This is a genomic window from Pseudomonas sp. PME37.24/025, assembly GCF_055556615.1.
The window spans coordinates 57,672-114,774 of sequence record NZ_JBVHNK010000015.1 but is presented as its reverse complement, the minus strand read 5'-3'; the positions used below and the strand labels follow the sequence as shown (position 1 = coordinate 114,774).

55 protein-coding genes and 1 pseudogene (2 of these 56 only partly in view) are annotated in these 57,103 nt (G+C 57.7%); 21 read left to right on the top strand and 35 right to left on the bottom strand.

Annotation, left to right across the window (positions count from 1 at the left end):
* The 9 genes from sucD to sdhC form a co-directional block, all read right to left on the bottom strand.
* Positions 1–606: the 5' portion of a succinate--CoA ligase subunit alpha gene (gene sucD / locus ACZ3HH_RS25090; protein WP_007898976.1), read on the bottom strand. 276 nt of this gene lie to the left of the window's left edge; the window shows 606 of its 882 coding nt (coding positions 1–606); the start codon lies at positions 604–606; its stop codon lies off the left edge, out of view.
* Positions 606–1,772 (bottom strand): ADP-forming succinate--CoA ligase subunit beta, encoded by a 1,167-nt coding sequence (gene sucC, locus ACZ3HH_RS25085; protein WP_007898980.1) that lies wholly within the window; start codon positions 1,770–1,772, stop codon positions 606–608. Before sucC ends, sucD begins: the two co-directional genes overlap by 1 nt.
* A gap of 179 nt (positions 1,773–1,951) precedes the next feature.
* The gene (lpdA, locus tag ACZ3HH_RS25080) at positions 1,952–3,388 is read right to left on the bottom strand and encodes a dihydrolipoyl dehydrogenase (RefSeq protein WP_007898983.1); all 1,437 of its coding nucleotides are present in this window, start codon (positions 3,386–3,388) and stop codon (positions 1,952–1,954) included.
* 110 nt (positions 3,389–3,498) lie between these two features.
* On the bottom strand, positions 3,499–4,713 hold the full coding sequence (gene odhB / locus ACZ3HH_RS25075; RefSeq protein WP_465808668.1) for a 2-oxoglutarate dehydrogenase complex dihydrolipoyllysine-residue succinyltransferase: 1,215 nt from the start codon (positions 4,711–4,713) through the stop codon (positions 3,499–3,501).
* A gap of 42 nt (positions 4,714–4,755) precedes the next feature.
* Positions 4,756–7,587 (bottom strand): 2-oxoglutarate dehydrogenase E1 component, encoded by a 2,832-nt coding sequence (locus ACZ3HH_RS25070; protein ID WP_465808666.1) that lies wholly within the window; start codon positions 7,585–7,587, stop codon positions 4,756–4,758.
* A gap of 262 nt (positions 7,588–7,849) precedes the next feature.
* The gene (locus ACZ3HH_RS25065) at positions 7,850–8,554 is read right to left on the bottom strand and encodes a succinate dehydrogenase iron-sulfur subunit (protein ID WP_007898989.1); all 705 of its coding nucleotides are present in this window, start codon (positions 8,552–8,554) and stop codon (positions 7,850–7,852) included.
* 11 nt (positions 8,555–8,565) lie between these two features.
* Complete coding sequence (gene sdhA, locus ACZ3HH_RS25060; RefSeq protein ID WP_038979682.1) at positions 8,566–10,338, bottom strand: succinate dehydrogenase flavoprotein subunit; 1,773 nt, start codon at positions 10,336–10,338, stop codon at positions 8,566–8,568.
* A gap of 3 nt (positions 10,339–10,341) precedes the next feature.
* On the bottom strand, positions 10,342–10,710 hold the full coding sequence (sdhD, locus tag ACZ3HH_RS25055) for a succinate dehydrogenase, hydrophobic membrane anchor protein (protein ID WP_008071469.1): 369 nt from the start codon (positions 10,708–10,710) through the stop codon (positions 10,342–10,344).
* Positions 10,704–11,090 carry a succinate dehydrogenase, cytochrome b556 subunit gene (gene sdhC, locus ACZ3HH_RS25050; protein ID WP_465808663.1) on the bottom strand — a complete coding sequence of 129 codons (387 nt, stop codon included), beginning with the start codon at positions 11,088–11,090 and terminating at the stop codon, positions 10,704–10,706. The genes sdhD and sdhC overlap by 7 nt, the downstream gene beginning before the upstream one ends.
* Before the next feature lie 349 nt (positions 11,091–11,439).
* Between sdhC and gltA the strand changes: the two genes are divergently transcribed.
* A complete protein-coding gene (gltA, locus tag ACZ3HH_RS25045; protein ID WP_465808661.1) occupies positions 11,440–12,729 on the top strand; it encodes a citrate synthase in 1,290 nt (429 codons plus the stop codon).
* Between the two features lie 1,129 nt (positions 12,730–13,858).
* Here gltA and ACZ3HH_RS25040 read toward each other — a convergent pair.
* The 3 genes from ACZ3HH_RS25040 to ACZ3HH_RS25030 all read right to left on the bottom strand — a co-directional run bounded on the left by ACZ3HH_RS25040 (position 13,859) and on the right by ACZ3HH_RS25030 (position 16,987).
* Positions 13,859–15,517 carry a cation acetate symporter gene (locus ACZ3HH_RS25040; RefSeq protein WP_465808659.1) on the bottom strand — a complete coding sequence of 553 codons (1,659 nt, stop codon included), beginning with the start codon at positions 15,515–15,517 and terminating at the stop codon, positions 13,859–13,861.
* Positions 15,514–15,825: a DUF485 domain-containing protein gene (locus ACZ3HH_RS25035; RefSeq protein WP_465808657.1), complete on the bottom strand. Its 312-nt coding sequence runs from the start codon at positions 15,823–15,825 to the stop codon at positions 15,514–15,516. Before ACZ3HH_RS25035 ends, ACZ3HH_RS25040 begins: the two co-directional genes overlap by 4 nt.
* A 310-nt stretch (positions 15,826–16,135) precedes the next feature.
* Entirely contained in the window at positions 16,136–16,987 is an 852-nt protein-coding gene (locus tag ACZ3HH_RS25030; RefSeq protein ID WP_465808655.1) for a glycine betaine ABC transporter substrate-binding protein, read from the bottom strand.
* Between the two features lie 286 nt (positions 16,988–17,273).
* Here ACZ3HH_RS25030 and ACZ3HH_RS25025 point away from each other — a divergent pair, with 286 nt between their 5' ends.
* Positions 17,274–18,869, top strand: a complete 1,596-nt coding sequence (locus tag ACZ3HH_RS25025) for a glycoside hydrolase family 17 protein (RefSeq protein ID WP_465808653.1) — start codon at positions 17,274–17,276, stop codon at positions 18,867–18,869.
* Between the two features lie 113 nt (positions 18,870–18,982).
* Here ACZ3HH_RS25025 and ACZ3HH_RS25020 read toward each other — a convergent pair whose 3' ends face one another.
* Positions 18,983–19,351 (bottom strand): hypothetical protein, encoded by a 369-nt coding sequence (locus ACZ3HH_RS25020; RefSeq protein WP_465808651.1) that lies wholly within the window; start codon positions 19,349–19,351, stop codon positions 18,983–18,985.
* Positions 19,352–19,574: 223 nt separating this feature from the next.
* On the opposite strand from ACZ3HH_RS25020, the gene ACZ3HH_RS25015 reads away from it, so the two are divergent.
* Complete coding sequence (locus tag ACZ3HH_RS25015; RefSeq protein WP_465808649.1) at positions 19,575–20,873, top strand: serine/threonine protein kinase; 1,299 nt, start codon at positions 19,575–19,577, stop codon at positions 20,871–20,873.
* Positions 20,866–21,654 carry an MlaA family lipoprotein gene (locus tag ACZ3HH_RS25010; protein ID WP_465808647.1) on the top strand — a complete coding sequence of 263 codons (789 nt, stop codon included), beginning with the start codon at positions 20,866–20,868 and terminating at the stop codon, positions 21,652–21,654. Before ACZ3HH_RS25015 ends, ACZ3HH_RS25010 begins: the two co-directional genes overlap by 8 nt.
* A gap of 175 nt (positions 21,655–21,829) precedes the next feature.
* Here ACZ3HH_RS25010 and ACZ3HH_RS25005 read toward each other — a convergent pair whose 3' ends face one another.
* Positions 21,830–22,744: a DUF808 domain-containing protein gene (locus tag ACZ3HH_RS25005; protein WP_465808646.1), complete on the bottom strand. Its 915-nt coding sequence runs from the start codon at positions 22,742–22,744 to the stop codon at positions 21,830–21,832.
* Between the two features lie 134 nt (positions 22,745–22,878).
* On the opposite strand from ACZ3HH_RS25005, the gene ACZ3HH_RS25000 reads away from it, so the two are divergent.
* Positions 22,879–23,487, top strand: coding sequence for a TetR/AcrR family transcriptional regulator (locus tag ACZ3HH_RS25000; RefSeq protein ID WP_465808644.1), 609 nt, complete (start codon positions 22,879–22,881; stop codon positions 23,485–23,487).
* Between the two features lie 112 nt (positions 23,488–23,599).
* On the opposite strand, the gene ACZ3HH_RS24995 is transcribed toward ACZ3HH_RS25000, so the two are convergent.
* Both ACZ3HH_RS24995 and ACZ3HH_RS24990 read right to left on the bottom strand, forming a co-directional pair.
* On the bottom strand, positions 23,600–24,058 hold the full coding sequence (locus tag ACZ3HH_RS24995) for an REP-associated tyrosine transposase (protein WP_465808642.1): 459 nt from the start codon (positions 24,056–24,058) through the stop codon (positions 23,600–23,602).
* A 198-nt stretch (positions 24,059–24,256) separates the two neighbouring features.
* Positions 24,257–24,697, bottom strand: a complete 441-nt coding sequence (locus tag ACZ3HH_RS24990) for a GlcG/HbpS family heme-binding protein (protein ID WP_465808640.1) — start codon at positions 24,695–24,697, stop codon at positions 24,257–24,259.
* 266 nt (positions 24,698–24,963) lie between these two features.
* Between ACZ3HH_RS24990 and gcl the strand changes: the two genes are divergently transcribed.
* From gcl to ACZ3HH_RS24950, 8 genes are all read left to right on the top strand, one after another.
* Complete coding sequence (gene gcl, locus ACZ3HH_RS24985; protein ID WP_465808639.1) at positions 24,964–26,739, top strand: glyoxylate carboligase; 1,776 nt, start codon at positions 24,964–24,966, stop codon at positions 26,737–26,739.
* A gap of 174 nt (positions 26,740–26,913) precedes the next feature.
* Positions 26,914–27,696 carry a hydroxypyruvate isomerase gene (gene hyi / locus ACZ3HH_RS24980; protein WP_008073039.1) on the top strand — a complete coding sequence of 261 codons (783 nt, stop codon included), beginning with the start codon at positions 26,914–26,916 and terminating at the stop codon, positions 27,694–27,696.
* A gap of 209 nt (positions 27,697–27,905) precedes the next feature.
* Positions 27,906–28,796: a 2-hydroxy-3-oxopropionate reductase gene (locus ACZ3HH_RS24975; RefSeq protein ID WP_465808636.1), complete on the top strand. Its 891-nt coding sequence runs from the start codon at positions 27,906–27,908 to the stop codon at positions 28,794–28,796.
* A gap of 174 nt (positions 28,797–28,970) precedes the next feature.
* Positions 28,971–30,251 carry a glycerate kinase type-2 family protein gene (locus ACZ3HH_RS24970; protein WP_465808634.1) on the top strand — a complete coding sequence of 427 codons (1,281 nt, stop codon included), beginning with the start codon at positions 28,971–28,973 and terminating at the stop codon, positions 30,249–30,251.
* Positions 30,241–31,656 (top strand): pyruvate kinase, encoded by a 1,416-nt coding sequence (gene pyk / locus ACZ3HH_RS24965; protein WP_038979654.1) that lies wholly within the window; start codon positions 30,241–30,243, stop codon positions 31,654–31,656. Before ACZ3HH_RS24970 ends, pyk begins: the two co-directional genes overlap by 11 nt.
* 202 nt (positions 31,657–31,858) lie before the next feature.
* A complete protein-coding gene (locus tag ACZ3HH_RS24960; protein WP_465808632.1) occupies positions 31,859–32,773 on the top strand; it encodes an urea transporter in 915 nt (304 codons plus the stop codon).
* 21 nt (positions 32,774–32,794) lie between these two features.
* Positions 32,795–33,619 (top strand): ion transporter, encoded by an 825-nt coding sequence (locus ACZ3HH_RS24955; RefSeq protein ID WP_465808630.1) that lies wholly within the window; start codon positions 32,795–32,797, stop codon positions 33,617–33,619.
* Between the two features lie 106 nt (positions 33,620–33,725).
* Positions 33,726–34,724 (top strand): sulfate ABC transporter substrate-binding protein, encoded by a 999-nt coding sequence (locus ACZ3HH_RS24950; protein ID WP_052966773.1) that lies wholly within the window; start codon positions 33,726–33,728, stop codon positions 34,722–34,724.
* A gap of 86 nt (positions 34,725–34,810) precedes the next feature.
* Here ACZ3HH_RS24950 and ACZ3HH_RS24945 read toward each other — a convergent pair whose 3' ends face one another.
* Positions 34,811–35,440 (bottom strand): hypothetical protein, encoded by a 630-nt coding sequence (locus ACZ3HH_RS24945; RefSeq protein ID WP_465808627.1) that lies wholly within the window; start codon positions 35,438–35,440, stop codon positions 34,811–34,813.
* A 236-nt stretch (positions 35,441–35,676) separates the two neighbouring features.
* Between ACZ3HH_RS24945 and ACZ3HH_RS24940 the strand changes: the two genes are divergently transcribed.
* Positions 35,677–36,882 (top strand): MFS transporter, encoded by a 1,206-nt coding sequence (locus tag ACZ3HH_RS24940; RefSeq protein ID WP_465808625.1) that lies wholly within the window; start codon positions 35,677–35,679, stop codon positions 36,880–36,882.
* Positions 36,883–36,995: 113 nt separating this feature from the next.
* Here ACZ3HH_RS24940 and ACZ3HH_RS24935 read toward each other — a convergent pair whose 3' ends face one another.
* Together ACZ3HH_RS24935 and ACZ3HH_RS24930 are read right to left on the bottom strand one after the other, a co-directional pair.
* Positions 36,996–37,400 carry a type II toxin-antitoxin system HicB family antitoxin gene (locus ACZ3HH_RS24935; protein ID WP_465808623.1) on the bottom strand — a complete coding sequence of 135 codons (405 nt, stop codon included), beginning with the start codon at positions 37,398–37,400 and terminating at the stop codon, positions 36,996–36,998.
* A complete protein-coding gene (locus ACZ3HH_RS24930; protein WP_465808621.1) occupies positions 37,400–37,612 on the bottom strand; it encodes a type II toxin-antitoxin system HicA family toxin in 213 nt (70 codons plus the stop codon). The genes ACZ3HH_RS24935 and ACZ3HH_RS24930 overlap by 1 nt, the downstream gene beginning before the upstream one ends.
* 314 nt (positions 37,613–37,926) lie before the next feature.
* On the opposite strand from ACZ3HH_RS24930, the gene ACZ3HH_RS24925 reads away from it, so the two are divergent.
* The gene (locus ACZ3HH_RS24925; protein ID WP_008073029.1) at positions 37,927–38,394 is read left to right on the top strand and encodes a helix-turn-helix domain-containing protein; all 468 of its coding nucleotides are present in this window, start codon (positions 37,927–37,929) and stop codon (positions 38,392–38,394) included.
* Positions 38,391–38,966 carry a VapC50 family PIN domain-containing toxin gene (locus ACZ3HH_RS24920; protein ID WP_465808619.1) on the top strand — a complete coding sequence of 192 codons (576 nt, stop codon included), beginning with the start codon at positions 38,391–38,393 and terminating at the stop codon, positions 38,964–38,966. Before ACZ3HH_RS24925 ends, ACZ3HH_RS24920 begins: the two co-directional genes overlap by 4 nt.
* 56 nt (positions 38,967–39,022) lie before the next feature.
* On the opposite strand, the gene ACZ3HH_RS24915 is transcribed toward ACZ3HH_RS24920, so the two are convergent.
* The 10 genes from ACZ3HH_RS24915 to ccmA all read right to left on the bottom strand — a co-directional run bounded on the left by ACZ3HH_RS24915 (position 39,023) and on the right by ccmA (position 46,417).
* Positions 39,023–39,424, bottom strand: coding sequence for a hypothetical protein (locus ACZ3HH_RS24915; protein ID WP_465808617.1), 402 nt, complete (start codon positions 39,422–39,424; stop codon positions 39,023–39,025).
* A gap of 14 nt (positions 39,425–39,438) precedes the next feature.
* Positions 39,439–40,638: a c-type cytochrome biogenesis protein CcmI gene (gene ccmI / locus ACZ3HH_RS24910; protein ID WP_465808615.1), complete on the bottom strand. Its 1,200-nt coding sequence runs from the start codon at positions 40,636–40,638 to the stop codon at positions 39,439–39,441.
* Positions 40,631–41,104: a cytochrome c-type biogenesis protein gene (locus ACZ3HH_RS24905; protein WP_465808613.1), complete on the bottom strand. Its 474-nt coding sequence runs from the start codon at positions 41,102–41,104 to the stop codon at positions 40,631–40,633. Before ACZ3HH_RS24905 ends, ccmI begins: the two co-directional genes overlap by 8 nt.
* Positions 41,101–41,637 carry a DsbE family thiol:disulfide interchange protein gene (locus tag ACZ3HH_RS24900; RefSeq protein ID WP_460147243.1) on the bottom strand — a complete coding sequence of 179 codons (537 nt, stop codon included), beginning with the start codon at positions 41,635–41,637 and terminating at the stop codon, positions 41,101–41,103. Before ACZ3HH_RS24900 ends, ACZ3HH_RS24905 begins: the two co-directional genes overlap by 4 nt.
* Positions 41,634–43,637, bottom strand: a complete 2,004-nt coding sequence (locus ACZ3HH_RS24895; RefSeq protein WP_465808611.1) for a heme lyase CcmF/NrfE family subunit — start codon at positions 43,635–43,637, stop codon at positions 41,634–41,636. The genes ACZ3HH_RS24900 and ACZ3HH_RS24895 overlap by 4 nt, the downstream gene beginning before the upstream one ends.
* Positions 43,638–43,640: 3 nt before the next feature.
* Positions 43,641–44,096 carry a cytochrome c maturation protein CcmE gene (gene ccmE, locus ACZ3HH_RS24890; RefSeq protein ID WP_465808609.1) on the bottom strand — a complete coding sequence of 152 codons (456 nt, stop codon included), beginning with the start codon at positions 44,094–44,096 and terminating at the stop codon, positions 43,641–43,643.
* A complete protein-coding gene (gene ccmD, locus ACZ3HH_RS24885; RefSeq protein WP_123360189.1) occupies positions 44,093–44,269 on the bottom strand; it encodes a heme exporter protein CcmD in 177 nt (58 codons plus the stop codon). Before ccmD ends, ccmE begins: the two co-directional genes overlap by 4 nt.
* Positions 44,266–45,021, bottom strand: coding sequence for a heme ABC transporter permease (locus ACZ3HH_RS24880; protein WP_123720715.1), 756 nt, complete (start codon positions 45,019–45,021; stop codon positions 44,266–44,268). Before ACZ3HH_RS24880 ends, ccmD begins: the two co-directional genes overlap by 4 nt.
* Before the next feature lie 95 nt (positions 45,022–45,116).
* On the bottom strand, positions 45,117–45,785 hold the full coding sequence (ccmB, locus tag ACZ3HH_RS24875; RefSeq protein WP_030131759.1) for a heme exporter protein CcmB: 669 nt from the start codon (positions 45,783–45,785) through the stop codon (positions 45,117–45,119).
* Complete coding sequence (ccmA, locus tag ACZ3HH_RS24870; RefSeq protein ID WP_465808605.1) at positions 45,782–46,417, bottom strand: cytochrome c biogenesis heme-transporting ATPase CcmA; 636 nt, start codon at positions 46,415–46,417, stop codon at positions 45,782–45,784. The genes ccmB and ccmA overlap by 4 nt, the downstream gene beginning before the upstream one ends.
* A gap of 197 nt (positions 46,418–46,614) precedes the next feature.
* Between ccmA and fliK the strand changes: the two genes are divergently transcribed.
* The 4 genes from fliK (at position 46,615) to ACZ3HH_RS24850 (ending at position 51,100) form a co-directional block, all read left to right on the top strand.
* Positions 46,615–48,189 (top strand): flagellar hook-length control protein FliK, encoded by a 1,575-nt coding sequence (gene fliK, locus ACZ3HH_RS24865; protein WP_465808603.1) that lies wholly within the window; start codon positions 46,615–46,617, stop codon positions 48,187–48,189.
* Positions 48,186–48,515: an EscU/YscU/HrcU family type III secretion system export apparatus switch protein gene (locus ACZ3HH_RS24860; RefSeq protein ID WP_465808601.1), complete on the top strand. Its 330-nt coding sequence runs from the start codon at positions 48,186–48,188 to the stop codon at positions 48,513–48,515. Before fliK ends, ACZ3HH_RS24860 begins: the two co-directional genes overlap by 4 nt.
* 157 nt (positions 48,516–48,672) lie before the next feature.
* Positions 48,673–50,391: a hypothetical protein gene (locus tag ACZ3HH_RS24855; protein WP_465808599.1), complete on the top strand. Its 1,719-nt coding sequence runs from the start codon at positions 48,673–48,675 to the stop codon at positions 50,389–50,391.
* A 64-nt stretch (positions 50,392–50,455) separates the two neighbouring features.
* Positions 50,456–51,100: a hypothetical protein gene (locus ACZ3HH_RS24850; RefSeq protein WP_465808597.1), complete on the top strand. Its 645-nt coding sequence runs from the start codon at positions 50,456–50,458 to the stop codon at positions 51,098–51,100.
* 373 nt (positions 51,101–51,473) lie between these two features.
* On the opposite strand, the gene ACZ3HH_RS24845 is transcribed toward ACZ3HH_RS24850, so the two are convergent.
* The 3 genes from ACZ3HH_RS24845 to ACZ3HH_RS24835 form a co-directional block, all read right to left on the bottom strand.
* Entirely contained in the window at positions 51,474–52,295 is an 822-nt protein-coding gene (locus ACZ3HH_RS24845) for a hypothetical protein (protein WP_465808596.1), read from the bottom strand.
* Between the two features lie 26 nt (positions 52,296–52,321).
* Positions 52,322–52,759 (bottom strand): hypothetical protein, encoded by a 438-nt coding sequence (locus ACZ3HH_RS24840; protein WP_465808594.1) that lies wholly within the window; start codon positions 52,757–52,759, stop codon positions 52,322–52,324.
* 70 nt (positions 52,760–52,829) lie between these two features.
* Complete coding sequence (locus ACZ3HH_RS24835; protein ID WP_465808592.1) at positions 52,830–54,470, bottom strand: hypothetical protein; 1,641 nt, start codon at positions 54,468–54,470, stop codon at positions 52,830–52,832.
* A 275-nt stretch (positions 54,471–54,745) separates the two neighbouring features.
* Here ACZ3HH_RS24835 and ACZ3HH_RS24830 point away from each other — a divergent pair.
* A pseudogene (locus ACZ3HH_RS24830) lies at positions 54,746–55,793 on the top strand (transposase); the annotation flags it as partial.
* A gap of 117 nt (positions 55,794–55,910) precedes the next feature.
* Here the strand turns inward: ACZ3HH_RS24830 and ACZ3HH_RS24825 are convergent.
* From ACZ3HH_RS24825 to ACZ3HH_RS24815, 3 genes are all read right to left on the bottom strand, one after another.
* Positions 55,911–56,303 (bottom strand): DUF2802 domain-containing protein, encoded by a 393-nt coding sequence (locus tag ACZ3HH_RS24825; protein WP_008014934.1) that lies wholly within the window; start codon positions 56,301–56,303, stop codon positions 55,911–55,913.
* Complete coding sequence (locus ACZ3HH_RS24820; protein ID WP_008072653.1) at positions 56,304–56,789, bottom strand: chemotaxis protein CheW; 486 nt, start codon at positions 56,787–56,789, stop codon at positions 56,304–56,306.
* A gap of 88 nt (positions 56,790–56,877) precedes the next feature.
* Positions 56,878–57,103: the end of a CheW domain-containing protein gene (locus tag ACZ3HH_RS24815; RefSeq protein WP_465808589.1), read on the bottom strand. 641 nt of this gene lie beyond the right edge of the window; only the last 226 of its 867 coding nucleotides appear in the window; its start codon lies off the right edge, out of view — the gene reads right to left on this strand; the stop codon is at positions 56,878–56,880.

Genomic DNA, 57,103 nt, shown 5'->3' with positions numbered 1-57,103 from the left:
TTCGGTCTTCGGGTCTTCCTGGAACAGCTTCAGGATGTCGATGAAGTTCGAACCCGGGATCGGGTCACCACCGATGCCGACGCAAGTCGACTGACCGAAACCGGCGTCAGTAGTCTGCTTCACAGCTTCGTAGGTCAGGGTGCCGGAACGGGAAACGATACCGACCTTGCCTGGCAAGTGAATGTGACCTGGCATGATGCCGATCTTGCATTCGCCTGGAGTGATCACGCCTGGGCAGTTAGGACCGATCAGGACTACGCCCAGCTCGTCGCACTTGACCTTGGCATCCAGCATGTCCAGGGTAGGAATGCCTTCAGTGATGCAAACGATCAGCTTGATGCCGCCGAATGCTGCTTCCAGGATGGAGTCTTTGCAGAAAGGAGCTGGAACGTAGATCACGCTGGCGGTGGCGCCAGTGGCAGCTACAGCGTCTTTCACGGTGTTGAACACTGGCAGACCCAGGTGCTCGGTGCCGCCTTTGCCTGGAGTTACACCACCAACCATCTTGGTGCCGTACTCGATGGCTTGCTGGGTGTGGAAACTACCTTGCGAACCGGTAATACCCTGGCAGATAACTTTGGTGTCTTTATTGATCAGGACGCTCATTATTTGCCCTCCGCAGCTTTAACAACTTGTTGAGCAGCGTCGGTCAGGCTGGTAGCAGCGATGATGTTCAAACCGCTTTCTGCCAGTACTTTAGCGCCCAGCTCAGCATTGTTGCCTTCAAGGCGAACAACAACCGGGATTTTCACGCCGACTTCTTTCACAGCGCCGATGATGCCTTCGGCAATCATGTCGCAACGAACGATGCCGCCGAAGATGTTGACCAATACTGCAGCGACGTTAGTGTCGGACAGGATGATCTTGAACGCTTCGGTAACGCGTTCTTTGGTAGCACCGCCGCCCACGTCGAGGAAGTTGGCTGGTTTGCCGCCATGCAGGTTGACGATGTCCATGGTACCCATGGCCAGGCCAGCACCGTTGACCATGCAACCGATGTTGCCTTCCAGTGCTACGTAGTTCAGTTCGAACTTGGCAGCGTGCGCTTCGCGCGGATCGTCTTGCGACGGATCGTGGAAAGTCTTCAGCTTAGGCTGACGGTACATGGCGTTGGCGTCGATGTTGATCTTGGCATCGAGGCAATGCAGATCGCCGTCAGCCTTGATCACCAGCGGGTTCACTTCCAGCAGAGCCAGGTCGTGATCCTTGAACAGCTTGGCCAGACCTACGAAGATCTTGGCGAACTGAGCAACTTGCTTGCCTTCCAGACCCAGCTGGAATGCCAGCTCGCGACCCTGGAATGGCTGAGCGCCAACCAGTGGATCGATAGTGGCCTTGAGGATTTTCTCAGGGGTGTCGTGAGCGATTTTCTCGATGTCCACGCCACCTTCGGTGGAAGCCATGAACACGATGCGACGGCTCGAACGGTCAACGACAGCGCCCAGGTACAGCTCTTTAGCGATATCAGTGCACGATTCAACCAGGATCTTGGTGACTGGCTGACCATTGGCATCAGTCTGGTAAGTCACCAGACGCTTGCCCAACCACTGTTGAGCGAATGCTTTGGCGTCTTCTTTGCTGCGAACCAGCTTTACGCCGCCCGCTTTACCGCGACCACCAGCGTGGACCTGGGCTTTGACAACCCACTCGGTGCCGCCGATTTTGTCGCAAGCTTCTGCTGCTGCTTCCGGGGTGTCTACTGCGTAGCCGGTGGAAACTGGCAGGCCGTACTCAGCGAACAGCTGCTTACCCTGATACTCGTGAAGATTCATGCTTATTACCGTCTTCGTTAGGTACTGCGCATTCGGTGCTGCACTTATTGAAGTGCCGCACCACCTGTGACTGCTGCTTGCGTAGCTGAGCTACGCAAGACTGCGTCCAGCGGACATTCCGCGGTGAGTCTTGCATGCAAGGCTCACGACGGGCCGTACCGCCGTGGTTTCTTATTGTCTTAACGCTTCTTGCGGTTGGCGATGTGGATGGCGCCGCCATTCACAGCCAAAGCTGCTTCGTGCAAGGCTTCAGACAGGGTCGGATGGGAGAAAACCATCATGCCCAGGTCTTCAGCGCTGGTGCCGAATTCCATACCGATCGCGCCTTGCTGAACCAGTTCTGCTGCGCTCGGGCCAATCACGTGGACGCCCAATACGCGGTCAGTCTTGGCATCGGCAATGACTTTCACGAAACCGCCGGTGTCGTTGGCTGCCATGGCACGGCCACTGGCTGCGAACGGGAAGGTGCCAACGTTAACTTCAACGCCTTCAGCCTTCAAGGTCTGCTCGGTTTTGCCGACCCACGCGATTTCCGGGTGAGTATAAATAACTGACGGGATCAAGTCATAGTTCATCTGGGCTTTGTGGCCCTTGATGCGCTCAACGACCATGATGCCCTCTTCCGAGGCTTTGTGTGCCAGCATCATGCCGCGAACCACGTCACCAATGGCGTAAACGCCCGGTACGGTGGTAGCGCAGTGATCGTCAACGTGCACGAAACCGCGCTCGTCGAGGGTCACGCCGCAATCAGCAGCCAGCAGATCAGTGGTCACCGGACGGCGACCAACGGCTACGATCAGCTTGTCAAAAGTGATGTTCTGTTCGCCGTTGGCATCGGTGTAGTTCACAACGACTTCGTCGCCGTTCACTTTGGAACCGGTAACGCGAGCACCCAGCTTGATGTCCAGACCTTGTTTGGTCAGGGTTTTCAGCGCTTCCTTGGAAACGGCAGCGTCAGCGGCCATCAGGAAGGTGTCCAGCGCTTCAAGAACGGTCACTTCTGCGCCCAGACGGGACCAGACCGAACCCAGTTCCAGACCAATGACGCCAGCGCCAATCACGCCCAGACGTTTTGGAACCGATTGGAATTCCAGCGCGCCAGTCGAATCGACGATCACATTCTGGTCGACCGGAGCCGGTGGAATGTCGATCGGACGCGAACCTGGAGCCAGAATCACGTTCTCGGCTTCAATGATTTCTACCGAACCGTCAGGCTTGGTGACTTCGACTTTCTTGCCGGCCAGCAGTTTGCCGTGGCCCTGGATCGAGGTCACACCGTTAGCCTTGAACAGGGTCGCAACACCCGAGGTCAGGCCTTTGACGATGTTGGCTTTACGGCCGACCATTGCTGGCACGTCCATGGTCACGCCAGCGTGGTTGATACCGTGGATCGCGAAGCCGTCTTGGGCTTCGTGGAACTTCCAGGAGCTGTCCAGCAGCGCCTTGGATGGAATGCAGCCGACGTTCAGGCAAGTACCGCCGAGGGCCAGTTTGCCTTCCTTGTCGGTGTATTTCTCGATGCAGGCAGTGGAGAGGCCCAGTTGCGCTGCTTTAATGGCAGCCACGTAGCCGCCAGGGCCCGCGCCAATCACTACCACGTCGAATTTCTGAGTCATGTGTCATTCCTTCTCGAATCAAACCGGACAGTCCCTTTTGGGGACCGTCGTGGGACGAAGCTGGTCATTACAGAAGAGCCGTCCATCGCTGAGCGGCCCGTGCAACGAAATCAGATATCCAGCAGCAAACGAGCCGGGTCTTCCAGCAGGTTCTTGATGGTAACCAGGAAGGTCACAGCTTCTTTGCCGTCGATCAAACGGTGATCGTAGGACAGAGCGAGGTACATCATCGGACGGATAACGACTTGACCGTTGATCGCCATAGGACGCTGCAGAATGTTGTGCATGCCCAGGATGGCCGCTTGTGGCGGGTTGACGATCGGGGTCGACATCATCGAACCGAAAGTACCACCGTTGGTGATGGTGAACGTACCACCGGTCATTTCGTCCATCGACAGCTTGCCGTCACGAGCCTTCTTGCCGAAGGTGGCGATGCCGCCTTCGATTTCAGCCAGGCTCATCAGTTCGGCGTTACGCAGAACCGGTACAACCAGGCCGCGGTCGCTGGAAACAGCAACACCGACGTCAGCGTAGCCGTGGTAAACGATGTCAGCACCGTCGATCGACGCGTTGACAGCCGGGAAGCGTTTCAGCGCTTCGGTGGCAGCCTTGACGAAGAACGACATGAAGCCCAGGCGCACGCCGTTGTGGGACTTCTCGAACAGGTCTTTGTACTTCGAACGCAGGGCCATGACTTCGGTCATGTCGACTTCGTTGAAAGTGGTCAGCATTGCCATGTTCGATTGAGCTTCAACCAGACGCTTGGCAACGGTGGCCCGCACGCGGGTCATCGGTACGCGCTTCTCGATGCGATCGCCGGCAGCGAACACTGGAGCAGCAGCGGCAGGCGCAGCAGCCTTGGCAGGCGCGGCAGCCGGAGCGGCTTTCTTGGCAGCTACAGCGGCAACAACGTCTTCCTTGGTCACACGACCGCCTTTGCCAGTGCCGGCAACGGAAGCGATGTTGATACCGTTTTCTTCAGCCAGCTTGCGAGCAGCCGGTGCAGCAACAGGATCATCTTCGCCCGCTTCGGCAGGAGCAGCGGCAGCGGCAGCAGGTGCAGCAGCGGCGGCTGGAGCGGCAGCACTGCCCTCACCGATGGAGCCCAGAACTTCGTCGGACAGAACGGTGTCGCCTTCGTTCTTGACGATAGCGCCCAGCACGCCATCAGCGGTGGCCAACACTTCCAGTACGACTTTGTCAGTTTCGATGTCGACGATCAGTTCGTCACGCTTGACGGCGTCGCCCGGTTTTTTGTGCCAGGTGGCAACGGTGCCATCGGCAACCGATTCCGGGAAAGTGGGGGCTTTGATTTCGATAGCCATTATCTGTGGGTCCTTAAATTCGGTTTCAGGTGCGCGAAGGCGTTAAACAGTAAAGGCGTCTTGCAGCAATTGTTCCTGCTGCTCAGCGTGCATCGATGCATAACCACAAGCAGGTGCAGCAGAAGCATCACGGCCCGCGTACTCAAGTACGAGAGACTTGTCGTGATTGCCAACGATGCGGCGCATGTGGTGTTGGCTGCAGTACCAGGCACCCTGGTTCATCGGCTCTTCCTGACACCAAACGATATGTTTGAGGTTGGTGTACGGAGCCAGGACTTCGTTCAAGTCGTCCTCAGGGAATGGGTACAGCTGCTCGATACGCACGATGGCGATGTCATCACGACCTTCGGCACGGCGTTTTTCCAGCAGGTCGTAGTAGACCTTGCCGCTACACAGAACAACGCGCTCGACCTTTTTCGGGTCCAGGGCATCGATTTCCGGGATAACGGTCTGGAACGAACCTTCGGCCAGATCTTCCAGGGTCGAGATGGCCAGTTTGTGACGCAGCAGCGACTTCGGAGTCAGAACGATCAACGGCTTGCGCAGCGGGCGAATCACCTGACGACGCAGCAAGTGGTAGATCTGAGCCGGCGTAGTCGGCACGGCAACCTGAATATTGTGCTCGGCGCACAGCTGCAGGTAACGCTCCAGACGAGCCGAAGAGTGCTCCGGACCCTGACCTTCATAACCGTGCGGCAGCAGCATGGTCAGACCGCAGAGACGGCCCCACTTGTGCTCGCCACTGGTGATGAACTGGTCGATAACCACTTGGGCACCGTTGGCGAAGTCGCCGAACTGGGCTTCCCAGATCACCAGCGCCTCAGGCGTGGTGGTCGAGTAACCGTATTCGAACGCCAGCACGGCTTCTTCGGACAGGAACGAATCGTACAGATCGAAACGTGGCTGGCCCTTGTACAGGTTTTGCAGCGGGATGTAGGTACCCGCGTCTTTCTGGTTGTGCAAGACAGCGTGACGGTGCGAGAACGTACCGCGACCGATGTCCTGACCCGTCATGCGAATCGGGTGACCTTCGAACGCCAGGGTCGCGTACGCCATGGTTTCGGCGTAACCCCAGTTGATCGGCAGGCCGCCGGCTTGCATTTTCTGACGGTCTTCGTAGATTTTCGAGACCTGGCGCTGAACCACGAAGCCTTCCGGAATTTCCAGCAGCTTGGCGGACAGTTCCTGCAAGGTTTTCAGATCGAAACGAGTATCGTGACGCGCGGTCCAGGCGTGGCCCAGATACGGACGCCAGTCCACGAACAACTCTTTGTTCGGCTCTTTGACCAGGCTTTTTACAACATGCAAACCGTTGTCCAGCGCATTGCGGTATTCGTCGACTTTCGCCTGAACACGCTCTGCATCCAGCACACCGCCCTGGGTCAGACGATCGGCATACAGCTCACGGGTGGTGCGCTGTTTGGTGATCTGCTGATACATGATTGGCTGGGTGCCGCTAGGCTCGTCGGCCTCGTTGTGGCCGCGACGACGGTAGCAGACCAGGTCGATCACCACGTCACGCTTGAACTGCATGCGGTAGTCGATGGCCAGCTGGGTCACGAACAACACGGCTTCCGGATCATCACCATTCACATGGAGGATCGGCGCCTGGATCATCTTCGCAACATCGGTCGCGTACTCGGTGGAGCGCGAGTCCAGCGGGTTGCTGATGGTGAAACCGACCTGGTTGTTGATCACGATGTGCACGGTACCGCCGGTCTTGAAACCGCGGGTCTGCGACATCTGGAAGGTTTCCATCACCACACCTTGACCGGCGAATGCCGCGTCACCGTGGATGGAGATCGGCAGAACCTTCTCGCCGGTAGGGTCGTTACGACGATCCTGACGGGCGCGAACCGAACCCTCGACCACCGGGGAAACGATTTCCAGGTGGGAAGGGTTGAACGCCATGGCCAGGTGAACTTCACCGCCGGTGGTCATCACGTTGGACGAGAAGCCCTGGTGATATTTAACGTCACCGGATCCCAGCTCGACCTTCTTCTTGCCTTCGAACTCGTCGAACAGCTCGCGCGGGTTCTTGCCGAAGGTGTTGACCAGCACGTTGAGACGACCACGGTGGGCCATGCCGATCACGATTTCCTTGGTGCCGTAGGAACCGGAACGCTGGATCAGCTCGTCGAGCATCGGAATCAGGCTCTCGCCGCCTTCCAGACCGAAACGCTTGGTACCCGGGTATTTGGTCCCGAGGTATTTTTCCAGGCCTTCGCCGGCGGTGACGCGCTCAAGCAGGTGGCTCTTGATGTCGGCAGAGTACGTCGGACGGCCGCGCACGCTCTCCAGACGCTGCTGGAACCACTGGCGCTGCTCGGAATCGGTGATGTGCGTAAATTCAGCGCCGATGGTGCGGCAATATGTCTGCTGCAACGCTTCGTGAATTTCGCGTAGGCTCGCCTCCTCTTTGCCGATGAACAGGTCGCCGGCACGGAAGGTCGTATCAAGATCGGCATTGGTCAAGCCGTAATGATTGATTGACAGGTCTGCAGGTGCAGGACGCTGCCACAGCCCCAGCGGGTCAAGCTGGGCTGCCTGGTGGCCACGCATACGGTAGGCCTGGATCAATCGCAGCACTTCAACTTGCTTCTTCTCGTGCTCACTGCTCACGCTTCCGGCGGAAACCGGTTGGGCGCGGCGCTGGTTCTTTGCCAGCAAGACGAAATGATCGCGAATTGTGGAGTGCGAAACATCGGTGGCAGTGTTGCCATCAGCAGGCAACTTCTGGAAGTAGGTGCGCCACTCTTCTGGCACAGCGTTAGGGTCGTGCAGGTAGAGCTCGTAGAGCTCTTCCACATAGGCAGCGTTACTACCGGATAGGTAGGCGCTGTTCCACATGCGCTGCATCACGCTTTCTTGCATGCTTGGTCACCCTCGGTTAGGGGAACACCACCGGCGTCGACACAGAGAAAACTTGCAGAAGTCCGAATGCAGCGACTAAAACAAGCCACTTAGGATCACGCTGATAGTCCGGGTACCAGCCCGGATGCCCCTGCTTGTCTCATTTCTTCAAAATAAGAGCCGCAGCCTTATAAGCTGTTGCTCAGGTTAAAACTACGGCGCCGGTTGAAGCCTGCGCCGTAGCATCTACGGGTATTGCGGTCCTACGGGTACAGCAGCTGAATCACACGCCGCTTTGCAGCAGCATGTTACGAATGTGACCGATGGCCTTAGTCGGGTTCAGGCCTTTCGGACAAACGTTGACGCAGTTCATGATGCCCCGGCAGCGGAATACGCTGAACGGGTCATCCAGCGAAGCCAGACGCTCGGATGTCTTGTTGTCGCGGCTGTCTGCCAGGAAGCGATAGGCTTGCAGCAGAGCAGCCGGACCCAGGAACTTGTCCGGGTTCCACCAGAAGGACGGGCACGAAGTCGAGCAGCAAGCGCACAGGATGCACTCGTACAGACCGTCGAGCTTTTCACGCTCTTCAGGGGACTGCAGACGCTCGATGGCCGGAGCCGGCGTATCGTTCTGCAGGTATGGCTTAACCTTTTCGTATTGCTTGTAGAAGATGCTCATATCGACGACCAGGTCACGGATAACCGGCAAACCTGGCAACGGACGAACGATCAGCTTGTTACGTTTTACGACGGCAGACAGCGGCGTGATGCATGCCAGACCGTTTTTGCCGTTGATGTTCATGCCGTCGGAACCGCAAACACCTTCACGGCAAGAGCGACGATAGGAGAAACCTTCGTCCTGCTCTTTGATCAGCGCCAGCACATCAAGCACCATCAGGTCTTTACCACCGGTATCAACCTGGAATTCCTGCATGAACGGCGCAGCGTCCTGATCAGGGTTGTAACGATAAACACTGACTTGCAACATGGAGGCCACCCTTAATAAGTCCGAATCTTAGGTTCAAAAGTCGGAACAGTCTTCGGCGAGAAGTTCACAGCACGCTTGGTAACGCGCTTGTCACCCGGGAAGTACAGGGTGTGGCACAGCCAGTTTTCGTCGTCACGGTCTTCGAAGTCTTCACGGGCGTGAGCACCGCGGGACTCTTTGCGAACCTCTGCAGCGATGGCAGTGGCTTCGGCCACTTCCAGCAGGTTCTGCAGTTCCAGCGCTTCGATACGCGCAGTGTTGAACGCCTGGCTCTTGTCGTTGATCTTGACGTTGGCGATACGGCCACGCAGATCAGCCAGTTGAGCAATACCCTTCTGCATGTATTCGCCGGTACGGAATACACCGAAGTAGTTCTGCATGCAGTTTTGCAGCTCGCGACGCAGGGTTGCCACGTCTTCACCTTCGGTACGCTCGTTCAGAGCGGACAGGCGCGCCAGGGCAGCATTGATGTCGGCGTCGGTGGCGTCGTCGTATTCGATACCGTCGGTCAGCGCTTTTTCCAGGTGCAGACCGGCAGCGCGGCCGAATACCACCAAGTCGAGCAGCGAGTTGCCGCCCAGACGGTTGGCGCCGTGAACCGATACGCACGCCACTTCACCCACTGCGAACAGGCCAGGGATGATTTCGTCGACGCCTTCGTCGTTCTGGGTGATTGCCTGACCGTGAATGTTGGTCGGAACGCCGCCCATCATATAGTGGCAGGTCGGAACAACCGGAACCGGAGCAACAACCGGGTCAACGTGTGCGAAAGTCTTGGACAGTTCGCAGATGCCTGGCAGACGGCTGTGCAGCACTTCCTCGCCCAAATGGTCGAGTTTGAGCATTACGTGGTCGCCATTCGGACCGCAACCGTTACCGGCAATGATTTCTTTAACCATCGAACGGGCAACAACGTCACGACCGGCAAGGTCTTTGGCGTTCGGAGCATAACGCTCCATGAAACGCTCGCCGTGCTTGTTGATCAGGTAACCACCTTCACCACGGCAACCTTCGGTGACCAGTACACCGGCGCCGGCGATGCCGGTCGGGTGGAACTGCCACATTTCGATGTCTTGTACCGGTACGCCGGCACGCAGCGCCATACCAACGCCGTCACCGGTGTTGATCAGGGCGTTGGTGGTCGACGCGTAGATACGACCTGCACCGCCGGTGGCCAGTACGGTGGCCTTGGCACGGATGTAGGTGGTTTCACCGGTTTCGATGCAGATGGCAATCACGCCGACGAATGCGCCTTCCTGGTTTTTCACCAGATCAACAGCGTAGTACTCGTTCAGGAACGTGGTGCCAGCTTTCAGGTTGCCCTGATAAAGGGTGTGCAGCAACGCGTGACCGGTACGGTCGGAAGCGGCGCAGGTACGGGCGGCCTGGCCACCTTTACCGTAATCCTTCGACTGACCGCCGAATGGACGCTGGTAGATACGACCCTGTTCGGTACGCGAGAACGGCATACCCATGTGGTCCAGCTCGTATACGGCGGCAGGGCCTTCCTGACACATGTATTCGATAGCGTCCTGGTCACCGATGTAGTCGGAACCCTTGACGGTATCGTACATGTGCCAGCGCCAGTCATCGTTCGGATCGGCAGACGCAATGGCGCAAGTGATGCCGCCCTGGGCCGACACGGTGTGCGAACGAGTCGGGAAAACCTTGGTGATCACGGCAGTCTTGTGACCGCCCTGTGCCAGTTGCAGCGCTGCGCGCATGCCGGCACCGCCACCACCAATAATGATGGCGTCGAAAGAAATCGTTGGAATGTTAGCCATGAATCAGATACCCCAGAGAATCTGCACACCCCAGACGAAGTAAGCGAACATCGCAACGCCGCATACTGCCTGGAAAAGGAAACGTACTGCAGTCGCGGACTTGCCCAGCGCCATCGGCGTCAGGTAGTCAGTCGCGATGGTCCACATGCCGACCCAGGCGTGAGCGCCCAGGGCTACAAGGGCCAGCAGACTGAAGATACGCATCCCGTTGTGGGCGAACAGGGCATGCCATTGGTCGTAGCCAATGCCTGGATTCGCAACGAGGTATCCGATCAGGAAGATGAAATAAGCCGCGAGAACGACCGCAGACACACGCTGTGCCATCCAGTCATAGAGGCCCGAACGCGATAGGTTCGTAACGCTGGTTACCATATCCAAACTCCCGCCAGAACGATCAACACCGCAGATACGGCGATAATGATTTGCGAGCCCAGCTTGCCGCCTTCCAGCGTCTCACCGATGCCCATATCCATAATCAAGTGGCGCACACCGGCTACCAGGTGATACAGAAGAGCGGACAGGAGGCCCCATGCTACGAACTTGGCCAGCGGACTGGTCAAGCATGCCTTCACCTCGGCAAAACCTTCCTCGGAACCCAGAGACTTGCCCAATGCATAAAGCATGAAGCCAAGGCCCAGGAAGAGGATGATGCCGGAAACACGGTGAAGAAACGACGTAACGCCGGTGATGGGGAGTTTGATGGTCCTTAGGTCTAGGTTTACAGGTCGTTGGCTTTTCACGGCTTTTTTCACACTGAAGAGCCCCTAACAATCAGGGCAAAGTTGTTGGGGAGTGCACTGGTCAGGTAACCACCACCCAGGGATGCGACCCCCAATAAAGCAGGCCCAAAAGCCCCTGGCGGTCGGTGGCCGAGTATAGACAGTTAGGCTACTAATGACAACGCGTTCACCTTCCCCTAATAGCTGATTGCACAAGTCAGATAAAAGGCGTAAATGGCAGTCAATTTCGAGGAAAAAGTCCGGTTAAAGCCTTCTGGAGCAAGACTTTAGGCAAATTGACATTCGAATTTATCTCACTATAGTGGTGCGGGCCCTGCGTGGGGGGTCTGTCTGATGATTTCAAGCATAAATAGGAGGCCACATGGCTGACAAAAAAGCGCAGTTGATCATCGAGGGCGCAGCCCCCGTCGAGCTGCCCATTTTAACCGGCACCGTTGGTCCCGATGTTATCGACGTTCGGGGCCTGACGGCCACGGGCCGCTTCACCTTTGACCCTGGTTTCATGTCGACTGCCTCGTGCGAGTCGAAGATCACCTATATCGACGGCGACAACGGCATTCTGCTGCACCGCGGCTACCCGATCGAACAGTTGGCTGAAAAGTCGGACTATCTGGAAACCTGCTATCTGCTGCTCAACGGCGAATTGCCGACCGCAGAACAGAAGGCCCAGTTCGTAGGCACCGTGAAGAACCACACCATGGTTCACGAGCAATTGAAGACCTTCTTCAACGGCTTCCGTCGCGACGCCCACCCGATGGCCGTCATGTGCGGCGTAGTGGGCGCCCTCTCGGCCTTCTACCACGACTCCCTCGACATCAATAACCCGCAGCATCGCGAAATCTCCGCGATCCGTCTGGTTGCCAAGATGCCGACCCTGGCCGCAATGGTTTACAAGTACTCCATGGGCCAACCCATGATGTACCCGCGCAACGATCTGTCGTATGCGGAAAACTTCCTGCACATGATGTTCAACACACCGTGCGAGATCAAACCGATCAGCCCGGTACTCGCCAAGGCCATGGACCGGATCTTCATCCTCCATGCCGACCACGAGCAAAACGCATCGACTTCTACCGTACGTCTGGCCGGTTCGTCGGGTGCCAACCCGTTCGCCTGTATCGCCGCCGGTATCGCTGCACTGTGGGGCCCTGCCCACGGCGGTGCGAACGAAGCCGTTCTGACCATGCTTGACGAGATTGGCGATGTTTCGAACATCGACAAGTACATCGCCAAGGCCAAGGACAAGAACGATCCGTTCAAATTGATGGGCTTCGGTCACCGGGTTTACAAAAACCGCGACCCACGCGCCACCGTCATGAAGCAAACCTGCGACGAAGTACTGAAAGAGCTGGGCATCACCAACGATCCGCAACTCGAACTGGCCATGCGCCTGGAAGAGATCGCCCTGACCGATCCGTACTTCATCGAACGTTCGCTGTACCCGAACGTCGACTTCTACTCGGGGATCATCCTCAAGGCGATCGGCATTCCGACCAGCATGTTCACCGTGATCTTCGCTCTGGCGCGGACTGTCGGCTGGATCTCCCACTGGAAAGAAATGCTCTCCAGCCCGTACAAGATCGGCCGCCCGCGCCAGTTGTACACCGGCTACGAGTCGCGTGATATCACCAGGCTGGAAGACCGCGAATAAGACCTGTCTTGCGATAATGTCTTGAGCTGTACCGGGAACGGCCTCTATTTAGATAGGGGCCGTTTTTGTTTGTGCCTGACGTTGAATTACTCGGCGGCCTGAGGGCCGACCGGGTTCTATGGTTGTGTACATATCCGTTTCTTCGGTTGCGCCGGCTGGCGGTTCCGCTCTTACAGCGGGTCACTTTCGAAAAGCGCGAAAGTAACCAAAGCGCTTTTTGCCCCTGTCGTTCGGTGCCTCGCTAAGGCTCGGCATGCCCTCGCTCCAGTCCTGCTCCGTGGGCCCGCCGCCATCGGCCATCCATGGCCGGGGGCGGCTAACCCGGCATCCATGCCGGGTTGCCCACTGCGCAGGACCTCCACTCGGCCTCTCGAGGGGGCGGTGCATCAAGATCAAAAGCTGCAGGCGAGCTAACGCTCGGCCTGTTGAGTGGTGAAAGGCAAGGCGGATGTGCTCTGATTTTGGATGCGCTCTGATTTTTTGTGGGAGCTGGCTTGTCGGGTCGCCGCATCGCTGCGATGGCGGCCCGCCAGCCGACCAATCTTCCCGGGATGTACCCAGTCCAACTGTGGGAGCGGGCTTGCTCGCGAAGCTGTTGATCTTGCCGTTGCCGTTGCTTTGGCTTTTGATCTTGATCTGCCGCCCCTTTCCCAGAGGCCGAACGCAGGCGTTGCGTAGGGGGCACCGCGGCAAGGATGCCGCGGTAGCCGCCCCCGGCCATGGATGGCCGATGGCGGCGGGCCCCCGGAGCAATGCCTTCGTTATGGCATGCCGAGCCTAAGCGAGGCACCAAATGGAGGGGCAAAGCCTTTTGGTTCCTTTTCGGCGTTTGGAAAAGGGACTCGCTGTAAGAGCGAAACCGCCAGCCGGAGCTACCGCAGAAACGGATATGCACACGATCAAAGAGCCCGACCGGCTATCAGGCCGCCATCGCAGCGATGTGGCGACCCGACAAGCCAGCTCCCACAATTTGATCGGTGTACATCCGCAAGAAACAGGTCGATTGTCAGGCCGCCTTCGCGGGCAAGCCTCGCTCCTACAAAGGCCAAACCGCCCAATAAAAAAAATGCCCCAATCTCTCGACCAGGGCATTTTGTGTAGCTCAGCTTATATATAGAAACTCAAAGCCTTAGTGCGAAACCGCCCCACTCGCCCCCAACCCAGTTTGCGAACGAACAAACTGCGGGAAGAACAGCGCACGTTCATTCACACCCTCGGCCGACTTGTCAGTGACCGAGAAGAACCAGATACCGACAAACGCAATGGCCATGGAGAACAGCGCCGGGTATTCATACGGGAAGATCGCCTTCTCGTGACCCAGGATCTGCACCCAGATGGTTGGCCCCAACACCATCAAGCCAACAGCACTGACCAGACCCAGCCAGCCACCGATCATCGCACCGCGAGTCGTCAGCTTCTTCCAGTACATCGAAAGCAGCAGCACCGGGAAGTTGCAGCTCGCCGCGATAGAGAACGCCAGGCCCACCATGAACGCGATGTTCTGCTTCTCGAACAGAATGCCCAGGCCGATCGCCAGCACCGCCAGAGCGATGGTGGTGATTTTCGAGACACGGATCTCATCCTTCTCGTTGGCCTTGCCCTTCTTGATCACGCTGGCATACAGATCATGGGACACCGCCGAAGCACCGGCCAGGGTCAGACCAGCCACCACCGCCAGGATGGTTGCGAACGCCACCGCCGAGATGAAGCCAAGGAACATACTGCCACCCACCGCGTTGGCCAAATGCACCGCCGCCATGTTGTTGCCGCCCAACAGCGCGCCAGCCGCGTCCTTGAAAACCGGATTGGTGCTGACCAGCAGAATCGCACCGAAGCCGATGATGAAGGTCAGGATGTAGAAGTAGCCAATGAAGCCGGTTGCATACAGCACGCTTTTACGAGCTTCTTTAGCGTCACTCACGGTGAAGAAGCGCATCAGAATGTGCGGCAGGCCAGCGGTACCGAACATCAATGCCAGGCCAAGGGAAAACGCGGAGACCGGATCTTTCACCAGGCCACCGGGGCTCATGATCGCTTCACCTTTAGGGTGAACCTTGATCGCCTCGGAGAACAGCGCATTGAAGTCGAAGTTGACGTGCTTCATCACCATCAGCGCCATGAACGAGGCACCGGACAGCAACAGCACCGCCTTGATGATCTGTACCCAAGTGGTCGCCAGCATGCCGCCGAACAGCACGTACATGCACATCAGGATACCGACCAGAATCACCGCAACATGATAGTCAAGACCGAACAGCAGCTGAATCAGCTTGCCGGCACCAACCATTTGCGCGATCAGGTAGAACGCCACCACCACCAGCGAACCACACGCCGACAGCGAACGGATCTGGGTCTGCCCCAGGCGATATGACGCAACGTCGGCAAAGGTGTACTTGCCCAGGTTACGCAGGCGCTCGGCGATCAGGAACAGAATGATCGGCCAGCCCACCAGGAAGCCGATCGAGTAGATCAGGCCATCGTAGCCTGAGGTGAACACCAGGGCGGAAATACCCAGGAAGGACGCCGCGGACATGTAGTCACCGGCAATCGCCAAGCCGTTCTGGAAACCGGTGATCTTGCCGCCCGCCGCATAGTAGTCGGCGGCCGAGTTGTTTTTCTTGGAAGCCCAGTAAGTGATGCACAGGGTCGCACCCACGAATGCCACGAACATCAGGATCGCGGAAACGTTGAGCGGTTGCTTTTGTACCGCACCCGTCAGGGCTTCAGCCGCCCAGGCGCCAGGTGCGAAGGCTGCGATGCTCAATAGAGCCATTAGGCGCCGGATCATTGCTGAGCCTCCTTGAGAATCGCATTGTTCAAGTCGTCGAATTCGCCATTGGCGCGCCGCACGTAGACGCCCGTCAGGATAAAGGCCGAAACGATCAGCCCGACACCGATCGGAATGCCCCACGTAACCGAAGACTCGGGGCTGATTTTCGCGCCCAGAATATGCGGCCCGTAAGCAATCAAAAGGATGAATCCGGAGTACAGCCCAAGCATGATCGCTGAAAGAATCCAGGCGAATCGTTCTCTCTTGCTGACCAGCTCTTTGAAGCGCGAGCTGTTTTGAATAGAGAGGTAAATGCTGTCGTTCATTGTTTTTATCCTCGCAGCACAGATTTAGTTGGAACGGTATCCACTCTATGCGGCTGCCGGACAGGTTCCAGACGACCTTAGTATTAGAACGACATGACAGAGTCGCCATTTTTTCAGCATGCATTAAACAATGTGGGAGCGGCGGTGCGGCGATCCGACTTGCTCGCGAAGGCGGAGTGTCAGCCAACATCGATGCTGAATGACACACCGCTTTCGCGAGCAAGCCCGCTCCCACATAAAAAAGCAAAAGGCCCCTTGGCATTTATGCCAAAGGGCCTTTAGAGGTGCTGACTAGGCGCTTCAGGTCAAATCATTTGGTCCAGTCGGCAACGCGATCCGGGTGTTTGGCCACCCAATCCTTCGCAGCGACTTCAGGTTTGGCGCCATCCTGGATCGCCAACATGACTTCGCCGATTTCGTCTTTCGACGCCCATTGGAAGTTCTTCAGGAACTTCGCAACTTCCGGCGCTTTGGTTGCCAGCTCTTTGCTACCGATGCTGTTCACGGTTTCAGCCGCGCCATAAACGCCTTTCGGGTCGTCCAGGAAGCGCAGTTTCCACTTGGCGAACATCCAGTGCGGCACCCAACCGGTGACGGCAATGGATTCGTTTTTCTTCTCGGCACGGGTCAGCTCGGCAATCATGCCGGCGCCAGAACTGGCCTTGAGGGTGTAGTTGTCCAGACCGTAATCCTTGATGGCCTGATCGGTCTTGAGCATCACGCCTGAACCGGCGTCGATACCGACGATACGACCCTTGAAGCTGTCGTCGGTTTTCAGATCGGCAATAGACTTGGCCTTGACGTACTCCGGCACGATCAGGCCGATTTTCGCATCCTTGAAGTTCGGGCCGTAATCGACGACCTGATCCTTGTTCTTGGTCCAGTATTCACCGTGAGTCACGGGCAGCCACGCCGACAGCATGGCGTCGAGTTTGCCTGTGGCCACACCCTGCCACATGATCCCGGTGGCAACCGCTTGCAGTTTCACGTCATAACCGAGCTTCTGCCGGATCACCTCGGCAGCCACGTTGGTCGTGGCGACACTGTCCGACCAGCCGTCTACATAACCGATCGTCACTGCCTTGCCTTCAGCGCTGGCCATCGTAGAACTGATCGCCAGCACCAAAGCGGCACCTGCGCCCAAGAGTCGTCGCATCTTCATCGTTACTTCCCCGAAAGTGCTGCGCCCGACGGATGCCGAGCCGCTCAACGTATTGTTATGGTGCACAGCGCCCCCATCACGCCTCACCGCAAACTCGTTCAAACATCAGCGGAGTACTGACGATTGGATGATCAACCTGACGCCCATGACGACCTGCTCTGCCAGCGACCTCAAAACATCGAGAAACGACATCAGAAGGCCATTAATTGCAACCGTCGCAAATCCATCCGCCGCCCCGCCCGAACTTTGCATGACAAAATTGTGCAAGCCACCAAGCGCGGGATAAATGCAGGTAACATGCGCGGCTTTGTTCCCAGACGGCCCGACCATGCCCGCGACATCCCGCTTTCCTTTTTTTGCTTATTTATTCGCCTGCCTGCTGGGGCTTTTTGCCCTCGGTGGCTTCTGGTACGGCCTCGGCAAACCGGTGATCCTGCCGGACGTGGCCAGCGCGACGCACAAGCTGCAATGCGCCTCCTACACCCCGTTCGACAAAGACCAATCGCCGTTCGATGTGCCGTTCAAACTGCGCCCCGAGCGCATGGACGCCGACCTCGCACTGCTGGCAACCCGTTTCGAATGCATCCGCACTTATTCCATGACCGGCCTCGAGGCCCTGCCCGATCTGGCACGCAAGCATGGCTTGAAGCTGATGATCGGCGCCTGGGTCAACAGCAACCCGGTGGACACCGCCAAGGAGGTCGACCTGCTGATCGCCTCGGCCAATGCCAACGCCGATGTCGTGACCTCAGTGATCGTAGGTAACGAAACCCTGCTGCGCAAGGAAGTCACCGGTGCACAGTTGGCGACGCTGATTAACAAGGTCAAAAGTCAGGTCAAACAACCGGTGACTTACGCTGACGTCTGGGAGTTCTGGCTCAAGCACCCTGAAATCGCCCCGGCAGTAGACTTCCTGACCATCCATTTGCTGCCGTACTGGGAAGACGATCCGTCGAACATCGACGCTGCACTGCAGCATGTGGCCGAAGTGCGCCAGGTGTTCGGCAACAAATTCGCGCCCAAAGACGTGATGATTGGCGAAACCGGCTGGCCGAGCGAAGGCCGTCAGCGCGAAACCGCCCTGCCGAGCCGGGTCAATGAAGCCAAGTTCATTCGCAGCTTTGTGATCATGGCCGAGCAGCAAGGCTGGCATTACAACCTGATCGAAGCGTTCGACCAGCCCTGGAAACGCGCCAGCGAAGGTGCGGTCGGGGGTTACTGGGGACTGTTCGACGCTGATCGCCAGGATAAGGGCGTGCTCGCCGGGCCGGTCTCGAACGTGCCGTACTGGTCGCAATGGCTGGTAGTGGGTGGCTTGATCTTCATCGGTACGCTGATCCTCGGCGGTCGCGTTCGCAGCACCCGCGCGGCATTGGTTCTGCCACTGCTCGGCGCGTTGGCGGCCTGTTCGATTGGCGCCTGGGGCGATCTGGCCCGTGTCACCACCCGGTTTCCCAGTGAGTGGCTATGGGTCGCTTTGCTGACGGGGTTGAATTTGTTGGTGCTGGCCCATGCCGCGCTGACCTTGAGCGCCCGCACCGGTTGGCGTGAACGCGCCTTCAATGCGCTGGAACGTCGAGCTGGCTGGTGGTTGGCAGTGGCAGGTTTTGCCACGGCGGTGATGATGCTGGAGCTGGTGTTCGACCCGCGTTATCGCAGCTTCCCGAGTGTCGCGTTCATCCTGCCGGCGCTGGTGTACCTGTGCCGGCCGGTCAGTGTGCCGCGTCGGGAAATCGCCCTGCTGACCTTCATCATCGGCGCCGGCATTGCGCCGCAGCTGTATCAAGAAGGTTTGCAGAACCAACAGGCCTGGGGTTGGGCGCTGGTGAGTGGGTTGATGGTAGCGGCGTTGTGGCGCAGCTTGCGGGTTCGCAAGGGCTGATCTTCAGCGCGGCAACCGGCCCCATCGCGAGCAGGCTCGCTCCCACCTTTAACCGCGTTCTCATGCTAGATGCGGTCGAATGTGGGAGCGAGCCTGCTCGCGATGACGGACTATCAAACCCCGCGGGACGCCCGGACCAACCGCAAAGCAGCAATCACCACCGCAAATACCGCCAACGTGGTGGTGTACAACGCCAGCGCCGGAAACCCGAACACCAGCGCCAGCACCGCCAGCCACCACCCCGCTCGCCCCGGCAACACAAAACCGAGCACGGCGGCGGCCACTGCCGACCAGCCCAGCACCTTGAAATGAATCATCAGGCCCAGGTTCGACCGAATCTGGCATTCCCAGCGACTGGCCTCGTCAACGCAAATGCCGACCCATTGAGCATCCTCCATGAAGCCATAACGCGCGCCATAACTGGCGGCCAGCCACAATGGCAGAAGAACGAGCAACAGGATCACGGGCAGACGGCGGGACATGAAACACTCCAATAAACGAAATCGGCGGCCAGCTTAATCTCCCAACAGCCTTACGCAAGCGCTAACAACAGTTAACTGGCCAGCCAATCACTGCAAAGTGTATCGTCCCGCTACCGTTGCTCCGAAATCAGGCCTGTTTGGTGCCGATCATGGCACTTTGGCGCAAATCCGATGGTCATAGCCTGCGAACTTCATTCGGCACCTTCCTCTAAGGGATCTAGTCATGCTCCGTTCCTTGCGCTTCGCCGCCCTGTTTGGCGGCTTGATTTTAAGTGCGTCCGCACTGGCGGCCGACATTGATGCCGCCAGTTACGGCTACCCCCTGACCAACCCGTTCGAGGCGACTATCGCCACGACACCGCCGGAGTTACGCCCGGAACTGCCGCTGGACGAAGACATCAATCAGTCGGATCGCAGCGTCACGTTGCGCCCGGAGCGTGAATTCAGCCTGCCGGACAACTTCTGGCCGGTAAAGAAACTCACCTACCGCATCGCCACGCAAGATAAAGCGGCACCGTTGATCTTCCTGATTTCCGGCACGGGTGCACGCTATGACAGCACCCTCAACGAGTACCTGAAAAAGCTCTACTACAAGGCCGGCTATCATGTGGTGCAGCTGTCGTCGCCGACCAGCTTCGACTTCATGACCGCCGCCTCGCGTTTCGCCACCCCTGGCGTAACCAAGGAAGATGCCGAAGACATGTACCGGGTGATGCAGGCCGTGCGGGCGCAGAATCCGAAACTGCCGGTCACCGACTATTTCCTGACCGGTTACAGCCTCGGCGCCCTGGATGCGGCATTTGTGGCGCACCTGGATGAAACCCGTCGCAGCTTCAATTTCAAGAAAGTCTTGCTACTCAACCCGCCGGTCAACCTTTACACCTCGATCACCAACCTGGACAAGCTGGTACAGACAGAGGTGAAAGGCATCAACAACTCCACCACTTTCTATGAGTTGGTGCTGGACAAACTAACCCGTTACTTCCAGCAGAAGGGCTACATCGACCTCAACGATGCCCTCCTCTACGACTTCCAGCAGTCCAAGCAGCACTTGAGCAACGAGCAGATGGCGATGCTGATCGGCACCTCGTTTCGCTTCTCGGCGGCCGACATTGCCTTCACCTCGGACCTGATCAACCGCCGCGGCCTGATCACGCCACCGAAATACCCGATCACCGAAGGCACCACCCTCACGCCGTTCCTCAAACGTGCGCTGCAATGCGACTTCGACTGCTACCTGACCGAACAGGTCATTCCGATGTGGCGCGCCCGCACCGACGGCGGCAGCCTGCTGCAACTGATCGATCAGGTGAGCCTGTATGCGCTCAAGGACTACCTGCACGACAGCCCGAAAATCGCCGTCATGCACAACGCCGACGACGTGATCCTCGGCCCTGGCGACCTGGGGTTCCTGCGCAAGACCTTTGGCGATCGCTTGACCGTTTATCCACTGGGCGGCCATTGCGGCAACCTCAATTACCGCGTCAACAGCGACGCCATGCTGGAGTTTTTCCGTGGCTAAATACCCCCTGCTGATCGCAGCGTTACTTTGTGCAGGCGTCGCCAACGCCGACAACAGCAAAGCCAATGCACCTGTGGTGGTCGATAGTGACGGCTTCAAGGAACCGCTGAGCAAACTCAAATTCAACCCGGGGCTGGATCAGCGCGAGTTCGAACGCTCAACGCTCAACGCGTTGAACGTCTACGACCCGCTGGAAGAGTGGAACCGCCGCGTCTACCACTTCAACTACCGTTTTGACCAATGGGTGTTCCTGCCCGTGGTCAACGGCTATCGCTACATCACCCCAAGTTTCCTGCGCACCGGCGTCAGCAATTTCTTTAACAACGTCGGCGATGTGCCGAACCTGGTGAACAGCCTGCTGCAATTCAAGGGGCAGCGTTCGATGGAAACCACCGCGCGCCTGCTGCTCAACACCACCATCGGTATCGCCGGCCTGTGGGACCCGGCCACCGCCATGGGACTGCCGCGCCAGAGCGAAGACTTCGGCCAGACGCTGGGCTTCTACGGCATACCGGGCGGCGCCTACTTCGTGCTGCCGATCCTCGGCCCGTCGAACCTGCGTGATACTGCGGGCCTGGTAGTGGATTACACCGGCGAATCGGCGATCAACTTCCTGAACGTCGCCGAAGTCAGCTCCAACCACCCGGAAGTCCTGGCGCTGCGCATCATCGACAAGCGTTATCAGAACAGCTTCCGCTACGGCCAACTGAACACGCCGTTCGAGTATGAAAAAGTGCGTTACGTGTACACCGAGTCGCGCAAGCTGCAGGTCGCCGAGTAATTCCGTCGGCAACAAAAAAGGCCATTCGATTTGCGTCGAATGGCCTTTTTCATGCGCGGTGTCCCAAGCACCGCCGACCTACTGTGGGAGCGAGCCTGCTCGCGATGAAGTCATAACATTCACCATCAATGTTGACTGTTAGACCGCTATCGCGAGCAGGCTCGCTCCCACAGGTTCAGGCCTTTACCGTTTTCCAAACCTTGCTGACAGCCATCACCCCAACCAACACCGCCGCACCCGCCACAATCCCGGCCACGGCGTTCAGCAACGTCGGCACGATAAACCCGGCCCCACCAGCACCCGCGCTGACACTCTCGATCCAGTGATGAACCACCGGCACGCCGTGGGTCAGAATCCCGCCGCCGACCAAGAACATCGCCGCGGTGCCGATCACCGACAGGCTTTTCATCATGTACGGCGCTGCACGCAGGATCCCGCCGCCGATGCTTTTGGCCATTTGCCCAGGCTTCTGGGTCAGCCACAGACCGAGGTCATCGAGTTTGACGATGCCCGCAACCAGGCCATACACACCGATGGTCATGACGATGGCGATGCCCGAGAGCACGATCACTTGCTGGGTCAGCGAAGCGGCAGCCACGGTGCCCAGGGTGATGGCGATGATTTCCGCCGAGAGAATGAAGTCGGTACGGATCGCACCTTTGATCTTGTCCTTCTCGAACGCCACCAGATCGACCGCTGGGTTGGCCACAGCCTCGACCAGCTCTGCGTGTTCGGCCTGATCTTCAGCTTTGCTGTGCAGGAATTTGTGCGCGAGTTTCTCGAAACCTTCGAAGCACAGGTAAGCGCCACCGACCATCAACAACGGCGTGACCAGCCACGGAATGAACGCGCTGATGGCCAAGGCCGACGGCACCAGGATCAGCTTGTTGAGGAACGAGCCCTTGGCCACCGCCCATACCACCGGGATTTCCCGCTCGGCACGCACGCCGGAAACCTGCTGGGCGTTGAGCGCCAGATCGTCACCAAGCACACCGGCGGTCTTCTTCGCGGCCATTTTGGTCATCAACGCCACATCGTCCAGTACGGTGGCGATGTCGTCGATCAGCACCAGCAAACTGCTTCCTGCCATGAATCAGGTTTCCTTCTTGAATGAATGGTGCGCAGCATAGCGCGACCCGAGGCCAGACGGGGCATTCTTGAGCGCCGCGCGAGGCCGGTGCTACCATGCGCAACCGCCAGAACAGGCAAGGAACTCCTTGGTTTATGAGCACTATCCGCGAGCGCAACAAAGCACTGATCCTGCGTGCCGCCAGTGAAGAATTTGCCGACAAGGGCTTCGCTGCGACCAAAACCAGTGACATCGCGGCCAAGGCCGGGCTGCCCAAGCCCAACGTCTACTACTACTTCAAATCCAAGGAAAACCTCTACCGCGAGGTCCTGGAAAGCATTATCGAGCCGATTCTGCAGGCCTCGACGCCGTTCAACGCCGACGGCGTGCCCAGCGAAGTGCTGAGCGGCTATATTCGCTCGAAAATCCGCATCTCCCGTGACCTGCCCTTCGCCTCCAAGGTGTTCGCCAGCGAAATCATGCACGGCGCCCCACACTTGAGCCCCGACCTGGTCGAGCAGCTCAATGGCCAGGCCAGACACAACATCGACTGCATCCAGACCTGGATCGACCGTGGCCAGATCGCCCCGATCGACCCCAACCACCTGATGTTCAGCATCTGGGCCGCGACCCAGACCTACGCCGACTTCGACTGGCAGATCTCTGCGGTTACCGGTAAAGCCAAGCTGGATGAGGCCGACTATGAGGCGGCGGCGCAGACGATTATCAGGTTGGTGCTTAAGGGGTGTGAGCCTGATCGGTAGACCGCGGCGCCCCTATCGCCAGCAGGCTGGCTCCCACAGTGGATCTCTGACACTCAGATGATCCACCTGTGGGAGCCAGCCTGCTGGCGATGGGGACGTCGCGGTTTTTGGATCAAACCCAGATCGCATCCCACAGCGGATAGTCGCCAAGCCGCTCGACCAACCCGGCCCGCAACGGGTTAGCCACAACATACCGGGCAACCTTTACCAAGTCCTCTTCACGACGCAGCGCTCGATCATGAAAACCTCGCTGCCAAAGACTGGCCCTACGGCCGGCAGACAGATTCACTGCCTTGGTACTCAAAGACTTGGTCCTTTGCATCAGTCCGCACAGCGACCCCCGCTGCAATTCGATCAGCCAATGAAAATGATCCGGCATGACGACCCAGGCCAGTGAGTTTGCACAACCTTGGTCCTGCGCAGCGCGAAATTGCGAGACGACTAATCTGCCCAAGGTGAAGTCCTTGAAAACAGGTTCTCGGTCGAGTGTGTTTGTCGTTAAGAGATAGATGCGGTTTTGCTCGGCATAGCGGCCGATGCGCAGACGGTTTGAAGCTGGTAAATCCGGCATTCCATTGCCCTTTTCATAATGAAATCAAAAAGAGCCTAGTCTTGTGATGACTAAAAGGCGGGGGCAGACTTTTGGCAGGATGTGTCTGGTAGGGCACCATCGCCAGCAGGCTGGCTCCCACAGTGGATCTCTGACACGCAGATAATCCCCTGTGGGAGCCAGCCCGCTGGCGATAGCGGTAGATCAATCACCCATTAATCAAGCAGAAACCCCAGCATCCGCCTGCAACCCCAAAGCCTCGATTGCGTTGATCGCACATTGCTCATCAACATCAGACAAATCACCGCTGATGCCCACCGCCCCCAACACACTCCCATCCTGATCCCGAATCAACACGCCGCCCGGTACCGGGACGACGCTGCCCTGCCCCAGGCTATTCAGCGCGGCGAAGAAAGCCGGGCGTTGTTGGGCGTCCTGCGCCAGCAGGCGTGAACCCTTGCCCAGGGCGATTGCACCCCAGGCCTTGCCGATGGCGATCTGCGGGCGCAGCAGGCTCGCGCCGTCTTCGCGTTGCAGCGTTATCAAGTGCCCGCCGGCGTCCAGTACGGCAACGGTCAAGGGCGCGGCAGAGATTGCACGACCTGCGGAGATGGCCTGATTGGCCAGGTTGACTGCGACGTTCAAGGTTAAAGCGCTCATGGTGCCGTCCTCATTTTGTTATTGGGAAAGCCGTTGGATTGCCTTCTATTGCGCAATCCGATACAACAAATAGAACACAATGAATTATTTTTTTGTATACAATAATTCTCGAAAAGCGCCACATGCGACGAAAAGCCACAGTCTTTCGGGCTTCCGACGAATGAAACAGCTGCTTGAGAAAATGGATTGACCTGCGCCGTCCGCCGTGAATACACTCTGCGCAAAGCCACTTGTATACAATTACAAAACGTAAGAGGCACAAAACCATGAGCAAAATGAGAGCAATCGAAGCCGCCGTTCTGGTGATGCGCCGTGAAGGGGTTGATACCGCTTTTGGCATCCCGGGCGCCGCGATCAACCCGCTGTACTCCGCCTTGCAGAAGGTCGGTGGCATCGATCACGTCCTCGCTCGCCACGTTGAAGGCGCCTCGCACATGGCCGAGGGCTACACCCGCACCAAGGCCGGCAACATCGGAGTGTGCATCGGCACGTCCGGCCCGGCCGGCACCGACATGGTCACCGGGCTCTACAGTGCCTCGGCCGACTCGATCCCGATCCTGTGCATCACCGGCCAGGCACCCCGGGCCCGGATGCACAAGGAAGACTTCCAGGCCGTCGATATCACCAGCATAGTCAAGCCGGTCACCAAGTGGTCGACCACCGTCATGGAGCCGGGCCAAGTGCCTTACGCGTTCCAGAAAGCCTTCTATGAAATGCGCTCCGGCCGCCCAGGCCCGGTGCTGATCGACCTGCCGTTCGACGTGCAGATGGCTGAAATAGAATTCGACATCGACGCCTATGAGCCGCTGCCGCTGGCCAAGCCCACCGCTAACCGCGTGCAGATCGAGAAGGCCCTGGCCATGCTCGATCAGGCTGAACGTCCATTGCTGGTCGCCGGTGGCGGCATCATCAATGCCGACGCCAGCGAGTTGCTGGTGGAGTTCGCTGAGTTGACCGGTATTCCGGTGATCCCGACCCTGATGGGCTGGGGCACCATCCCGGACGATCACCCGCTGATGGTTGGCATGGTCGGTCTGCAAACCTCGCACCGTTATGGCAACGCCACGATGCTGAAGTCGGACGTGGTGCTGGGCGTCGGTAACCGTTGGGCTAACCGCCACACCGGTTCGGTCGACGTTTATACCGAAGGCCGCAAATTCATTCACGTCGACATCGAACCGACCCAGATCGGCCGCGTGTTCACCCCGGACCTGGGCATCGTGTCCGACGCCGCTGCCGCGTTGACCGTGTTCATCGAAGTCGCTCGCGAATGGCAAGCCGCCGGCAAGCTGAAAAACCGCAGCGCCTGGCTGCAAGACTGCCAGCAGCGCAAGTCCAGCCTGCAGCGCAAGACTCACTTCGACAACGTGCCGGTAAAACCGCAGCGCGTTTACGAAGAGATGAACCAGGTGTTCGGCAAAGACACCTGCTACGTCAGCACCATCGGTCTGTCGCAGATTGCCGGCGCGCAGTTCCTGCACGTCTACAAACCGCGTCACTGGATCAACTGCGGTCAGGCCGGCCCGTTGGGCTGGACCATTCCGGCAGCACTCGGTGTGGTCAAGGCTGATCCGACCCGCAAAGTGGTGGCGCTGTCTGGGGACTATGACTTCCAGTTCATGATCGAAGAACTGGCGGTGGGCGCGCAGTTCAAGCTGCCGTACATCCACGTTGTCGTGAACAACTCGTACTTGGGGCTGATCCGTCAGGCCCAGCGCGGTTTCGACATGGACTACTGCGTGCAGCTGTCCTTCGACAACCTCAACGCTCCGGAACTCAACGGTTACGGTGTCGACCATGTCGCTGTCGCCGAAGGCCTGGGTTGCAAGGCGCTGCGGGTATTTGAACCGGATCAGATCCAGCCTGCCCTGCGCAAGGCTCAGGAGCTGATCGAGGAGTTCAAGGTGCCGGTGATCGTCGAGATCATTCTGGAGCGCGTGACCAACATTTCCATGGGCACCGAGATCAACGCCGTCAACGAATTCGAAGACCTGGCGCTGGTCGGCAACGATGCGCCAACGGCGATTTCGTTGCTTGATTAACTGCTGATCGTTCCCACTGTGGGAGCGGGCCTGTGTGGCGAGGGAGCTTGCTCCCGCTGGGTCGCGAAGCGGCCCCAAAAGCTTTGCGACTGCTTCGCAGCCGAGCGGGAGCAAGCTCCCTCGCCACACAGGCTCGCACCCACAGGGGACTGCACAAATTTACGGGAGACCACCATGCCGCGTTTCGCAGCCAACCTGTCCATGCTGTTCACCGAGCAGGATTTTCTTGCCCGTTTCGACGCTGCCGCCAAGGCCGGCTTCAGTGGTGTCGAATACCTGTTTCCCTACGATTTCAGCTCCGCCGAAATCAAGGCCAGGCTCGATGCCAATGGCTTGACCCAGGTGCTGTTCAACCTGCCGGCCGGTGACTGGGCCAAGGGCGAGCGCGGTATCGCGTGCTTGCCGGATCGGGTCGAAGAATTCCGCGCCGGTGTCGATCTGGCCATCGCTTACGCCAACGTGCTGGGCAATACCCAGATCAACTGCCTGGCCGGTATTCGTCCACAAGGTGTCGACGATGCCACCGTGGAAAAGACCTTTGTCGCCAACCTCAAGTACGCGGCCGACAAGCTGCAAGCGGCGGGCATCAAACTGGTGATGGAAGCGATCAACACCCGTGACATCCCGGGCTTCTACCTGAACAACACGGCGCAAGCCCTGTCGATTCGCGAACAGGTCGGCAGCGCCAATCTGTTCCTGCAATACGACATCTATCACATGCAAATCATGGAGGGCGACCTGGCCCGCACCATGGCCGCGCACCTGGGCGAGATCAACCACATCCAGTTGGCCGACAACCCAGGGCGCAACGAACCGGGCACCGGTGAAATCAATTACCGCTTCCTGTTCGAACACCTGGACCGCATCGGTTATCAGGGTTGGGTTGGCTGTGAATACAAGCCGCTGACCACCACCGAAGCGGGCTTGGGCTGGCTGAAAACCCATAACGCGATTTGAAGTTGAAACAGAACCATTGTGGCGAGGGAGCTTGCTCCCGCTCGGCTGCGAAGCAGTCGTAAACCCGCGAGCAGTTCTACCTGACACACCGCAGTAGCTGTTTTGGGGTCGCTTCGCAACCCAGCGGGAGCAAGCTCCCTCGCCACAGGATGTGTCCACCTCAGCCACGCGCACATTATTTGGCTACACAAAAACAAGAGGATTTTCTCATGGCTAAAATCGGATTTATCGGCACCGGCATCATGGGCCACCCAATGGCGTTGAACCTGCAGAAAGCCGGTCACAGCCTGTTCCTGTCGGCACACCACGACCCAGCCCCTGCCGATCTGGTCGCCGCTGGCGCCATCGCCCTGGCGAGCCCGAAAGAAGTCGCCCAGGAAGCCGAGTTCATCATCGTCATGGTCCCGGATACCCCGCAGGTCGACGACGTGCTGTTCCGCGCCGACGGTGTTGCAGCGGGCGTGAGCAAGGGCAAAGTCGTGATCGACATGAGCTCGATCTCGCCGACCGCCACTAAAACCTTCGCTGCGAAAATCAACGAGAAAGGCGCTCAATACCTCGACGCACCAGTGTCCGGCGGTGAAGTCGGCGCCAAGGCTGCGACCCTGAGCATCATGGTCGGTGGCGATGCCGATGCGTTCGAACGCGCCCTGCCGCTGTTCCAGGCCATGGGCAAGAACATCACCCTGGTCGGTGGCAACGGCGACGGTCAAACCGCGAAAGTGGCGAACCAGATCATCGTCGCCCTGAACATCCAGGCCGTGGCCGAAGCGCTGCTGTTCGCCTCGAAAAACGGTGCCGATCCGGCCAAGGTGCGTGAAGCGCTAATGGGCGGTTTCGCGTCGTCGAAGATCCTTGAAGTTCACGGCGAACGCATGATCAAGGGCACCTTCGATCCGGGCTTCCGCATCAGCCTGCACCAGAAGGACCTGAACCTGGCCCTGGCCGGCGCTCGCGAACTGGGCATCAACCTGCCGAACACCGCCAATACCCAGCAAGTGTTCAGCACTTGCGCGGCTATTGGTGGCAGCAACTGGGACCACTCGGCGCTGATCAAGGGCCTGGAACACATGGCGAATTTCTCGATTCGCGATAAATAACACCGATCTGAAGCTGGCTCGATTCCTGTGGGAGCTGGCTTGCCTGCGATGGCATCGACGCGGTCTACCTGATAGACCGCGTCGCCTGAATCGCAGGCAAGCCAGCTCCCACAGGACCGCGTCGCAATACTTGCTTTCGCCTTACTCCAATAACAAGAATTCCGGGAGCCCGCCATGTCGGTCGATCCGCAACAACTGCTGCGCGAGCTGTTTGCCACAGCCATCGACGCGGCCCATCCGCAGCATGTCCTCGAAGCTCATTTACCCAAAGATCGCAGCGGTCGGGTGATCGTCATCGGCGCCGGTAAAGCCGCAGCCGCCATGGCCCAGGTGGTCGAGCGCTGCTGGCAAGGCGAAGTGTCCGGCCTGGTGGTGACCCGTTACGGCCACGGCGTCCCGTGCGAAAAAATCGAAGTGGTCGAAGCCGCGCACCCGGTGCCGGATGCTGCCGGTCTGGCCGTGGCGAAACGGGTACTGGAACTGGTCAGCGACCTGAGCGAAGACGACCGCGTGATCTTCCTGCTGTCCGGCGGCGGCTCTGCCCTGCTCGCCTTGCCCGCAGCCGGCATCACCCTCGCCGACAAACAGTCGATCAACAAAGCCCTGCTCAAATCTGGCGCGACCATTGGCGAGATGAATTGCGTGCGCAAGCACCTCTCGGCAATCAAGGGCGGTCGTCTGGGCAAAGCCTGCTGGCCGGCCACGGTTTATACCTATGCGATTTCCGATGTACCGGGCGACCTCGCCACGGTCATCGCGTCCGGTCCCACTGTGGCCGACCCGAGCACCTCCGCCGAAGCACTGGCGATCCTGAAGCGTTATGGCATCGAAGTCCCGGTCTCGGTGCGCACCTGGCTGCAAAACCCGGAATCGGAAACGGTCAAACCCGGCGATCCGAGCCTGGCCCGCAGCCATTTCCAGTTGATCGCCCGCCCACAACAATCGCTGGAAGCGGCAGCGGTGAAAGCCCGTCAGGCCGGTTTCAGTCCGTTGATTCTCGGCGATCTGGAAGGCGAATCCCGGGACGTGGCGAAAGTCCATGCCGGCATTGCGCGGCAGATCGTCCAGCACGGCCAGCCGCTGGCAGCGCCGTGCGTGATTCTGTCCGGCGGCGAAACCACCGTCACCGTGCGCGGCAATGGCCGTGGCGGGCGCAACGCCGAATTCCTGCTGAGCCTGACCGACAGCCTCAAAGGCCTGCCTGGCGTCTACGCGCTGGCCGGTGACACCGACGGTATCGACGGCTCCGAAGACAACGCCGGCGCCATCATGACCCCGGACAGTTATGCCCGCGCCGCCGCCCTCGGCCTGAGCGCCAGCGATGAACTGGACAACAACAATGGCTACGGCTACTTCGCGGCGCTGGATGCGCTGATCGTCACCGAGCCGACCCGCACCAACGTCAACGACTTCCGCGCCATTTTGATTCTCGAGAGCACTAAACATGACGCCTAATAAGAAGGTCAAAATCCTCGCCACCCTTGGCCCGGCCACCAACGGGATCGACGACATCCGTGAGCTGGTGCAGGCCGGGGTCAATATCTTTCGCCTGAACTTCAGCCACGGCGATCATGCCGACCATGCCCAGCGCTATCAGTGGATTCGTGAAGTCGAGCGCCAGCTGAATTACCCGCTGGGAATTCTGATGGACCTGCAAGGCCCGAAATTGCGGGTCGGCAAATTCGCCCAAGGCAAAGTGCAGCTGCATCGCGGTCAGGCCTTGCGTCTGGACCTGGACCCGACGCCAGGCGATGAGCGTCGGGTCAACTTGCCTCACCCGGAAATCATCGCAGCGCTGGAGCCAGGCATGGACCTGCTGCTGGACGACGGCAAGTTGCGCCTGCGGGTAGTGACCAAATACGCCGATGCGATCGACACCACGGTGCTCAATGGCGGAGAGCTGTCGGATCGCAAAGGCGTGAACGTGCCGCAAGCGGTGCTGGATCTGAGCCCCCTGACCGCCAAGGATCGTCGCGACTTGAGTTTCGGTCTGGAGCTGGGTGTGGATTGGGTCGCGCTGTCGTTCGTGCAGCGCCCGGAAGACATTCGCGAAGCTCGCGCACTGATCGGCGACAAGGCGTATTTGATGGCGAAGATCGAGAAGCCATCGGCCGTGACGCAACTGCGGGAAATCGCCGAATTGAGCGATGCGATCATGGTCGCTCGCGGTGACCTGGGCGTGGAAGTGCCGGCCGAGAGCGTGCCGCAGATTCAGAAAAACATCATCAGCACCTGCCGCCAACTCGGCAAACCGGTGGTGGTGGCGACGCAGATGCTGGAGTCGATGCGCTTCTCCCCGGCCCCAACCCGCGCCGAAGTCACTGACGTCGCCAACGCGGTGGCCGAAGGTGCGGACGCGGTGATGCTGTCGGCGGAAACCGCATCCGGCGAGTACCCGCTGGAAGCTGTGCAGATGATGAGCAAGATCATCCGTCAGGTGGAAAACGGCCCGGACTATCAGGCCCAACTGGACGTGAGCCGACCGAAAGCCGAGGCCACGGTGTCGGACGCGATCAGCTGCGCGATCCGCCGCATCAGCAACGTGCTGCCAGTGGCGGTGCTGGTGAACTACAGCGAGTCTGGCACCTCGAGTCTACGGGCGGCGCGGGAACGGCCGACGGTGCCGATCCTCAACCTGACGCCGAACCTGCAGACCGCGCGGCGTTTGACGGTGGCGTGGGGGGTGCACTCGGTGGTCAATGATCGACTGCGCCAGGTGGATGAAGTGTGCTCGACGGCGTTGGAGATTGCCCAGGCACAGGGGATGGCTCAACGCGGCGATACGTTGTTGATTACTGCGGGCGTGCCGTTTGGGCAGCCGGGGTCGACCAATTCGTTGCGCATTGAGACGTTGATTTAAAGAACTACTCCTGTAAGAACTACCCCCGTGGCAAGGGAGCTTGCTCCCGCTCGGCTGCAAAGCAGTCGTCGCTTTGGCATGACGGTTTCAACAGAAAGACCGCATTGCCGATTTTAGGGCCGCTCCGCAGCCCAACGGGAGCAAGCTCCCTCGCCACAGGTTTGTGCAAGACCTTGGATTTTCCTCTGCCCTAGACCCCATCATGCCTGCCAACCACTTCAACACCCACTGCCCCGACTGGGCCACTGCCCTGCTCAATGGCTTCAGCCAGATCTTTCTCCAGCGCCATCCGCTGTGCGGCCTGCTGTGTCTGTTGGCGATTCTATTCAGCGCGCCAGCCCTGCTCGGCGGTGCGCTGCTGGGAGGGGTCGCCGGGTTGCTCACCGCACAACGTCGCGGTTACACCAAGGCTGATCGTCAGGCCGGGCTATTCAGTTACAACGGTATTCTGCTCGGTCTGCTGCTGAGCCTTTATTTCCCATGGTCAGCGCTGTTGCCACCGCTGATCATTGCCGCTGGGGGCCTGAGCGCGATGCTCACTCAGCAATGGCTCAAGCGTTCACGCGATCATCATTGCCTTCCCGCCTACACCGCGCCCTTTGTGGGGATGAGCTGGTTGCTACTGTCGTTTGCCGCTCCCCAGCAACCCGCGCCGCTGATCGAAATGACCACACTCAACTTGCTCGCCGCGTCATTGAAAGGGCTCGGCCAGGTGCTGTTTCTCGGTCATCCACTGGCTGGAACTCTGATTGCCATGGGTTTGCTGATCGCTGACCGTCGTGCCTTCCTGTGGGCGCTGCTCGGCTCCGTTGCCGGCCTCGGCTTCGCTCTTCTGCATCACGAAACATCAACCGCGCTGCTGGGTTTGAGCGGCTACAACGGCGTGCTCGCCGCCCTCGCCTTCAGCCAAAATCGTCGCCAGCCTTGGCTGCCATTGTTGGCAATCCTGCTGGCGGTGTTGCTCACACCGGGGTTCGCCGCACTCGGCCTGGCCACGTTGACCGCGCCTTTCATCCTCGCCTGCTGGCTGATTCGCGCAGGCATCCGGGTGCTGCGTCAGGCCGCCATAGACAGCGCGCCTTGCGCTACCGGGGAAAATCGACCTAGGCTTCGCTGATTCTCGATTCAGGCGTTTTCCATGGATAGCAGTAAAAACTGGCGTGAAGCGCTTTACGTCATCATCTTCCAATCCGATACCCCGGCCGGTCGGCGCTTCGACAGCATTCTGCTGTTGATCATCCTCGCCAGCCTGGTGATCGTGATTCTGGACAGTATCGACAGCGTTCACCAGAACTACGCTGACATACTGGCGTACATCGAATGGGGCTTCACCGTCGTTTTCGCCATCGAATACGCTCTGCGCCTGTATTGCTCGCCCAAGCCGCTACGCTACGCGCTCAGCTTCTATGGCTTGGTGGATTTGCTGGCGATCGTGCCGGGCATCCTCGCGCTGTATTACAGCGATGCGCAGTTTTTGCTGATCATCCGGATCATTCGGATGCTGCGGATTTTCCGCGTGCTCAAGCTCAGCCCGTATCTGAAGCAAGCCAACTATTTGATGACGGCGCTGCGCGGCAGCAAGCAGAAGATCGTGGTGTTTCTGCTCAGCGTCAGCACCCTGGTGACGGTGTTCGGCACGCTGATGTACGTGATCGAAGGCCCGGAACACGGCTTCACCAGCATCCCCAAAGGCATCTATTGGGCCATCGTCACACTGACCACCGTGGGCTTTGGCGATATCGTGCCCAGAACACCATTGGGTCAAGTGGTTTCGTCGCTGGTGATGATCACTGGTTACTCGATCATCGCCGTGCCAACGGGGATTTTCACCGCGGAACTGGCCAACGCCATGCGCGGTGAACAATTGCAACACGATTGCCCGACCTGCCAGAAAAACAGTCACGAACATGGCGCAGCATTTTGCTCCCGCTGTGGCAATGCGCTGTTCAAGAAACTGGAATAAGCAAAGTGCTTTTTAATCTTTAAAGGACTATGCGAGCCCGGCTATAGTCGCCGGCAAATTGCCAACACTTTCCATAGAACATGTTTGATAAAACAAGGAATGCGCAGTGAAAAAACTCTTTGGCGCCTCACTTCTGGCCGCTGGCCTGGCTTTGGGCAGCATGGCTCAGGCTGCACCGACCCTGCTTAACGTTTCCTACGACGTGATGCGAGATTTCTACAAGGACTACAACGCTGCCTTCCAGAAACACTGGCAAGCCGAGCACAACGAAAACATCACACTGCAAATGTCCTTCGGCGGTTCCAGCAAGCAGGCGCGCTCAGTGATCGATGGCCTGCCGGCTGACGTCATCACCATGAACATGGCCACCGACATCAACGCCCTGGCGGACAACGGCAAACTGGTCCCGGACAACTGGGTCACGCGCCTGCCAAACAACAGCGCGCCATTCACCTCGGCCACGGTGTTCATCGTGCGCAAAGGCAACCCGAAAGCCCTGAAAGACTGGCCGGACCTGCTCAAGGATGGCGTGCAAGTGATCGTCCCCAACCCGAAAACCTCGGGCAACGGCCGCTACACCTACCTCTCGGCCTGGGGCTATGTGCTGAAAAACGGCGGCGACGAGAACAAGGCCAAAACCTTCGTCGGCAAACTGTTCAAACAAGCGCCAGTGCTGGATACCGGTGGCCGTGCAGCGACCACCACGTTCATGACCAACCAGATCGGCGACGTGCTGGTGACCTTCGAGAACGAAGCGGAAATGATTGCGCGTGAGTTTGGTCGTGATCAGTTTGAAGTGATTTACCCGAGTGTTTCCGCTGAAGCTGAACCCCCGGTATCCGTGGTCGACAAAGTGGTCGAGAAAAAAGGCACTCGCGCTGCCGCTGAGGAATATTTGAAGTACCTGTGGTCGCCGGAAGGTCAGGAAATTGCGGCTGCCAACTACCTGCGCCCACGTGATCCGGCGGTATTGGCCAAATACACCGATCGCTTCCCGAAGGTTGATTTCCTCTCGGTGGAGAAGACCTTTGGTGATTGGCGCACTGTGCAGAAGACCCACTTCAATGATGGTGGGGTTTTTGATCAGATTTACAGCGGTCAGTAATTCCTGAGCCATCGAAAAGGCGACCTGCAATGGTCGCCTTTTTTGTGGGTGCATGTTTGTGTGGCGAGGGGAATTACGTCATGCCGTTACATGGGTGGGGTTATGCCGTCCTTGCCGGCCGCGATCGATTGGGCGGTGAGTGTCCCGTCGGCGCTTTGGGTGACGAACGTCACGATCTTCACGCCCACTTTCAGCAAGCTCCGATCCCCCGGCACCAGATTTACGATCGGCACATCCTCCGGCACCAGAATTTTCTGCTGGCCGCCCTTGTAGTTGACGGTCAGAACCCGGCCGTTGCTGACCACCAGATCGCCCACGCTGCCGTTGGTCATGCTGCTGCCCTTGACCAAATCAAAGGGCCGATGGCCGTCGCCGCTGCCGGCCAGTTCCGGTGGGAACACGTGCACTTCCAGGGCCTTGAGAGAGCCATCTTCCTGGGGCACGGCAGCCGAGCCGATGTAGCTGCCGGGTTTGATGTCTTCGATATTGGCCACGGTAACGGCGCGGACTTTGGTGTCCTTGGTCAGGTTGATCACCACGTCTTCGCCACTGTTGACGTGGACTTTCAGAATGTCGGCGCTGATACCGGTAATCTCGCCGCGTACACCGATACGCATACCCGGTGCGTCCTGGGCCTGAGTCAAGGTTATCGTGAACACAGTGATCAAGGTGACTGCTGAAGCGCCGCGAATCAGGTGACGGAACATCGCATTCATGAAAGTGCCTTCCGTTTTATGAAGCGTTAAGAGAGAACATAAGCACGCTATCGAACAAGATGTAAGTGAATGTATCATCGGACGCGACGATCGCGACCGACGATTCAAAGGTCCAAATGAACGGCCTCTCTCAATCATTCCTCAGAGGCATGATTACTATCACCCTATTCCCTCTTCCGCCGCTCTAGCCAGCCGATTAGCCTCTGCGCATTCCTTTTTGTTCAACGAGATACGATATGAACCCTGCGACTCAGGTGCCCCACGGTGCCGCGACAATGACTCGAGGCATGGTGCTGCTCTTCGCCTTCTGCTGCGGCGCCATCGTGGCCAACATCTACTACGCCCAGCCGATCATTGGCCTGATCGCACCGGACATCGGCCTGACCGACACCATGGCCAGCCTGATCGTTTCGCTGACGCAGATTGGTTATGCGCTGGGTCTGTTCTTCCTGGTGCCGTTGGGTGATCTGCTGGAAAACCGCCGCTTGATGATCATCACCACCGTGGTGGCGATTGCCAGCTTGCTGGGTGCGGCGTTCACCGATCAGCCGAATGTGTTTCTGCTGATCTCGTTGCTGGTGGGGTTCAGTTCGGTGTCCGTGCAGATCCTGATTCCATTGGCCGCCCACCTGGCGCCGGAAGAATCCCGGGGCCGCGTGGTCGGCGGCATCATGGGTGGTTTGCTGCTGGGGATTCTGCTGGCTCGACCGGTGTCCAGCGTAGTAGCCGACTACTTCGGCTGGCGTGCGATGTTCATCATTGCAGCGGTGTTGATGGCGGCAATCAGCATCGTGCTGGCCCTGACCATTCCCAAGCGCCAGCCTGATCACAGTGCTTCTTATGGCCAGTTGTTGGGTTCACTCTGGACGCTCTTGCGTCAGCAGCCGGTGTTGCGTCAACGGGCGTTTTACCAAGCCTGCATGTTCGCCACCTTCAGCCTGTTCTGGACTGCAGTGCCGCTGGAACTGTCGCGTAATCATGGCTTGTCGCAAACCCAGATCGCGATCTTCGCCCTGGTCGGCGCCATCGGCGCGATTGCCGCCCCCATCGCCGGTCGACTGGCGGATGCCGGCCATACCCGCATCGCCTCGCTGCTGGCCCTGCTATTCGCCAGCCTGAGCTTCCTGCCCGCCTTCATCCATCCGGCCTACAGCGTTATCGGCCTGGCGGTGACGGGGGTGGTGCTGGATTTCTGCGTGCAAATGAACATGGTCCTCGGCCAGCGCGCGGTCTATACCCTCGATGCTAAAAGCCGCGGCCGTCTGAATGCGCTGTACATGACCAGCATCTTCATCGGCGGCGCGTTTGGTTCTTCGGTGGCCAGCGCGGTGTATGAGCATGGCGGCTGGTTGTGGATCGTGATTGTGGGTAGTGCGTTTCCGTTGTTGGCGTTGTTGCGGTTTTTGAGTGTTTCGCAGAGGCGTTCGCTGGCAACGGCTTAGGACGCTAAAAGCTTCGCGGGCAAGCCTCGCTCCTACGTGTCTTGCATTATCCCTGTAGGAGCGAGCGGTGCGGCGATCCGACTTGCCCGCGAAGGCGATTCGATTGATACCACTCAATGCCGAACCAGTTTCTCCATCGCCGCATCCGCGAGAAAGGAGGAGCGGCTTTTGACATTGTGCTCTCGCACATAGCGGTCAATGCGCTGGATCACGTAGCCAGGCAGCGTCACGTTGACCTTCTCGGTCTTGCCCAGATACGGCGAGATGTCGAGTTCCAGCATCCCCCATCCCATATCGGCAAATTCCGGATTCTCGCGGTGCACAGCCGCGGAGGTCGGCATCGGAATTGACTCCCCGCCTGCCATGATCTCCTGCAGCATGATGTGGGCAATTTCGACCGCCGCGTTGTAAGCATCTTCAAACGTATCCCCGGCCGTTACAGCACCTGGGATATCGGGGATCTGAATACCGATGGCGGTGTTCTCGTCGCCCCACTCGATACAGATTGGGTATTGCATTATGGATCTCCTGCCAAACTGGCTCCCGGGCAATAAAGCCCGGCTCGCCTCCTGATGCTTTTGACCGTCCCGATCGGCAAATCCTTCTTCGGATGAGGGACGGGTATCGTGTAAGGGCTATAACGGTGAGTGAAGGTGTGATGACTGCCGGTGACCCGGTCCAGTGTCCAGCCCGCCTCTATCAGCTCCTTGATCAATAACCTGCTCTGCACCACCAGCCTCCTTGCTCCGGCCCAACAAAAATAACTCTAGAGTTATATTTACTCAAGCACAAAAATCCGGATCACGACGCTCGGTTGTTTTACAGGGTGTTGATTTGATCGGACCGTACGCTGAGGATGCTCACACCCTTCAGGCCGACAAGTTTGCTCCGGAGCTGGCCAGTGCGAAGGCTCGGGCGTTTGTCGATTACGTCCAGACCTTGCTTGTAAAAGAGCCTTAAACAAGCTCTGGTTTCGTTTATTGCGATTTTCGTTTGATTCGAATAGCCTTCCAGCATCGCTACCCAGAATGTTGGAATTTCATCATGTCCCTAGTCATCCACCCACCGATCAACCTGCCCATGGCACGCGAAGTTCAGGCCGCAATAGAAGGCCAGCGCGCTCTCGCTGCCTATCTCGCGACTCAATTCGAAACCCAACGCATCCAGATTTTCGACGAGCAAAATGAAGCTCACAGCGTCGAACTGCCCACATCAGCCCTGCGGTTGCTGGTCGACATCCTGGCAGCATTGGCAGAAGGCAATGCGGTAAAGGTCGTCCCGGTTCACGCGGAATTGACCACCCAGGAAGCGGCGGATTTGCTCAATGTCTCACGCCCGCACCTGATCAAACTGCTGGAGTCCGGCGAGTTGTCCTACCACAAAACCGGCAAGCACCGACGTGTGCGCTTTGCCGATTTGATGGACTATAAGAACCGGCGCGACACCGCCAGCGAGCAAGCAATGACGCTTCTCGCCGAGCAAGCACAAGCGTTAAGGACAGGATACGAGTGAGGCACTCCCCTTTTACCGCTGTATATGACGCATGTGTTTTGTACCCCGCTCCGCTGAGAGACTTTCTGATGTGGCTCGCGCTCTCCGGACGTTTCAGGGCGCGATGGTCACTGGAGATACACAACGAATGGAAGCGCAATCTGCTGAAAAACCGCCCGGACCTGACAACAGAGCAATTGGATCGCACGTCCGACTTGATGGATCAGGCCATACCCGATGCTTGCGTATCCGGTTACGAAAAGCTGATCGAAGGGCTCACACTGCCCGACATCGATGACCGCCATGTTCTGGCTGCCGCCATACGCTGCAACGCCAGTGTCATCGTGACCTTTAATCAGAAAGACTTTCCCGATGACACACTGGGACCTTTTGGCATCGAGGCCCAGCATCCTGATGAGTTCGTCGATAACCTCTTTGACCTGGACCCTGCAGCTGTAGTCGCGGCGGCCCAACGGCAACGCAAACAGCTAAAGATGCCGCCAATGGATGTCGGCACCTATCTTGATCTGCTCTTTCGCCAAGGCCTGATTCAGTCGAGCAAGGCGTTGACCCACTATCGAGCGATTCTTTAATCGCCTTCTACAAACCCCAAAAAGCAAAACGGCGATCCTCAGATCGCCGTTTCCATTCACTGCCCGAATTGCCTGCCCAACCCACCCGGCACGCCATGGATATCTGTCTCTTCCCACGGCCCGTTCGGGCTGATCGAGCGGCTCCAGCCGTTGTTCCAGCGGTAGTAAGTGCGCTGGCGGTAGAAGGTGTTGGTCTGATCATCGAGAACGTAAACGCCGAGCTTCGCGTCCCAATGGCTATTGCCTCCCGGTGGCGGGGCGAAACTGGCGGAGGTGCGTGGCATCGGCTTGGATGGTTTGACCGGGGTACTCGGTTTGCTCGGTGTCGTTGGAGCCGGTTTGGTGCTCGGCTGCGAAGGCGGGATTGGCGGCAGCCGTGTGGGCTCGGGCTGCTGGACCGCACAGGCGCTTAACCCCAAAACCATACTGAGCAGAGTGATACGAGCGATGGCGGTCATGGTGGCGCTTCCTGTTATTTATCCGGGCTGTCGATGATCAGTTTTTGTTGCGCGGTGGTGCTGGTGGCCAAGGGTTGGCTGCGACCGATCCATTCACCGGCAGTCGGTTGGCCGGCGCGGGAGATGCGCGCAACCAGTTGGACTTCAGGGAAGTTCGACAGTTTCAACTGCGGCATCATGGCGTCGGCATCACCCAGTTCCACAGTCGCCGGCAAGTCGGCAACGGTCAGACGCTTGGCGGCCAGCGGCGCGGGCGGGCCGGAGATGGCGCGGGCGAAGATGAACACGCTGTCACCTGGCTGGACCTTGGCTTTGAGCTCTGGCGCCAAATCGACTTGCACTTTGAGCAGTGCTGCTTTGGCCGCAGGCGCTTGGGCAACCTTGCCACCGCTGGCTTCGAGCTTCTCGGCGGCCCGAGTAATGCCGCCTTGCAGCGCGACGCGGGATTTATCATCCGGCGGCAGTTGCGCCAGCAGGCGATCCCAGTAGTCGATGGCGTCCTGGTAACGCTCGCTTTCAAAGGCCGCGATGCCCAGCAGACCGAGGCTGGTGACTTCTTTCGGATCAGCTTTCAGCGCTTCGTCGGTCAGGGCCTGGACCTTGTCCGACCACTTCTTGCCATCGGCGAAATATTGCGCCTGGGCCCATTGCCCGAGCAGTTCGGGCTGACGACCGGCCAGGGCCACGGTGCGTTCGAAGATCTTGGCCGCATCGGCCGGACGGTCCTGAGCCATGTAGGTGCGGCCGAGGAAGTACAGGCCCTCGGCCGAGTCCGGTTGGGCGGCGACCGCACGCTCCAGACGACGAGTCATTTCTTCCATCGACTGCGGCGCCTGGGCGAATTCGCGGGTCAGCTCGACTTTGTCGCTGGCGCCGAAATGCAGGTACAGCCCAAGGCCCAGCACCGGCACCAGAATCGCCGCCAGCAACGGTAACGGCTTGCCCAGACGCGACACACGCGGCGCCTCGACGCCTTCGGTGTCGGCGAGCAGTTCACGGGCGGCTTCGGCACGGCCGGAGTCCATTTGCTCGGGGTTGAGCACGCCTTCTTCCTGCTGAGTCTGCAACTCAGCCACGCGCTCCTGATAAAGCGCGACGTTCAGTGCCGTGCGGTCCTCTTCAAGCTGAGCGCGGCGCCCACGCAGAACGGGGATCAGCAGAAAACTCAGGGCAACCAGGAGCAGCAAGCCTGCAGCGAGCCAGAAATCAATCATTCTTGGTTTTATCCAACAGGTGGTCGAGGCGCTCGCGCTCCTCGGCAGAAAGCGTGTCCGGGCTGTCAGTGCGTTGCACGCGACGACGGCGGACGATCACGGCGATGATCACAAAACCGCCCAGCAGCAGACCGGCGGGGCCGAACCAGAGCAGTGCGGTTTTGGCGTTGAGGGCAGGTTTGTAGCGGACGAAATCACCGTAGCGGTCGACCATGAAATCGATGATTTGCTGGTTGTCCTTGCCCTCGCCGAGCATGCGAAAAATCTCTTTGCGCAGGTCGGCGGCGATCGGTGCGTTGGAATCGGCAATGTCCTGATTCTGGCACTTGGGGCAACGCAGCTCTTTGGTCAGCTCGCGAAAACGCTCGCGGTCGCCTTCTTTGGCGAACTCGTAGGTGTCGATGGCCGCGTGGGCCACACCGGCCATGCTCAATCCCAGCAATGCGGCGGCGATCCAGCGCTTCATGGTTTGGCCTCATCGACCAGCGCCTGATACTTGGCCGCCAGTTTTTCACGCCAGACTTGCTCGTCGATCACGCCGACGAATTTGTCGCGGATGATGCCCTTGGCGTCAATGAAGAAGGTTTCCGGTGCACCGTACACACCGAGGTTCAGGCCCAGGGTGCCGGCATCGTCACGGATATCCAGTTGATACGGGTTGTGGAACTCGGCCAGCCACTTCAAGGCATCGGTGTTGACGTCCTTGTAGTTGACGCCGTAGATCACCACGCCTTGCTGGGCCAATTTGTTCAGCACCGGGTGCTCGACCCGGCAGGAAATGCACCAGGTGCCCCAGACGTTGACCAATGCCGGTTTACCCAGAATGTCCGCTTTGGTCAGGGTTTTGTCGCCCTGCACCGAGGGCAGCGAAAACTCCGGGAACGGTTTGTTGATCATTGCCGAAGGCAGCTCAGCCGGGTCCAGGTACAGACCCCGATACAGAAAAACAGCGACCACCAGAAAAATCGCCAGTGGCAACAGCATCAACCAACGTCTCATGCAGTGGCTCCCGTCATGCCGAGCGCTTCACGCACACGGCTTTTCACCTTGACCCGATAACGGCGATCCAGCGCCGCCAACAACCCGCCGAGCCCGGTGAGCAACCCACCGAACCAGATCCAGCGCACGAACGGTTTGACGTGCACACGAACCGCCCAAGCGCCCTCGCCCAGCGGCTCGCCCAATGCGACGTAAAGATCACGGGTGAAACCGGCGTCGATCCCGGCTTCGGTCATCACTGCGTTCTGCACGGTATACAGGCGTTTTTCCGGGTGCAGCACGCTGACTTCCTTGCCGCCCTTGATCACCCGTACGGTGCCCTTGTCGGAGGTGAAGTTCGGCCCTTCGAAATGCTTGGCGCCTTCGAACACAAATTGATAACCGGCCAGGCTCATGGACTCACCCGGTGCCAGGCGCAGATCACGCTCGGCACTGTTCTGGCTCGACAACACGACACCCAGCGCGCACACGGCAATGCCCAAATGCGCGACTTGCATGCCCCAATAGCTGCGGGTCAGGGTCGGCAGACCTTTGATCAGGCCTTTGTGACGGGTCTTGTCGAAGATATCCCGTATACCGGCCAGCAACACCCAGGCAGCCAGCATGAACGTCGCCAGCACTGCCCAATTGAAATCGCCGTAAGCGATACCGGCCACCACGGCCAGCGCGGCACTGCCGAGCAACACCGGAGTCAGCATGCTCATCAGCCATTTGACCGGGGTGTCTTTCCAGCGCACCAGCATGCCGACGGCCATCACTACCATCAGTATCGCCATCAATGGAATGAACAGCGCGTTGAAGTACGGCGGGCCGACCGACAGTTTGGCGCCGGTCATCGCGTCGAGGATCAATGGATATAAGGTGCCGAGCAGGATCATCGAAGCGGCCACCACCAGCACCAGGTTATTGCCCAGCAGCAGGGTTTCCCGGGACCAGAGATTGAAGCCGACATGGCTCTTGACCACCGGCGCGCGCAGGGCGAACAGCGTCAGTGAACCACCGACCACAAACAGCAGGAAGATCAGGATAAACACACCGCGTTCAGGATCGGACGCAAAGGCGTGAACCGAGGTCAGCACGCCGGAACGCACCAGGAAGGTCCCGAGCAAACTCAACGAGAACGCGGCGATAGCCAACAACACCGTCCAGCTCTTGAACACGCCACGTTTTTCCGTGACCGCCAACGAGTGAATCAGCGCCGTGCCCACCAGCCAAGGCATGAAGGATGCGTTTTCGACCGGATCCCAGAACCACCAGCCGCCCCAGCCGAGTTCGTAGTAGGCCCACCAGGAGCCCAACGTAATACCGATACCGAGGAAGGCCCAGGCCACGATTGTCCACGGACGCGACCAACGTGCCCACGCCGCATCAAGACGACCGCCCAGCAGCGCGGCGATTGCGAAGGCGAAGGCCACGGAGAAACCGACATAGCCCATGTACAGCATCGGCGGGTGAACGATCAGGCCGATGTCTTGCAGCAAGGGATTGAGGTCGCGCCCATCCGTCGGCATCTGCGGCAGGATGCGCGAAAACGGGTTGGACGTGACGATTAGAAACAGCAGGAAACCGGTGCTGATCATACCCATCACCGCCAGTACGCGAGCCAGCATCACTTGCGGCAACTGCCGGGAGAACACTGACACCGCGAAGGTCCAGCCGCCGAGGATCAGTGCCCACAGCAGCAACGAACCTTCGTGAGCGCCCCAGACCGCGCTGAACTTGTAATACCACGGCAGCGCGCTGTTGGAATTGCTGGCAACGTAAGCAACGGAGAAGTCGTCCGCCATGAACGCGTAAGTCAGGCAACCGAAAGCGAACAGCAGAAACGCGAACTGCCCCCATGCTGCGGGCTGGGCCAGGCTCATCCACAAGCGATCGCCACGCCAGGCGCCGAGCAATGGCACCACGGCCTGAACCAGCGCAAAACACAGCGCGAGGATCATCGCCAAGTGGCCCAATTCAGGGATGAACAGCCCTGAACTATAAAGTGCAGATGTCATCAGTTAGCCCTCTTTCACGGGAGTGGGTGCCGACTGACCGCTGTCTTTCAGGGCCTTGGTCACTTCCGGCGGCATGTACTTTTCATCGTGCTTGGCCAGCACTTCGTCGGCCACCACCACGCCTTCAGCGTTGAGCTTGCCGAGGGCGACGATGCCCTGCCCTTCGCGGAACAGATCCGGCAGGATGCCGCGATAACTGATGGTCACGGATTTGTTGAAGTCGGTAACGATGAATTTCACGTCCAGGGAATCGCCGGAACGTTGTAGCGAACCTTTCTCGACCATGCCGCCCGCACGGATACGTGTGTCTTGCGGCGCTTCGCCGTTGGCGATCTGGGTCGGGGTGTAAAACAGATTGATGTTTTGCTGCAGGGCGCTCAGGGCCAGGCCGACGGCAGCGCCGACACCGACCAGAATCGCGAAAATGATGATAAGACGCTTTTTACGCAGCGGATTCACTTGCCGTTCTCCCGGCGCAGACGACGCGCCTCTTGTTGCAGATACCGCTTGCGGGCCAGGATCGGCACCGCCACGTTGAGGGCCAGCACCGCCAGGCTGATGCCATAGGCTGACCAGACATACAGGCCGTGATGGCCCATGGCGAGAAAGTCGCCGAATGAAGCGAAACTCATCGAGCGACCTCCAGACTGTTCTGCACTTCGGTTTTCACCCAGCTCGCCCGGGCTTCGCGCTTGAGCACTTCAAGGCGCATGCGCAGCAACAGCACCGCGCCGAAGAAACAGTAGAAACCCAGCGCCGTCAGCAGCAGTGGCAGCCACATCTCGGCAGGCATCGCCGGTTTTTCGGTGAGGGTGAAGGTCGCGCCCTGGTGCAGGGTGTTCCACCACTCCACCGAGTATTTGATGATCGGGATGTTGATCACGCCGACGATCGCCAGTACCGCACAGGCCTTGGCGGCGCTGTCACGATTGCTGATGGCGTTGCCCAACGCAATAAGACCGAAGTACAGAAACAGCAGAATAAGCATGGACGTAAGTCGCGCATCCCAGACCCACCACGAACCCCAGGTCGGTTTGCCCCAGATCGCGCCAGTGACCAGCGCCACGGCGGTCATCCAGGCGCCGATCGGCGCGGCGCATTGCAGGGCGACGTCGGCCAGCTTCATCTTCCAGACCAGCCCGACGATGCCGCACACGGCCAGCATCACGTAGATGGACTGCGCCAACATGGCGGCCGGGACGTGGATATAGATAATCCGAAAGCTGTTGCCTTGCTGGTAGTCCGGCGGCGCGAAGGCCAGCCCCCAAACCACGCCGATGCTGATCAGCAGCAACGCCGCGACGCTCAGCCACGGCAGCAGTTTGCCGCTGATGCCGTAGAACCATTTGGGCGAGCCGAGCTTATGAAACCACGTCCAGTTCATACTGTTTCCATCACGGTTGCCGTTCGCCATCACGAACAGCCAGGGTCTGCCTTTTCTTCAAAAAGAAGTGGTTAAATTTTAACCAGGCCTCATTATTATTCGCCGACGCTGATCTTCAGGCCAGCAGCGATTGCAAAAGGTGTCAGGGTTATCGCCAGGGCGGTCAGGCTACCAAGCCACAAGAGATAACCAGTCGCCGGCATGCCCTGCAATGCCGCCTGCAAGGCGCCACTGCCGAGAATCAACACCGGGATGTACAGCGGCAGAATCAACAGCGCCAGCAACAAGCCACCGCGCTTCAATCCTACCGTCAATGCCGCGCCTACCGCACCGAGCAGACTCAACACCGGTGTACCCAGCAATAAAGAAAGCAGCAAGACCGGCAGACAGGCGGCAGGCAAACCAAGCATCAACGCCAGCAAGGGTGCGAGCAAAACCAGCGCCAGGCCGGAAAAGGCCCAGTGTGCCAGCACCTTGGCCAAAACCAGAATAGGCAGGGGGTGCGGCGAAAGGACCCACTGCTCAAGCGACCCGTCTTCGAAATCACTGCGGAAAAGCCCATCCAGCGAGAGCAAGACCGATAAAAGCGCCGCCACCCAGACCAGCCCCGGGGACAAGGTTTGCAACAATTGAGTCTCTGGACCGACCGCCAACGGGAACAAAGAGACGACGATGGCGAAGAACACCAGCGGATTCGCCAATTCGGCAGGACGACGGAACAGCAAACGTGCCTCGCGTGCGACCAACAGGCCGAAAACACTCATACGGCCCAATTCCCCAAATCAATGTCGCGATAGCCGGCCGGCATCCGGGTCAGCGTGTGGTGAGTGGTCAGCACCACCATGCCGCCTTGCTCGCAGTGCGCAGCCAAGTGTTCTTCGAGTTGCGCCACGCCTTGTTTGTCGAGCGCGGTGAACGGCTCATCGAGGATCCAAAGCGGCGGGCTGTCCAGATACAAACGCGCCAACGCGACGCGGCGTTGTTGCCCGGCGGAGAGCGTGTGACAGGGAACATCCTCAAAACCGCGCAGCCCCACAGCCGTCAGCGCCTGCCAGATCGCTTCATGAGAGGCCGGTTGATGCAAGGCGCAAAGCCAACTGAGGTTTTCCTCGGGAGTCAGCAAGTCCTTGATGCCAGCGGCATGGCCGATCCACAGCAGGTTGCGCGCCAGTTCGCTGCGTTGCTCGTGCAGTGGCTGGCCGTTTAGCAATACTTGACCGGCGGTCGGTTGCATCAAACCGCATAGCAGACGTAAAAGGCTGGTCTTGCCACTGCCGTTGGGGCCGCTGATTTGCAACATTTCGCCACTGGCCAGTCTCAAATCGAGATTTTCGAAGAGCAGCCGAAGATCTCGCTCACAGGCAAGGGCAACGGTTTGCAGGACAGGACTGGTCAAGAGATCACGGGCCTTTTGCGGTTCAAGTCGGCAGTGGAGCGGCCGCTAAAGAGATGCAGGATAGATGCATTGGCGGCCCGTTTTAGAGAGCTGCGTCAATCAATCGCAATGTTTTTAGCGCCCAGGTGCAACGGGGCGGCATTATACATGCCATGCCCGACTCTAAAGAGCGCAATTTCCACAGGTTGTGACCGCATATGACAGGCGAAATGAACATCCTTGCGCTGCCGCAGACCACACCCGCGACTTCGCGGCCGCTGGTGGTGAGTGGTGAGCTACTCAAGCTGCTGACACCGATGGAGGGCCTGATCTCCGTTGGGCAAACCGCCAAGGCTGAAGTGCTCTCGCTCAAGCAGACGGATCAGACCTTTCAACTGTTGCTCAAGGTCACCCTCGACAGCGGTCGACAGACCACGGTCCAGGCCACCAGCACTCAGCCGTTGCCCCAGGGCACCAGCCTGGCGATCACCCAGCCATCGGCGGGCAATTTGGCAGTCACGGTGCAACAGGCCATCGCCTCCAGCATAGCGACCCTTACCCGCATCGACACGGCGCAACTGCCGGTCGGCACCTTGCTGCAAGGCAAAGTACTGACCTCTCAGGTAATGCCGCAGGTGCCGGGCCAGCCGACGGTGTTTCGCTCGATGGTGAACCTGCTCAACACCGCGCTGAGCGGCAGCACGCTGAGCATCGACAGCCCGACGCCACTGCGCATCGGCACCTTGCTGAGCGCCTTGGTGCAGGACACCCAGACCCTGAAATTCGTCCCGCTGAGCAGCCGACAGGAACAGTTGGCGGTGACCCAACAACTGGTCAGCCAGCAAAGTCGCCAGGGCTCTCTGGATGGCTTGCTCAAAGTCCTGCAAAACCTGCCGCCGTCGGATCAGACCTCCAGCGACCTGCGCGCCGCCGTGGACAAATTGCTCGCCGGCCTGCCAGACGTTCAGCAACTGAGCACGCCCAAAGGCCTGGTCCAGGCGCTGGCCAACAGCGGCCTGTTCCTTGAAGCGAAACTGCTGACCGGACAAAATCCGGCACTGACGCCTGACTTGAAAGGCGATCTGCTCAAGCTGATCGCACAACTGACGCCGGGTCTGCCGGCCAACACCAATCTCAACGCGATCATTGCCGCCAACACCTTGGCCCAGGCGCTGCCGAGTTTCGTGCGTAGTGCCCTCGGCATGCTCGGCCAGGTCAGCGCCAAACCATTGCCGACCAGTTTCCCGCTCCCCGAGCGTCTGCTGCAAAGTCAGGACGGTGAAAACGATCTGGAGCACTTGCTGCGCTTGGCAGCGGCGGCTGTCTCGCGCCTGCAAAGCCATCAACTGTCGAGCCTGGAACAGACCGGCGTCACCGACGATGGTCGCCTGCTCAGCACCTGGCAACTGGAAATCCCCATGCGCAACCTGCAGGACATCGTGCCGTTGCAGGTCAAATTCCAGCGCGAAGAAGCGCCCGAAAAAGAAAAGCCGCACGAACGCCGCGACGAACGCGAGCCGAAACAACAATTGTGGCGAGTCGAACTGGCGTTCGATATGGAGCCGTTAGGGCCATTACAGATTCAGGCTCAGCTGATCAAAGGCAGCCTCTCCAGTCAGCTGTGGGCCGAACGGCCGTACACCGCGAGACTGATCGAAAGCAATCTGGCCGGGCTGCGCGAACGCCTGCTGGCCTCCGGGCTGAATGTCGGCGATCTGGATTGCCACCTCGGCACACCGCCTCAAGGCCCTCAAACCCGCCTCGAACAACGCTGGGTCGACGAAACCGCATGAACGAATCCACCGCACCGCGCCAGGCCATCGCCCTCAAATACGACGGCAGCCACGCCCCTACCCTCACGGCCAAAGGTGATGAGGAATTGGCCGAAGCCATTCTGCAGATTGCCCGTGATTATGAAGTGCCGATCTACGAAAACGCCGAACTGGTGAAACTGCTGGCGCGGATGGAATTGGGAGAGAGTATTCCGGAGGAGTTGTATCGCACGATTGCCGAGATCATTGCGTTTGCGTGGAATTTGAAGGGGAAATTTCCGGAGGGGCATGATCCGGAAGCCGTGATGATGGAGAAGGACATTACCGAGCGCGGCGAGGCTTTTTAAGCCAAAAAACTCCTCTGATTGAAGACAACTCATCGCTATTTACCGTTCATCGCAACTGTCAGATCTGACAGTTGCGATGAACGACGCTGCTGTTGCCAGATAGGCCAACAGCGTCGACCGAATTGATCATGGCGCTGCCCTTATGAGGAACGCTCCCATGACAGTGTCTTCCAAACCTGATGACAGCTCCAAGGACAGCAGTTTGCTGGCCCTTGGAGCGCCCTATATTCCCGCAATGATTAAACCAATGGATGGCGACGAAGGCTACCACGGCGGTATTGGTGCCACAGCCCTGAACGCCGCCGATCTGTTAGTTAGCGTTGATCCTTGGCTTGATAATGCAGTAGGCCAAAGTTGCCTTCTCTTCTGGGATGACGACGTACACCCCATATTTACGGAGGTTATCGACACACCCGAAGAGCTCACCGAACCAGTTCTCTTCCGTGTACCGACAAGCCAGATCCAGGATGGAAGCGCATTCCCGGTTTTTTATCGTCTCATCCGTGACAGCGGCAACGAAAACGACTCGTTCAAACTCAACATTTTGATTAAACGCACGCTTCCGGGAGGCATTCTCGACAAACCCGAACCACTCGGTCATCCCGGCCTGCGTTACACCTTCATTCCGGATATCAAGGATGGCGTCGATAGCGAGATGGCAAAGCAAGGCATTGTCATGCATATCGAGCCTTATCAGAACATCACAGTGTTCGACCGCATCGTCGCACGATGGGGCAATGAAGAGGAGGTGATCCACTACCCCATCACTGCCGAGCAAATCAGCGATCCGCAAAACCATCCCATTCTGATCAAGTTCGATGAACATTTGATCAAGCGCGCGGGTGACGGCAAGCATTCGATTACCTATCAGGTGACCGACCGCTGTGGAAACCGTCCACATGACTATGCGCCATGGGCAATTCCCACTGAGGTCAGGGTAAACGTGAACCGCATTCCCGCACCGACCGTCACAGGTGAGCAAGCGGGTGTGCTGGATCCTGCATATGTCACGAATATCCAGGTTGTCGCGTCCGGTATCGGGCTGATCGCTGGCGACAGTGTCCTGGCTCATTGGCAAGGGCGAGTCGAACGGCAGACGAGAGCCAAGATATATCCGGGAAGCGGAACACTGGAGTTTGCGATACCTATCGCCTGGGCCAACGAAAGCACCGAGAGCACCGTCAGCATCACCCTGCGCGTGGAAGGTGGACTTACTTCCGATACCAAACCCTTAATCATCAAAACCACGATCATCCTCAAGCCACCCAAGGTTCTGGAGGCCTACGGCGCGCAAGGCGACCGTTTGAAAATGGCCGATATTTATGAGGCGAGGCATGTAACCGTTCAGATTCAACAATATGTTGGAATGGCGATCGGACAAACCATTCGTGCTCGCTGGGCCTCTGCGCGGCATGTCTATGACAGTGCAATCACGCCGGTTACGACCGTCGGTGCAATGAATTTTACCGTCCCACGTATTGAAGTTGTGGATTCCATCGACAGTACCGTTCCCGTCAGTTTCACGGTACGTACATACCCCAATGGCCCCCTGCATCGATCTGATCCGCTGCAATTAGCTATTGATCCCCAAACATTTGATCTGCCTCCTCCAAGACTGACCCCGGATCAAACCACGGTCACTGTTCGTTATCCCGCAATGGCCACCGGCTACCAGGCGCGCGTGCGTCTGGGCGGCGTCATCACTCGTAGAACGGAGTGGCAAGACATGAAAACCGATGTAACCGCAGAGTTCTCGATCCCAAAAACCTGGATGGACGAAAACCGAGGAAAAACCGTGCAGATCAACTACAGCGTCAATCGGGCAGGCATCGACGAGCAGAGCCAGTTCTCTCAGGTATTAAGAGTCGAACTGTAATACAAGAAGTGATCCATTGATCACCTGAGAAAACACGCTGATCGTTTCAAATGAGATTTAAAATATGAACACCAAACTGGACACACTGGATCTGATTGCTCCAAAGGTACTCGAGGCCTATGGCACCGGAAGAAACCGTTTAAACTTCAATGACGTGTATAACAATACACACATCACTATTCAGGCAAACTACACCGACATGGCGAAGAAACATACACTTCGGGCCCGCTACGCAAGTAGTCGCCATGTATATGATAGCGAAACACTAACCGTTGGCACCCCAGGGCCGTTGAACTTCAAGGTTCCACGCCTCGAAGTGATCGACTCCATTGGCGGCATCGTAGCAGTAAACTACAGTATTCGCCTTACACCTGACGCGCCACTCCTCATTTCCAAAACGCTGTCACTGCATGTTGATGCGCAATTGTTTGATCTGAGTGAACCCAGGCTTTCCGCCGACAGGAAAACCGCGACTGTCAAGTTTCTGAATATGACTCCAGGCTACACCGTTAGAGTCAGATGGCACGGCGTGATTGTACGTGATACAGAAATTCGACCAATCCAGAACAGCTCATCGATACCGTTTGACATTCCCACAAACTGGGTAACAGAGAACGCTGAGAAAACCGTGCTGGTCAACTATAGCGTTCACCAATCAGGCTCGGATGACAATCTGATGTTTTCTCGTTTGCTACGCGTCACTCTTTGAATATTCCTGTCACCCACAAAAAGGTACAGGGTGCAGACCGACTGCACACTGTACCTTTAACTTGCCAATATTTTAATCAGTCGTCGCGATCACAGCGTTACAATTTTATCACTCTCGTGAAGCCCCCCTGGAGTCAAATCCGCTCTGATAACAAGCAGGAGATCACCTGTAACATTGAAATAGTCCTGCCGTATGTACTTCGCTCCCACAACCCCTGCACCACCGATTTGATGCTGAAAATAGAAAAAAACGCGTAAAGCGGTAGTTAGCTTTGAGCATCTTTCGGCCAAAGCGAAATAATTATTTCGTTATAATGTACGCGCTCTTCTAGAGACTCAAGGCTCGCTCGCACCGTAAGACTTAAAGCGAACTTCTAGGCAGTGGATGCAAATCCACATTGGTGCTTATTTTTATTCGACCAATAACCTGAACCAGTAACGGCCCGATGATGCACTATCCATTTGGCCAGCGTATCTACGCCTTCCTGGGGACAGAAACAACTATTGGAAGGGTAAGAACTGCGAGCTCCACACCCACCTGCCCCGGCCCGCTCCCAGCTCTCTGCATCCGTGGGAACTGAACAGAGTAGACTTATTGGGTAGGTGCCCAGTCGCTGAGCGGTTTCGAAGTCTTTAAAAATGAATCCATGAAGATCGCCCCACACCAAGGTGGTTATTCCAAAATCTTTACGCAAACAAGAAAATGGAACATCCTGCTTGTTGATTGCGGTAGGGCTGGAATTCCAGGAGTGGTACGCCGGTTTCGCACCAGTGGTACGCAACATCACACCACTGCAAAAGTAAACGGTCTTTCCGCTACAGTTATTTGAGACATTGTAGTATCGCCCATTCAGCCTCTCGGCGACCAACTGACCATACTTCTGATTCTTCGCATCAAAACTGAACATTTTCTTGTTCGTTGCAGCGATATCTATTTTCACGACGGGAACATACAAAGACATTTCCAGATAGTATTCTCGTTGAAACTTTTGCGGATCCGCCCACTTGGCCGGCGCCGACGTCTCATAGAATACTGCGGCCATAAGCAACTTCTCCGGTTTACTTTCATCCTTGGTCTGTATCAATACCTCAGTAGGCTTGGCCGCCCAGGCAGCGCCAACAAGTTTATGCGCTTCAAGACTGACCTTGAACTTCGCGACCACAACCACACTCAGTGAACATTGGTTCTTCTGCAACGAACTTTGCTCTGTGAAGTTTTTAGCTACGCCGCCGCTGTTGTGGCGGGAACTGCCAGCTTGGCACAGTTAGAAAAATCAGCATTCCGTTGCGCATCTGTTAGTGCAAAACTACATTCATGGTCCGCACGTACATCCAGCGACTCTGTTGAAAAATGATCAATACATCTGAGGTGAAGGGCTTTGCCTTCGGCCAACGCGGTGGTTTGGTCCTTTAATATAAAGCCACTTTTCCTGTTGCTATTCAGCGTCGTACTTCCAACATCGGACCGTATATACGTGAACGCCACCGAGCCCAGTTCTGTAGCGGCCGAACCGTAATCCATTAATTTTAAAATGGCGCTGCAATTAACAACCCGAAGCAATACACCGCAACAATAACAAGCCGGCATACCATTCGAACATCGTGCAACGTTACTGGTGTACTTGGAGTTCAAATCGGTGACCAGCGCTTGTCCGGACATCGCATCAGCCTTTGCAATACAACATATCAAAAATAAAAATCAAAGCCCCCCCCTCGCAAACACTTAATGATCATTTCCAGACTTCAGATTGCTCACCTTCATGAAAACTAAAAGCTCTCGGAGCACCATCAACCAACGTAACCCGCATGACTGGCAGCACATCACCTGTCACATTGAAATAGTCCTGCTGAGCGTATTTAGCTCCCTCCAGACCCACTGCCAACGTTTGTGTGTGCAAATAGAAAAATGCGGCAATTGGCAATTTCTTGGGAATGCCTTGCGGCCAAGTCTTCAATAGAAGCTCATTGTGGAAAGGCCGTTCTTCAGCAGGCCTCTCAAAACTGTTTCGAGCCAGCAAGCTAATTGCAAACTGATCTTTGCCGGCCGAAAAAGAACACTGATGCAGATTCCTGTCAGAAAAATAACCTGAACCGCCCACAGATCGATAATGTCTCTTCCATTGTTCTAGAGTGTTAACACCTTCCTCCGAACAAGTACGACTCGTGGCTGGAAAATTCTTACTTGGGCCGCAACCTGCCTTTGTCGGCCGTAATCCACTGGCGGCATCGGATGGAAATGAACACAAGACAGGAATATCATGCGAACCCAATCGTTCAGCAGTATCGACATCTTTAAATATAAACCCCTGAATTTCAGACCAGACCAGAATCTCGATACCCAAGTCCTGACGAATATATGAGAACGACACACCACCCGATGCTATTGAACCAGGACTAGGGTCCCAAGCGTGATACCCCGGCTTGGTCCCGGTCACTCGAAGAATCACACCACTGCAATAGTACGCTGCACGTCCATTACAATCATTCGTTACATTCGCATATTTTGAATTTAATCGATCAGCCGCCGCCTGCCCATATACTTGATCTGACATCGCGAAGGAAAAAACGCTTTTATCTGCTGCTGCCAAATTCAACTTTACGATAGGAACATACAGCGACGTCGCCAAGTAATACTCACGTTGAAACTTCTGCGCATCCGCCAGTTTGGCCGGTGTCGACGCCTCGTAGAAGACCGCCTCAATGGGTAATTTTTCAGGCTTGTTCTCATTCCAAGTTTGAACCAGCACTTCCATCGGTTTAGTCGCCCAGACCGCGCTCACGAGACTATGCGCCTCCAGGCTGGCCTTGAACTGCGCAGCCACAACCGTACTCAGTGAACATTGGTTCTTCGGCAACGAACTGTGTTCTTTGAAGTTTTTCAACCACGCTGCCGCTGTTGTGGCGGGAACTGCCAGCTTAGCGCAGTTAGCAAGATCAGTATTCAGTTGCGCATATTTTGGTGCAAAACCACATCCATGGTCCGCACGTACATCCAGCGACTCTGTTGGAAAAGGATAAATGCATCTCAGGTGAAGGGCTTTGCCTTCGGCCAACGCGGTGGTTTGGTCTTTTAATATAAAACCACTTTTTCTGTTGCTATTCAGCGTCGTACTTCGAACATCGGAGCGTATATACGTAAACGCCACCGAGCCCAGTTCCGTAGCGGCCGAACCGTAATCCCAAAACTTGAAAGCGGTGCTGTAATCAACGCCCCGAAGCAATACACCGGAACAATAATAAGCCGGCATACCATTCGAACATTGTGCAACGTTACTGGTGTACTTGGCATTTAAATCGGTGACCAGGGCCTGTCCAGACATGGCATGAATTTGTGTGGCACAACACATCAACAGAAGAAACAAAGTTCTCATTTTAGCGATCTCACTTGAAATATAAACTCACTTCAAGCCTACCCCCCCCTAATGATCACTTCCACTGTCATAAATAACAGTCCTGACAGACGGCTATCTAAATTACTTGTCGGACGAGTCGTAATATATTTGTCAAAGGGGGGGGGGGGGGGGGGCAGATTTTATTGCGTCCAAATGCAAAAATATCGCAGCCTTCCAGACTGTGTGAAAACCTAGCCATTTGCGCAGCGATTCAAGAAAATGCTCCGTATTGAAAGATACGGGGCATTTTTGCTGTGGCGTATATCCAAGGTGAACCACGAAACCAGATCAGCCTATTCCCGGTTTCTCTGGAAAATTTAATACCTAAAGATCATCTCGTTCGCGTGATTGACGCCTATGTTGCTGGACTGGATCTTGTGCAATTGAGCTTCGATAAAGCGATTCCCTAAGGCACAGGACGTCCCTCTTACGATCCTGTCGACTTGCTCAAACTGTACCTCTACGGCTATTTCCCGCGGATTCGCTCCTCGCGCCGACTTGAGGCCGAGTGCCAACGCAACGTCGAAGTCATGTGGCTGATCAATCGACTCAAGCCCGACTTCAAAACCATTGCCGACTTTCGCAGGGACAACAAAGCCGCGTTCATTGCCACATGCCGGGCCTTTGTCCAATTCTGCCGCGCGGTTGGTTTGATTGCGGGCGACCTGGTGCCATCGATGGCAGTAAATTTCAGGCGGCCGCGTCTGCACGACGACATCTGAATCTCAAACAGCTCAAACGCCAGAAGGAAAAGTTGGAGAAGCGCATCGCCCAATATCTGGTGCAACTGGATGAGGCCGGTGAAACGGTTGATCGCAGCGCGATCAAAACAGCGCTGGCGCGACTTGAAGACCGGCAAAGGTAAGGAGTTTTTCGACCGAAACGACTTTGTTTACGACGTAGAGCACGACCATTACCAATGCCCCGCCGGCCAATTACTGACATTCAAGCAATTGCACAACGGCAATCGTGAGTACCAGGCCATCAAGGATTGCACCTCCTGTGCCTTAAAAGCGCAGTGCACCGATGCGCCTCGTCGATATGTCTCGCGGCATGTGAACGAAGGCGCCGTTGAGCGAATGGAGCAACGGATGCTGGCACATCCCAGAGATGATGGTTAGCCGAAGATCCATCGTTGAACGTCCCTTCGGCAACCTCAAACAATGGCTGTTCGGCAACGGCCGCTTCCTGCTACGACAGCTGGAAGGTGCGAGAGCGGAAATGGCTCTGGCGATAAACGCCTACAACCTGAAAAGGGTGATTAATGTGCTTGGAGCACGCAAAATTAATGGGCTGAAAAGCCTTTTTTCGTCTGCTTCCCGCACAAAAGCAAACGCCCCGAACAAGTCGGGGCGTTTGCTTGGGGCCGCTATTACTGCGTTTTCACACAGTCTGGAAGGCTGCGATCTTTTGATCTTTTTAGTTTCTGTGCAACTTGCTCATCAACTCCGCCTCAGCCTGGGTCAACCCGCAAGACTGAGTCAGTTCATCGACGCTGGCCCCCATCCCCACCAGGCGCGCTGCCTGAGCGAATGAAAGGCTCGACGGATCACGCTGTTCCAGCTGAGCCAGTTTGTCCGGCAACGGGCCGACGACGGCACGCAGTTCGTGCAGGTCTTCACCCATGCGCACGTTGCCGTTCTGGTAGTCGTCGACGCGTTTGGCCAGGTCCTTGATGCGCTGATCGCGCAACGCATCGCCCTGGGCCTGTTGCGCGGCGATCTGCCGCTGAGCGCGGATGTACGCCAGGAACATCGCCAGCGTGCCTGCCCAGAAGAGGAACAGGACAATGACAGCTACCTCAAGAATCAATCAGATACTCTCCAGTTCCGACCATTCTTCTTCGCTCATCATCTTGTCCAGCTCGACCAGGATCAGCAGTTCGTTGTTCTTGTTGCATACGCCCTGAATGAACTTGGCGGACTCTTCGTTACCGACGTTCGGCGCGGTCTCGATTTCCGACTGACGCAGGTAAACCACTTCAGCCACGCTGTCGACCATGATCCCGACCACTTGCTTGTCGGCTTCGATGATGACGATACGGGTGTTGTCGCTGATCTCGGCATTCATCAGGCCGAAGCGCTGACGGGTGTCGATCACGGTGACCACGTTACCGCGCAGGTTGATGATGCCCAGCACGTAGCTCGGAGCACCCGGGACCGGGGCGATTTCGGTGTAGCGCAGGACTTCCTGAACGCGCATCACGTTGATGCCGTAGGTTTCATTGTCCAGCTTGAAGGTTACCCATTGCAGGATCGGATCTTCAGAACCTTTTGCATTCGTCGCTTGACTGCTCATACCTGACCCCTCGAAAAACCGCTCTTGTCGGTGTGTGTTCTGTGTGGAGGCATTCAACAATGCCGTCGCCTACTTGTTATGTCGGCTGTTATGTCGATTTGTGTAGCGGCTTGCTGCCGCCCATGTGCTTCGCCCCACCGCTGGCGATCAACTCGGCCAGTGCGGAAACGTCGAGCAAGGCACACATGTGTTCAATCACCGTGCCGGCGAGCCATGGCCGCTGACCCCGGTGACTTCTCCATTTGATTTCGTTCGGGTCCAGACGCAACGAGCGGCTGACCTGATGCACCGCCAGCCCCCACTCGTAGCCCTGA

Coding starts and splice junctions, on each gene's coding strand:
- ACZ3HH_RS24970 (WP_465808634.1), top strand. CDS start 28,971: ATGTCGGTCGATCCGCAACAACTGCTGCGCGAGCTGTTTGCCACAGCC.
- ACZ3HH_RS24955 (WP_465808630.1), top strand. CDS start 32,795: ATGGATAGCAGTAAAAACTGGCGTGAAGCGCTTTACGTCATCATCTTC.
- lpdA (WP_007898983.1), bottom strand. CDS start 3,388: ATGACTCAGAAATTCGACGTGGTAGTGATTGGCGCGGGCCCTGGCGGC.
- ACZ3HH_RS24915 (WP_465808617.1), bottom strand. CDS start 39,424: ATGACCGCCATCGCTCGTATCACTCTGCTCAGTATGGTTTTGGGGTTA.
- ACZ3HH_RS25005 (WP_465808646.1), bottom strand. CDS start 22,744: ATGGCAGGAAGCAGTTTGCTGGTGCTGATCGACGACATCGCCACCGTA.
- ACZ3HH_RS24880 (WP_123720715.1), bottom strand. CDS start 45,021: ATGAACTGGACGTGGTTTCATAAGCTCGGCTCGCCCAAATGGTTCTAC.
- ACZ3HH_RS24900 (WP_460147243.1), bottom strand. CDS start 41,637: ATGAGACGTTGGTTGATGCTGTTGCCACTGGCGATTTTTCTGGTGGTC.
- ACZ3HH_RS24945 (WP_465808627.1), bottom strand. CDS start 35,440: ATGAATGCGATGTTCCGTCACCTGATTCGCGGCGCTTCAGCAGTCACC.
- ACZ3HH_RS24860 (WP_465808601.1), top strand. CDS start 48,186: ATGAACGAATCCACCGCACCGCGCCAGGCCATCGCCCTCAAATACGAC.
- ACZ3HH_RS24990 (WP_465808640.1), bottom strand. CDS start 24,697: ATGAGCGCTTTAACCTTGAACGTCGCAGTCAACCTGGCCAATCAGGCC.
- ACZ3HH_RS24935 (WP_465808623.1), bottom strand. CDS start 37,400: ATGCAATACCCAATCTGTATCGAGTGGGGCGACGAGAACACCGCCATC.
- ccmI (WP_465808615.1), bottom strand. CDS start 40,638: ATGATTGATTTCTGGCTCGCTGCAGGCTTGCTGCTCCTGGTTGCCCTG.
- ACZ3HH_RS24940 (WP_465808625.1), top strand. CDS start 35,677: ATGAACCCTGCGACTCAGGTGCCCCACGGTGCCGCGACAATGACTCGA.
- ACZ3HH_RS24895 (WP_465808611.1), bottom strand. CDS start 43,637: ATGACATCTGCACTTTATAGTTCAGGGCTGTTCATCCCTGAATTGGGC.
- ACZ3HH_RS25040 (WP_465808659.1), bottom strand. CDS start 15,517: ATGATCCGGCGCCTAATGGCTCTATTGAGCATCGCAGCCTTCGCACCT.
- ACZ3HH_RS25030 (WP_465808655.1), bottom strand. CDS start 16,987: ATGAAGATGCGACGACTCTTGGGCGCAGGTGCCGCTTTGGTGCTGGCG.
- sucC (WP_007898980.1), bottom strand. CDS start 1,772: ATGAATCTTCACGAGTATCAGGGTAAGCAGCTGTTCGCTGAGTACGGC.
- ACZ3HH_RS25035 (WP_465808657.1), bottom strand. CDS start 15,825: ATGAACGACAGCATTTACCTCTCTATTCAAAACAGCTCGCGCTTCAAA.
- ACZ3HH_RS25000 (WP_465808644.1), top strand. CDS start 22,879: ATGAGCACTATCCGCGAGCGCAACAAAGCACTGATCCTGCGTGCCGCC.
- ACZ3HH_RS24835 (WP_465808592.1), bottom strand. CDS start 54,470: ATGAGAACTTTGTTTCTTCTGTTGATGTGTTGTGCCACACAAATTCAT.
- ACZ3HH_RS24820 (WP_008072653.1), bottom strand. CDS start 56,789: ATGAGCAGTCAAGCGACGAATGCAAAAGGTTCTGAAGATCCGATCCTG.
- ccmB (WP_030131759.1), bottom strand. CDS start 45,785: ATGAGTGTTTTCGGCCTGTTGGTCGCACGCGAGGCACGTTTGCTGTTC.
- ACZ3HH_RS25015 (WP_465808649.1), top strand. CDS start 19,575: ATGCTCCGTTCCTTGCGCTTCGCCGCCCTGTTTGGCGGCTTGATTTTA.
- ACZ3HH_RS24840 (WP_465808594.1), bottom strand. CDS start 52,759: ATGTCCGGACAAGCGCTGGTCACCGATTTGAACTCCAAGTACACCAGT.
- gcl (WP_465808639.1), top strand. CDS start 24,964: ATGAGCAAAATGAGAGCAATCGAAGCCGCCGTTCTGGTGATGCGCCGT.
- ACZ3HH_RS25025 (WP_465808653.1), top strand. CDS start 17,274: ATGCAGGTAACATGCGCGGCTTTGTTCCCAGACGGCCCGACCATGCCC.
- ACZ3HH_RS24995 (WP_465808642.1), bottom strand. CDS start 24,058: ATGCCGGATTTACCAGCTTCAAACCGTCTGCGCATCGGCCGCTATGCC.
- ACZ3HH_RS24960 (WP_465808632.1), top strand. CDS start 31,859: ATGCCTGCCAACCACTTCAACACCCACTGCCCCGACTGGGCCACTGCC.
- gltA (WP_465808661.1), top strand. CDS start 11,440: ATGGCTGACAAAAAAGCGCAGTTGATCATCGAGGGCGCAGCCCCCGTC.
- ACZ3HH_RS24975 (WP_465808636.1), top strand. CDS start 27,906: ATGGCTAAAATCGGATTTATCGGCACCGGCATCATGGGCCACCCAATG.
- ACZ3HH_RS25070 (WP_465808666.1), bottom strand. CDS start 7,587: ATGCAAGAAAGCGTGATGCAGCGCATGTGGAACAGCGCCTACCTATCC.
- sdhD (WP_008071469.1), bottom strand. CDS start 10,710: ATGGTAACCAGCGTTACGAACCTATCGCGTTCGGGCCTCTATGACTGG.
- sdhA (WP_038979682.1), bottom strand. CDS start 10,338: ATGGCTAACATTCCAACGATTTCTTTCGACGCCATCATTATTGGTGGT.
- ACZ3HH_RS24925 (WP_008073029.1), top strand. CDS start 37,927: ATGTCCCTAGTCATCCACCCACCGATCAACCTGCCCATGGCACGCGAA.
- fliK (WP_465808603.1), top strand. CDS start 46,615: ATGACAGGCGAAATGAACATCCTTGCGCTGCCGCAGACCACACCCGCG.
- ACZ3HH_RS25065 (WP_007898989.1), bottom strand. CDS start 8,554: ATGTTGCAAGTCAGTGTTTATCGTTACAACCCTGATCAGGACGCTGCG.
- ACZ3HH_RS24850 (WP_465808597.1), top strand. CDS start 50,456: ATGAACACCAAACTGGACACACTGGATCTGATTGCTCCAAAGGTACTC.
- pyk (WP_038979654.1), top strand. CDS start 30,241: ATGACGCCTAATAAGAAGGTCAAAATCCTCGCCACCCTTGGCCCGGCC.
- ACZ3HH_RS25020 (WP_465808651.1), bottom strand. CDS start 19,351: ATGTCCCGCCGTCTGCCCGTGATCCTGTTGCTCGTTCTTCTGCCATTG.
- ACZ3HH_RS24905 (WP_465808613.1), bottom strand. CDS start 41,104: ATGAAGCGCTGGATCGCCGCCGCATTGCTGGGATTGAGCATGGCCGGT.
- ccmD (WP_123360189.1), bottom strand. CDS start 44,269: ATGAGTTTCGCTTCATTCGGCGACTTTCTCGCCATGGGCCATCACGGC.
- ACZ3HH_RS24855 (WP_465808599.1), top strand. CDS start 48,673: ATGACAGTGTCTTCCAAACCTGATGACAGCTCCAAGGACAGCAGTTTG.
- odhB (WP_465808668.1), bottom strand. CDS start 4,713: ATGGCTATCGAAATCAAAGCCCCCACTTTCCCGGAATCGGTTGCCGAT.
- hyi (WP_008073039.1), top strand. CDS start 26,914: ATGCCGCGTTTCGCAGCCAACCTGTCCATGCTGTTCACCGAGCAGGAT.